Source organism: Microcoleus sp. Z1_B2 (assembly GCF_036700325.1).
Lineage (GTDB): Bacteria > Cyanobacteriota > Cyanobacteriia > Cyanobacteriales > Microcoleaceae > Microcoleus.
The window spans coordinates 1-56,795 of the sequence record NZ_JAUBOQ010000046.1 but is presented as its reverse complement, the minus strand read 5'-3'; the positions used below and the strand labels follow the sequence as shown (position 1 = coordinate 56,795).

38 protein-coding genes and 1 pseudogene are annotated in these 56,795 nt (G+C 47.0%); 15 read left to right on the top strand and 24 right to left on the bottom strand.

The window, feature by feature from the left end:
- From QT984_RS23550 to QT984_RS23535, 4 genes are all read right to left on the bottom strand, one after another.
- The coding region (locus QT984_RS23550) for a transposase (RefSeq protein ID WP_333273700.1) at nt 1–650 on the bottom strand (650 nt) is incomplete at its 3' end.
- 188 nt (nt 651–838) lie between these two features.
- Entirely contained in the window at nt 839–1,600 is a 762-nt protein-coding gene (locus tag QT984_RS23545; protein ID WP_333058206.1) for a DUF2232 domain-containing protein, read from the bottom strand.
- A 302-nt stretch (nt 1,601–1,902) separates the two neighbouring features.
- A complete protein-coding gene (locus tag QT984_RS23540; protein ID WP_333058207.1) occupies nt 1,903–2,400 on the bottom strand; it encodes a universal stress protein in 498 nt (165 codons plus the stop codon).
- A gap of 90 nt (nt 2,401–2,490) precedes the next feature.
- Nucleotides 2,491–3,204 carry a Crp/Fnr family transcriptional regulator gene (locus QT984_RS23535; RefSeq protein WP_190663937.1) on the bottom strand — a complete coding sequence of 238 codons (714 nt, stop codon included), beginning with the start codon at nt 3,202–3,204 and terminating at the stop codon, nt 2,491–2,493.
- A gap of 259 nt (nt 3,205–3,463) precedes the next feature.
- On the opposite strand from QT984_RS23535, the gene QT984_RS23530 reads away from it, so the two are divergent.
- The 4 genes from QT984_RS23530 (at nt 3,464) to pgsA (ending at nt 10,496) form a co-directional block, all read left to right on the top strand.
- A complete protein-coding gene (locus tag QT984_RS23530) occupies nt 3,464–3,685 on the top strand; it encodes a hypothetical protein (RefSeq protein ID WP_333260648.1) in 222 nt (73 codons plus the stop codon).
- Between the two features lie 695 nt (nt 3,686–4,380).
- Nucleotides 4,381–8,736, top strand: coding sequence for a hypothetical protein (locus tag QT984_RS23525; RefSeq protein ID WP_333375075.1), 4,356 nt, complete (start codon nt 4,381–4,383; stop codon nt 8,734–8,736).
- 319 nt (nt 8,737–9,055) lie between these two features.
- Nucleotides 9,056–9,721 (top strand): sugar transferase, encoded by a 666-nt coding sequence (locus QT984_RS23520; RefSeq protein ID WP_333375073.1) that lies wholly within the window; start codon nt 9,056–9,058, stop codon nt 9,719–9,721.
- Between the two features lie 256 nt (nt 9,722–9,977).
- Complete coding sequence (pgsA, locus tag QT984_RS23515) at nt 9,978–10,496, top strand: CDP-diacylglycerol--glycerol-3-phosphate 3-phosphatidyltransferase (RefSeq protein ID WP_333233757.1); 519 nt, start codon at nt 9,978–9,980, stop codon at nt 10,494–10,496.
- Between the two features lie 110 nt (nt 10,497–10,606).
- Here the strand turns inward: pgsA and QT984_RS23510 are convergent, their stop codons facing one another.
- From QT984_RS23510 to QT984_RS23485, 6 genes are all read right to left on the bottom strand, one after another.
- Nucleotides 10,607–12,352, bottom strand: a complete 1,746-nt coding sequence (locus QT984_RS23510) for a diflavin flavoprotein (RefSeq protein ID WP_333315319.1) — start codon at nt 12,350–12,352, stop codon at nt 10,607–10,609.
- Nucleotides 12,345–13,262: a hypothetical protein gene (locus QT984_RS23505; protein WP_333375071.1), complete on the bottom strand. Its 918-nt coding sequence runs from the start codon at nt 13,260–13,262 to the stop codon at nt 12,345–12,347. The genes QT984_RS23510 and QT984_RS23505 overlap by 8 nt, the downstream gene beginning before the upstream one ends.
- 50 nt (nt 13,263–13,312) lie before the next feature.
- The gene (locus QT984_RS23500; protein ID WP_333207639.1) at nt 13,313–15,040 is read right to left on the bottom strand and encodes a diflavin flavoprotein; all 1,728 of its coding nucleotides are present in this window, start codon (nt 15,038–15,040) and stop codon (nt 13,313–13,315) included.
- A gap of 971 nt (nt 15,041–16,011) precedes the next feature.
- Nucleotides 16,012–19,791, bottom strand: a complete 3,780-nt coding sequence (locus tag QT984_RS23495) for a Calx-beta domain-containing protein (RefSeq protein WP_333375069.1) — start codon at nt 19,789–19,791, stop codon at nt 16,012–16,014.
- A gap of 610 nt (nt 19,792–20,401) precedes the next feature.
- A complete protein-coding gene (locus QT984_RS23490; RefSeq protein WP_333150880.1) occupies nt 20,402–20,542 on the bottom strand; it encodes a hypothetical protein in 141 nt (46 codons plus the stop codon).
- Nucleotides 20,543–20,784: 242 nt separating this feature from the next.
- The gene (locus QT984_RS23485) at nt 20,785–22,890 is read right to left on the bottom strand and encodes a GAF domain-containing protein (RefSeq protein WP_333315261.1); all 2,106 of its coding nucleotides are present in this window, start codon (nt 22,888–22,890) and stop codon (nt 20,785–20,787) included.
- 315 nt (nt 22,891–23,205) lie between these two features.
- On the opposite strand from QT984_RS23485, the gene QT984_RS23480 reads away from it, so the two are divergent.
- Entirely contained in the window at nt 23,206–24,117 is a 912-nt protein-coding gene (locus tag QT984_RS23480; protein ID WP_333233747.1) for a pantothenate kinase, read from the top strand.
- A gap of 68 nt (nt 24,118–24,185) precedes the next feature.
- Here the strand turns inward: QT984_RS23480 and QT984_RS23475 are convergent, their stop codons facing one another.
- From QT984_RS23475 to bcp, 3 genes are all read right to left on the bottom strand, one after another.
- A complete protein-coding gene (locus QT984_RS23475) occupies nt 24,186–24,992 on the bottom strand; it encodes an alpha/beta hydrolase (protein ID WP_333058361.1) in 807 nt (268 codons plus the stop codon).
- 158 nt (nt 24,993–25,150) lie between these two features.
- Nucleotides 25,151–25,606 (bottom strand): NUDIX hydrolase, encoded by a 456-nt coding sequence (locus tag QT984_RS23470; RefSeq protein WP_333058363.1) that lies wholly within the window; start codon nt 25,604–25,606, stop codon nt 25,151–25,153.
- Between the two features lie 77 nt (nt 25,607–25,683).
- Nucleotides 25,684–26,157, bottom strand: a complete 474-nt coding sequence (gene bcp, locus QT984_RS23465; RefSeq protein WP_333058366.1) for a thioredoxin-dependent thiol peroxidase — start codon at nt 26,155–26,157, stop codon at nt 25,684–25,686.
- 465 nt (nt 26,158–26,622) lie between these two features.
- On the opposite strand from bcp, the gene QT984_RS23460 reads away from it, so the two are divergent.
- The gene (locus tag QT984_RS23460; RefSeq protein ID WP_190738786.1) at nt 26,623–26,814 is read left to right on the top strand and encodes a hypothetical protein; all 192 of its coding nucleotides are present in this window, start codon (nt 26,623–26,625) and stop codon (nt 26,812–26,814) included.
- 99 nt (nt 26,815–26,913) lie between these two features.
- On the opposite strand, the gene argH is transcribed toward QT984_RS23460, so the two are convergent.
- The 6 genes from argH to QT984_RS23430 form a co-directional block, all read right to left on the bottom strand.
- Nucleotides 26,914–28,299: an argininosuccinate lyase gene (argH, locus tag QT984_RS23455; protein WP_333233743.1), complete on the bottom strand. Its 1,386-nt coding sequence runs from the start codon at nt 28,297–28,299 to the stop codon at nt 26,914–26,916.
- Between the two features lie 291 nt (nt 28,300–28,590).
- Nucleotides 28,591–28,830: a hypothetical protein gene (locus QT984_RS23450; protein ID WP_333058370.1), complete on the bottom strand. Its 240-nt coding sequence runs from the start codon at nt 28,828–28,830 to the stop codon at nt 28,591–28,593.
- Nucleotides 28,820–30,307: a PP2C family protein-serine/threonine phosphatase gene (locus QT984_RS23445; RefSeq protein WP_333058372.1), complete on the bottom strand. Its 1,488-nt coding sequence runs from the start codon at nt 30,305–30,307 to the stop codon at nt 28,820–28,822. Before QT984_RS23445 ends, QT984_RS23450 begins: the two co-directional genes overlap by 11 nt.
- A gap of 345 nt (nt 30,308–30,652) precedes the next feature.
- On the bottom strand, nt 30,653–32,410 hold the full coding sequence (ftsY, locus tag QT984_RS23440) for a signal recognition particle-docking protein FtsY (RefSeq protein ID WP_333058374.1): 1,758 nt from the start codon (nt 32,408–32,410) through the stop codon (nt 30,653–30,655).
- A gap of 248 nt (nt 32,411–32,658) precedes the next feature.
- A complete protein-coding gene (nusB, locus tag QT984_RS23435) occupies nt 32,659–33,291 on the bottom strand; it encodes a transcription antitermination factor NusB (protein WP_333058376.1) in 633 nt (210 codons plus the stop codon).
- Nucleotides 33,292–33,691: 400 nt separating this feature from the next.
- Complete coding sequence (locus QT984_RS23430; RefSeq protein ID WP_333058302.1) at nt 33,692–34,417, bottom strand: DUF502 domain-containing protein; 726 nt, start codon at nt 34,415–34,417, stop codon at nt 33,692–33,694.
- Nucleotides 34,418–35,963: 1,546 nt separating this feature from the next.
- Between QT984_RS23430 and QT984_RS23425 the strand changes: the two genes are divergently transcribed.
- Complete coding sequence (locus QT984_RS23425) at nt 35,964–38,792, top strand: PAS domain S-box protein (RefSeq protein WP_333058301.1); 2,829 nt, start codon at nt 35,964–35,966, stop codon at nt 38,790–38,792.
- A gap of 726 nt (nt 38,793–39,518) precedes the next feature.
- On the opposite strand, the gene QT984_RS23420 is transcribed toward QT984_RS23425, so the two are convergent.
- Entirely contained in the window at nt 39,519–39,716 is a 198-nt protein-coding gene (locus tag QT984_RS23420) for a hypothetical protein (protein WP_333058304.1), read from the bottom strand.
- A 383-nt stretch (nt 39,717–40,099) separates the two neighbouring features.
- Between QT984_RS23420 and QT984_RS23415 the strand changes: the two genes are divergently transcribed.
- The 5 genes from QT984_RS23415 to QT984_RS23395 all read left to right on the top strand — a co-directional run bounded on the left by QT984_RS23415 (nt 40,100) and on the right by QT984_RS23395 (nt 48,407).
- On the top strand, nt 40,100–40,450 hold the full coding sequence (locus tag QT984_RS23415; protein ID WP_333058300.1) for an STAS domain-containing protein: 351 nt from the start codon (nt 40,100–40,102) through the stop codon (nt 40,448–40,450).
- A 143-nt stretch (nt 40,451–40,593) separates the two neighbouring features.
- The gene (locus QT984_RS23410; RefSeq protein ID WP_333313740.1) at nt 40,594–43,338 is read left to right on the top strand and encodes a TIGR03960 family B12-binding radical SAM protein; all 2,745 of its coding nucleotides are present in this window, start codon (nt 40,594–40,596) and stop codon (nt 43,336–43,338) included.
- 1,499 nt (nt 43,339–44,837) lie between these two features.
- Nucleotides 44,838–44,966, top strand: coding sequence for a hypothetical protein (locus QT984_RS23405; protein ID WP_333058298.1), 129 nt, complete (start codon nt 44,838–44,840; stop codon nt 44,964–44,966).
- A gap of 409 nt (nt 44,967–45,375) precedes the next feature.
- Nucleotides 45,376–47,721 carry an Rne/Rng family ribonuclease gene (locus tag QT984_RS23400; protein WP_333375066.1) on the top strand — a complete coding sequence of 782 codons (2,346 nt, stop codon included), beginning with the start codon at nt 45,376–45,378 and terminating at the stop codon, nt 47,719–47,721.
- Nucleotides 47,722–47,723: 2 nt separating this feature from the next.
- The gene (locus tag QT984_RS23395) at nt 47,724–48,407 is read left to right on the top strand and encodes a ribonuclease HII (protein ID WP_333207648.1); all 684 of its coding nucleotides are present in this window, start codon (nt 47,724–47,726) and stop codon (nt 48,405–48,407) included.
- A gap of 928 nt (nt 48,408–49,335) precedes the next feature.
- Here QT984_RS23395 and QT984_RS23390 read toward each other — a convergent pair.
- Together QT984_RS23390 and QT984_RS23385 are read right to left on the bottom strand one after the other, a co-directional pair.
- Nucleotides 49,336–52,329, bottom strand: coding sequence for a PAS domain S-box protein (locus tag QT984_RS23390; RefSeq protein ID WP_333058295.1), 2,994 nt, complete (start codon nt 52,327–52,329; stop codon nt 49,336–49,338).
- Between the two features lie 517 nt (nt 52,330–52,846).
- Complete coding sequence (locus tag QT984_RS23385) at nt 52,847–53,101, bottom strand: hypothetical protein (RefSeq protein WP_333058294.1); 255 nt, start codon at nt 53,099–53,101, stop codon at nt 52,847–52,849.
- Nucleotides 53,102–53,167: 66 nt separating this feature from the next.
- Here QT984_RS23385 and QT984_RS23380 point away from each other — a divergent pair, with 66 nt between their 5' ends.
- Genes QT984_RS23380 through QT984_RS23370 form a run of 3 tightly spaced genes read left to right on the top strand, consistent with a single transcriptional unit; the run spans nt 53,168 to nt 54,659 of the window.
- On the top strand, nt 53,168–53,341 hold the full coding sequence (locus QT984_RS23380) for a hypothetical protein (protein ID WP_333058293.1): 174 nt from the start codon (nt 53,168–53,170) through the stop codon (nt 53,339–53,341).
- 12 nt (nt 53,342–53,353) lie between these two features.
- The gene (gene trpD, locus QT984_RS23375) at nt 53,354–54,469 is read left to right on the top strand and encodes an anthranilate phosphoribosyltransferase (RefSeq protein WP_333058292.1); all 1,116 of its coding nucleotides are present in this window, start codon (nt 53,354–53,356) and stop codon (nt 54,467–54,469) included.
- A 58-nt stretch (nt 54,470–54,527) separates the two neighbouring features.
- Nucleotides 54,528–54,659 (top strand): hypothetical protein, encoded by a 132-nt coding sequence (locus QT984_RS23370; RefSeq protein ID WP_333375064.1) that lies wholly within the window; start codon nt 54,528–54,530, stop codon nt 54,657–54,659.
- Nucleotides 54,660–54,893: 234 nt separating this feature from the next.
- On the opposite strand, the gene QT984_RS23365 is transcribed toward QT984_RS23370, so the two are convergent.
- Nucleotides 54,894–55,538: a retropepsin-like aspartic protease gene (locus QT984_RS23365; protein WP_333057153.1), complete on the bottom strand. Its 645-nt coding sequence runs from the start codon at nt 55,536–55,538 to the stop codon at nt 54,894–54,896.
- Between the two features lie 271 nt (nt 55,539–55,809).
- Nucleotides 55,810–56,795 (bottom strand): annotated as a pseudogene (locus QT984_RS23360) (reverse transcriptase domain-containing protein); the annotation flags it as partial.

Here is a 56,795-nt window from a genome sequence, read left to right as displayed (position 1 = left end):
GCTTTCTTTAGTCGGCGCTCTCCTTTGCCCAGAAAACGCGGATTTTCGACTGTAACACCATTAGAGTCTGTGTAGAACTCTTTGAGCCCCACGTCTAATCCAATAGCATTACCTGTAACTTCAATCTTCTCGGAACGGTCAACTTGAACGCAAAACTGGATGTAGTATCCATCGGCTCGTTTGACTAAGCGTACTCGCTTAATCTGGGTAAGCTGATAAAAATGTAAGTCGCGCGTCCCTTTCAGCTTAAGTTTTCCGATGCCTTTTTTATCGGTAAAAGTGATAGATTTTCGGTCAGTTGCCATCCGCCACCCGGTCGTTTTATATTCGACCGACCGATTGTCTTTCTGAAACTGCGGAAAACCCTTTTTCCCGGTAATTTTATTTTTACAGTTGTCGTAAAATCGGGCGATTGCCGACCACGCTCTTTCTGCGCTTGATTGTCGAGCCATGCTGTTGAGTTCATCGCAAAACGTCCATTCTTTAGCTAAAACAGCACTGTACTTATTCAAGTCATACTTGTTGACTTTTTGGTTTTCCATCCAAAAGCGCAATGCTTTGTTACGGATGAATTGTACTGTTCTAATTGCTTCGTCTACAGCGGCAAATTGCTGCTTTTTTCCGTATGCTTTGAATTCAAAAACTAGCATGACTTCGACCTCATCACGTTTTTCTTATGCTAACAACATCGGCTTAATATCGCTTGAGTTGTTCACAAAGCTTTACACGTAAGTTTCGTATACTATAAAGTTAGTCGTAAAAACTTGGTTCTAACAAAGGAAATGGGAGGCTTTAGCCTCCTTCTGTTTTTCTTCCCCGGACTAAAGTCACGGGGTTTTCATGCTTGATCGTTATAATCGATCAAAACTTCCACCCAGCTTGGTGGGCGCGGAATTGGGTTTCCCAAACGATATAATAGCAGCAAAGCTACTAAATGCACTACAAATAAATAGACAATATTGTTAACTAAAATCATCCCGGCGGCGATCGCCCCAATTGTGTTCAAACTCGGTACATTAAGCCAGCCCAGCTTCACAAACACCCATTCCACCATCTCTGTTACCTGGGCCGTTACGTAAACCCATAGATCCTGACCCACCAACGCTGACAGCAGCCAAAACCGAAAAAAGAAGCCGACAGTACCAATGAGAGCGCCCACACTAATAGAGAGTGACCAACTCGCTTTGCGCCTCCAAAGTCCTCCCAGCGCAACTCCCATAATTCCAAAAGGCATCACGTATAAAATGCTCCGCGTCGGGCCCATGAGTACCGACAGCAGCAAACCCGATACCAAAGCTGCCATCCAAGCTGCTCGGTTGCCCCAGCGCAAGTAAACCAGGGCGATGGGTATCGGAAAAAAAACCCGCAGCAAAGGCCCCAGCGGAAAGTAATAATTTACCAGCCAAATTAAGCTAGCGGTACTTGCCAAAAAAGCCGTTTCTACCAGCCTTAAAGGCGCTTCCCCAGAGATGTGCTTCCCCGGATCGGGATTTGGGCGATCGCCAGTCATTGCTGAAATATCGGCGGTTTGGGGCTCGTTATTTGTACTGGGTGAACTACCCGAATTAGACGCAGCATCTGCTGACAAAAAATCACTCATCCGATTTTAGATTTTAGATTTTAGATTTTACGGGACTGGCCCCCGATACGGCTGATTCCCGGTTTCAGTGTTTGGATGCCTCGCCGCCAAATTTAATATTGCTCGCAGAAACCGGGAATCAGCCAGGAGCGGAAGTCTTACAGCGGATTCCAGGTTTATAAAGTACACCCCAGAAACCGGGTTTCTTCTGGATTTCTCGCCAGAAATCGGTTTTATTCAAGAAACCCGGTTTCTCTGTACTTCACTTACCTGGAAAGTGCTGTATTTTCGATCGATTTTTTCAGCAAACATTTTCAGCAGCATTATTTTTCAATTTTGCCTTCCTGGATTACCAAAACCGAACAAGATGCGTGGTGAACGACATAATTGCTGACACTGCCGAGGAAAGCTTCTGCGAACCCCGTGCGGCCGCGCCTCCCCAATACTATTAAATCTGCGCCCCAATTTTCGGCTGCTTCACAGATACAATGCCCCGGATCGCCGTCCTTTTTGCAGTCAAATTCTACCTGCAATCCTTTTTTTGCTGCAGCGTCGCAGTAATTTTTTAGCAAACCCGAAGCGTGTTTTACGTCGCTTTCCAGCCGCAAACGTTGAGCTTGATAAGCTTGATCCATTAACTCGACATTCATGCCCAAATCTACCGGAATTGGCACTGCCGTCTCCCCCAGCGTGCTGACAGTAACGCAGTTAAATAGCATCACCTGGGCGCGATCGTTCAGAGCTAATTCTAAAGCTTGCGTGAAAACACGGTGGCCCAGTTCAGAATCATCTAAGGCGGCGAAAATTTTCTTAAAACTCACAGCTTTACCTCCTGCAGGAAATCATTAATATCACTTAGTTAACAGAGAGTGCTTTTGAATTAGATTCAATAAAAGCAAACTCTGATACTTCTAGACTAACAGACGCTCTAAGGCGTGCAGGTCGGGAATGCACAAAACGTCACGTTCGCGCTGAATAGTTCCTTTTTTTTCCAGCTTGCTGAGCACTCGCGTTACTGTTTCGCGAGCCAGCCCGCTGAGGCTGCTTAATTCTCTGTGTGGCAGGTTCGGTATTTCTGTACCTCCTGTTTCCAGGATTTTTTTGCCTTGCCCTTCGGCCAAAAATAAGAGAATATCTGCTACTCGCGAGGTACTGTCGGACTCTCGTAAACGCAGGCGGCGGTTGACTTGTCGCAGGCGACGCGCCATCAGTTGAGCTAGGCGAATGCCTGCTAGAGGCTCGGTATGAATGAGCTGCACAAAATCCTGAGATGGCATATTGCCGATCAGTGTCGGGGCTAGGGTGATCACATCTGTCGATCGCGGTGCTTCTTCGATCGCGGCCATTTCCCCGAATAATTCTCCTTTCCCTAAAATATTCAGTGTTACTTCTTTTCCGTCTAGGTTGTAGGTGCGAATTTTCACCCAACCATCCAATATAAAATACACTGATGTTCCCCAGTCATTTTCGAGTAAAATCACTTGATTTGACGGATGACTTCGGGTAACGATGTGGACAGTTGCTCTCTCGATTACAGGATCGGGTAATCCTGCAAAAAAAGGAGTAGAAACTATCAATTGATTTATATTAGAATTCGGGTCTCGGGTGTTAAAGCGGTCTTCCATGAGGCCATCATTTTAATTTATGCGCTTGAGCTGCGCTGGGCAGTTACAAATAGCTTGCAGCCGAGTCATTCGATTTGAGATTCCAGATTTGAGAAACAAGGATCTAAAATCGGCAATTTTACCTCTAAAGTTTTGCGGTCAAAGGCTCAATATGGTAATTAATAGCCTCAAGCTCTGATTGGGAGCTAGAAACTAAAGAATATACCATAATTTTTTAGATACATACCACTGAGCAAATTTTATTAACAAAATTTTAGCTATGTGGCAAACGACTGAGCCGATCGAATTACCTTTGAAAGCACTTCGCGAAGACAAGCTTAACACTGCTGAGAGATTTGTTGTCACTCGGCCTTGCTTTCGAGAAGGCAGAATCCACGATCGCAAGGGGTGCCACGGCAGACAGATCCCAAATCCGAGCAACTGCCTAGAATCTGGCCAATGTCAGCACGATCGGCAAAATCCACAGCCATTGCAAGCCTAAATACTGGCGCTCTTGGCGAGCGAAACCCTCCCACTTCCCAGCAAAATTTTCTGCTACCCAAGATTATTGTACCATTAGTATCTAGCCATGAATACAGATAATAGGCTATAATTAAAGGTTACTCAAATCCAGTATACGGGGATAATCCCGAATCTCGGTATCCCAAATCGCAAATTGTTTGAGGTTTTTTCCAAGTCGGTGAAAAATGAAGAGACAGTGGCGCGCAGACATCCTAACGAAACTCGCGGTGACAGTGTGGGGCTCTTTGTTCAAGCGGGTGAAGGCAAAAGTTGGTCGGGATCACAGCTATTCCGAGCAGGAATCAGCCTCCGGGTCAGGAAACTCGCCCCTGAGTCGCAGAATTTGAAAGCACTTGCAATTGATAGAAGCGGGCATTTGGTGCGGAAGTACCGGTTAACCTATGATAGGCAATAGAAGTTATCCGAAGACAAAAGGTTAATTAACTGTTGTCAGAAAATATTAGTGAATTATTGAGCGAAAGCATCCAGGATACAAGCCCCCGGATTCATCCGTCCAGAAATAAAAAACCTGTATCCGAGAAACTTGCCGAACGTATTTATCTCGCGCAAGTCAATGCTTCAATCTAAAATCTAAAATCTAAAATCTAAAATCGATTGACTTCAGTCTTTTGTCGGTAAAGTTTCTCCCAAGCCGCATTCCCAGAGGTTCCGCCCTTGAATTCTCAGAAGTACAAAATTCAAGCACTGATTGCTGAGATAGACGAGGTACTCAGCAAGCCCGCACCCCGCTTGCCTTGGACGGGTTCTCTTGATACTGTCCACCAGCGCCAACTTTTAGAGCGAGTTCGCGCTTATCTGGTTTCCTCAGACTCAAAGCTAACGGCCCCAAAGGCCGCGGCCCGCCAAAATGTCCGCCCCGAACCAGTTCCAGTACCCAAAGTGCCTCTGCCCCCCCCTGGCCCCTCAGCAGCAGAGCAAATCATGCTGGCAGTAACCGGAGAAATCAGCCACCTGCGTTCCAACCTGACAGGGCCGCTCCAAGAAGACATAGAAGCTCTGCGGCAAGAGCAGCAAGCTCTCATTCAAGAAATCAAACAGCTAGAAGCAAAACGGCAGCAGCAACAATCCCTAGCTCAGCAACAAGCCAACCAACAGCAAATCATTGGTGAATTCTTGCAGGTACTGACTGCCCGCTTGGAAGAAACCTTGACTAGCGATTTCTCCCAAATTCTAAATTCCCTAGAAAATCAGTTATTGCAAAGTATCTCAGCACCATACTCTTTGGGCAGTGCGCCTGATGAAGAATCGGCTATTGACGTAACACTTCACCGACAAACCTCAGAAGAACACCCGCTGCTGACGCCGGCTCAGAGGTTGGAGCAAATGCAACTTTTCCAATCTCATGCTGACAGTCTGCTGATGAGCCTCGATTCGAGGATGGCTATCGTGTTCGAGGCTTTGCAAGCAAATCTGCAAAGCTATCAAGCTTCCTTGAGACAAGAACTCGAAAATATGTACGGTTTGAACCAGCAGAGCGAGGCGATGTTCGCGGCTTTGGTCAACCATTTAGCTGCACAGTTGGGGCGAGAAGCTTCTTCCTACGTTCAACAGCCGATCGATTTAGCAAATAATCTCGAAACCGTCACCCCAACCGCAGCCGATCGATCTTCTGTCGCTCCCGCCCTTTCAAATACTCCGATCGAACACTCAGCCCCAGAGACTCAGACGGGAGACTCGGTGCAGTCCATTCGCACCGGCGAATTCGGAGAACAAGACAGATTTCCCTACGCCGGTACAGAAATTTCTCCGCAATTCAGACAGTTGAGGCGCGAACGCGATCGCATTCAAGCCCCAATTATGCTCCCGGAGTTGGAAGATAATTTGTTGGGTTCTACACCCGAAACATCTCAAAATTCAACTCTAGATACGGGGGAAGAATCGGACAATAGGTTTACAGAAACAGACGAAGAAATTGAGGATTTGTATGCAAGTTTGTTCGCGGGAGAAGCGGTTCCTGAAGTAGAATTACAAGTTGAAAGTTTCCCTGTAGAAAATACTGAAATTGAGACCCAAACTGAAGGTTTAGAATACCAAGCGACGACGGATCGGGAAACTGCCGAATCGCTAAAAATGACCGAAGATTTGTTTGTAAATCTGCTGGATGAAGGCGAATCTTTGGAAGAGATTTTAGGAGATGAAGATTCAGAATTTGTAATGGGGAATTCTGTAGAGTCTCTAACTTTAGATAGTGCAGATTTATTTGAACCGCAAGTGGCAAAAGTACCTCAAGTTTCAGCACCACCACCCTCAACTGCTGAGGTGAAAATTGACGGGGACGATCGAGAAAATCTAGAAACGGGTCAAAACCAAGGTGAGCAGTTCGACGCTGCGATGCCTGAATCGCCACCTTTGCCGTTGAGAACGCCAGCCGAAATTAGCCCAAACCTCCCCAGTGCCGAGTCTCATGTGCCAAGTATCGGTGAGGTTCAAACTGGCGAGTCCGGCACTTCGTCGCAGCGACTCGATGAGGAGTACATCCAAGCTTCGCCGGACGAGGATTTGCTGCCGATCGAGGAATTAGAAGATGACCTCGATCGAGCTCTAAATTTGGACAACAACACTCTGGAACTTTTGGAGGCAGACCTCTACAATCTGGAGGAAGTGGAAAATACTAGCTCCCGGCGATCGAATTTCTCAGTCGCTAACAGCTTGGATTTATCGGCGAGTTCCCCCGAAGGCATTGCAAACAATCCCTTTGCCGAGGTGGCAGAGGAAGAACTCGGCACGCTGGAGGATTTGTTCTCCGATGTTTTGGAACTATCCTCGGATGATCAACCTTTTGTTTTGGAAGACGAACTTGAGGATGATTTGTTGGCTGAGGAAGACGACTCGAATTTGACGCTAGACGAGATTTTGGCTAGTTTGACCGAAACCGATCGACCTTTGACTGATTCTCCCCCTCCAGAAACTGCCGAAACTAACGAACTGCGATCGAGTCCTCCAGAAAGTCAAAAAAAAAACCTAATTTCGACAGAGAGTAAAGCAGGAGTTGTTGAGGGGAAAACCGATTTTAGCGAGTTTGCCGAAACACAGCAGCAAGACTCGGCTGGGCATTCTGCAGCAGGTGCGATCGCCCCATCCCGACAACGCCGGAATTCTAGCTGGTATTTGGGCATTGATTTTGGTTCCAGCGGCCTGTCTGCGGCTTTACTCGATCGCACCAGTGGCGAATTGCACCCGATTTACTGGGAAGCATCGCAGGCTGAGGCTTGGCCAGCAGACGCCAGTTGTCGGATTCCCTCGGCTGCGGTGCTGACCCAAACATCCCCAGGTAGCCCAGGGTCAGAGGTGACAGTCAAGTCGGTGGGATTCCGACCCCAGGCTTTGCCTGCAGGAGAATTTTTACTGGAAAATTTTAAATTGCCTCTAAAGGTGGGCATTCCTTATCAGCGGGAGGCTGCTGGGATGTACGAACCGCTGTTGCAGTGGGATCCCTTGCAGGCTTTTTCGATCGCCTTGCCGCTGCAATGTGTGCGGGCGCTGCTGGCTACTTTGAATCCGAGTTTGCGGGGACAAAAATTTGCCGAATCGGGGGAAATTTTGGATTCTGCACCAAGGGCGAATTTTGCAGGATTGCCAGTTTCTAATTTAATTTGTAGGGCTTCGGGACTGACGCCAGAAACTCTTGATGCGGCGCTTTTAGACTTGCAGGGTGTAATTTTGGGGACTCCGGCCGGCTGGTCGGATGTTTATCGGTTTAATCTGCGGGAGGCGGTTTTGGGTGCGTCTCTGGTGGCTTCTGGTTCGCAAATTTTTGTGGTGGAAGATGCGATCGCCACTTTGCTTGCTGCTGTAACTCCTGTGAAAAATCGCATGGAAGTCGAGTCGTCAGCCGTGGATTCTGCTAAGGGCACTGAAGAAGCTGCACCGCTGACTGTGAATGCTTCGTCTTTTAGCGGGGGAACTTTGATTTTGAATGCGGGGGCGGCGACGGTGGAATTAGCTTTAGTTGAGTTGCCGTCTAATCTTCAAGATTTAACTCGTGCTGATTTTACTTGCCACAGTTTTGATGCGGCTGGCGATGCTTTCGATCAGGATATTATCTGTCAGTTGTTGGCTAAAAATGAAACTTGGGGAATGTCGATCGATTTGCCACGTCCTGGCCATCCCGATTTGCCGAGTCGCTATCAATTGCAGCAGCGGTTACAAGGTTCTGCTTTTGGCCTGCAATTGTTAGAGGCGGCAAGGCAAATAAAAGTTATTTTGCAACATCAAAAAAGTTTTGCTTTGGATATTGGTCAGCAGCATTGGGATGTGAAGCGCAAAGATGTAGAAAGTCTGGTTTTAGTGCCTTTTGTGCAGCAGTTGAACCGTGAATTGAATGCTTTGCTCAGCCGCGCGGGAATGTCGCCGGCGGGGATTAATCAGGCGATTTGTGCGGGGGGTATGGGTGCTTGGCCTGCGATTGCCCGCTGGTTGCGGCAGAAGTTGCCGAATGCGATCGTGGTTCAAGACCAGGAATTGCAGGGCGATCGAGATATTTTTGAGATTCACAATTCTGCATTAAATTCTGTATCTCAAAGTACAAATTCCCAAAAAATTGGTCGAGTTGCCTGCGGGTTAGCGAGTTTGGCTCTCTATCCTCACATTTTGGATGTGTCGCAGCAGCAGTACAGCGACTTTTTTCTGCTGTGGGAATTAATGAAGGTTTTGGGCGGGGAAACTTTGAGCTTTCAGGAAATTTTGCAGTTGTTGGAGGGCCAAGGCGTGAATACCCGCACCTGCGAACCCCGGATTTTGCGGATTTTGGAAGGAAATTTGCCGGCGGGACTTGTGCCTGCGGAGGAAGATTTCATGCTGCTTGCCGAGGAGTCAAGGCAAAATCCTGATTGGGAAGAAATTTGGGCTGAGCCGCTTTTCTTTGAAGATGTCTCACGCGGTTATCGGTTGAATCTCGAACACGCCTTTGTTGTTCGCAAATATTTAGGCAAACTCGCCTCTAGCAGCCAGCAAAAATTGTTAGAACCGCTAACACTTGCTTGGGATGTTCGCACCGATATTTATCGCTAAACGGCAAAAAACCCGGTTTCTAAGTAGAATCCTCCCTGTCTTCCGGGAAGAGTCCTAGCCGAAACCAGGTTTTTTTGCGTCCCGGACTAACTTTTTTCTGTAAATTTACGTAAGTTTACAGAAACTTTATACGTTTTTATAAAAAATACATAGAAACTTTATAAAAGTGTGATTGCTTTTTAAAGATTGTGCAAAGCTGAGTATTTCAGGTTCAGCAGATTTGGGATGGCTAATAAGATGGACGTAAGAGATCGTTAAAGTTGAGAGAAATCATATGAAATTTCCGATGGGTGCCTCGTCGAAATCATCATTATCACAAATGCTGTCCTTATTTTTTCAAGAATCTACTTACAATGTCTGTGTATCAAAACAACAGGCTCACCGATCCGTAACGAGCAAGGTAAAACGGTCGATCGATATTTTGGGTGCGCTGCTGGGACTGGCAATTGCTGCTGTGGTGGCGGTGCCGGTGGCTGTGGCGATGCTGTTGGACAATCCGGGCCCGCTGCTGTACAGTCAAGTCCGCTGCAGCTTCAAAGGGCGACATTTCAGAATATGGAAATTTCGATCGATGGTTGTCGGTGCAGAAAATCTCAAACATTTAGTTAGCAACCAAGCCAAGGGTCACATTTTTAAGAATGAAAATGACCCGCGAATTACCCGCGTCGGCCGCTTCTTGCGGAACACGAGTTTGGACGAGTTACCTCAATTCTGGAATGTGTTAGTTGGCGACATGAGTTTAGTGGGAACTCGACCGCCAACTCCCGATGAAGTGGCTGCCTATGACGAGTTCCACTGGCAACGTTTAAATGTCAAACCCGGTCTGACTGGGGAGTGGCAAGTCAACGGACGGTCTAGAGTTAAAGACTTTGACGAGATTGTCCGCATGGATCTCGACTATCAGCGCAAGTGGTCTGTTGTCTACGACATCACTCTGATTTGCAAAACAATTTCGGTTGTGTTGAGCAAAGACGGCGCGTGTTAGGTAAACTGTTTTGGGTTGTGTGTTTGTTTGTTATGAGCTGCGATGCGATGAATATAGAGCTAAAATCTGTTTTTCTAAAAGTTAAACAGCTACAAAAAATGTTAAATTAAGGGCAATCTTTTTACAAGGTTGCCCTTAATTTTTTTCCTCAGCCTTCTTCCTTTTTCCTTCTTCCCTCTTCCCTCTTCCCTCAGCCCTCTTCCCTCTTCCTTCAGCCTTCTTCCTTCTTCCTTCTTCCTTCTTCCTTCGTTTTATGATGAATTTGCCTAATTTGATTACTTTTTCTCGCTTGCTGGGAGTGCCTTTTCTGCTCTACGGTTTGTACGACCCAAGCGCGCAAAGCCACTGGATTTGCACCGCGATTTTTGTGGTAGCTGCGGCTACTGATTGGCTGGACGGCTATTTGGCTAGGAAACTGAATCAAATTACCGATTTGGGTAAGTTTCTCGATCCTTTGGTGGATAAATTGTTGGTTCTCGCGCCGCTTTTAGTGTTGATTGAGTTGGGAAAAGTGCCGGCTTGGGGAGTGTTTTTGATTTTTGGTCGGGAGTTGACAATTGCGGGGTGGCGTGTTAATAAAACTACGATTTCGGGAGCTAATATTTGGGGGAAGTTGAAGACGGTGAGTCAGATTGTGGCGATCGCCCTTTTAATTGCTCCTTTATCTGAAGCGTGGGATATTCCTGCGATAATTGCTTTTTGGGTTTCTGTGGCTTTAACTTTGGTTTCTGGCGCTATTTATCTGTGGCCGGAAAAGACTGCTGAGGAAAAGTAAGTCGGTTTTTAAACCGCAGATGAGGGCAGATGAGCGCGGATTAACGCAGATAAAAACTTCGATTTCGATATATTTGTAGGGACACGGCATTGCCGTGCCCTAGGCGTAGCTTAATAATGACTCCCTGATTTCCGGTAGTGCACGGCTGTCACTCCGTCATTTTTCAGCAAATGACCGTTTTCAACCGCTGCATATACTACCCAGTGATCGCCGCATTCCATCCGACTTATCACTTCGCATTCGAGATAAGCTAGAGCCTCAGTCAAAACCGGACATCCGTTGCTAGCTTCCGTTGTTTCGACTCCCGCAAATCTGTCTTCTCCCGGAGCAAAGTTTTTCATGAAATACTTCCGCAACTGTCGGCCTTCGGCTAAGATATTCAGCACAAATTTATCTCCAGCGTACATCAAAGCTTCGATCGATCGATCTTTCGCCACCGCAATCGTCACACCGGGCGGATTAAACGTTGCTTGCGACACCCACGAAGCCAGCATCGCACTGGCGACTTCCCCCCGCTTCGCCGAGAGTACGCACAGCGAACCAACCAATCTCCCTACTGCTTGTTCAGTGCGATCGCTCCCCGCTGCTAACTGGGGTTTCGGTGCCCGCAATTTTTGCGATCGAATCAAAGCTTGAGCAAAATCCGTTCCCGCTTCTTTACACTCGTGAATCGTCGCCGCCGTCGGCTTAAATTTGGCTCGAATCGGCTCAAATCCAATTCGATAGCCGGCATCTTTCAGCTTATTTTCCACTAAGTCGATCGCCTCTCCACTCCAGCCAAAAGAACCAAAAACCCCCGCTAATTTGCTCTTAGTTGCTGTAGATAAAACTATTCCCAAAGCTGTTTGAATTTGCGTCGGAGCGTGTCCTGCTAGCGTGGGAGTTCCGATGATAAATCCCGCGCATTTTTCGATCGCCTCTTGAATTTCTCCCGGTTCGGCAAATTCGCAGTTAATACTTTCCACCGCCACGCCGGCTTTCGTAATTCCTTTGGCGATCGCCTGCGCTAAAGTAGCCGTATTTCCGTAAGCCGAAGCATAAATCAAAGCAACTGTCAAGTCTTTTGAATTTTGTTGCTGGCTCCATTCCCGATACAAATTGCTCAGTTCATTAAGGCCGTAACGGACGATCGGGCCGTGACCGGGAGCATAAAATGCTGCGGGTAAATCGGCGAATTTATCCATTGCCGTCAGCACTTGTTTTGCCTGAGATGCGTGCAGGGAATCGTAATAATAGCGCCGATCTTCGCTGTAAACGCTCCACCCTTCATCAAATACTTGGTCGCCGCAAACGTGAGCTCCAAATAGTTTGTCAGTGAACACGATTCGAGTGTGCGGATCGTAGGTGCAAAGTTGGTCAGGCCAGCGGGGAGTCGGAGTCGCGATGAATTTTAAGGCGTGACCTTTTCCTAAGTTGAGAGTTTCCTCTCCCCGAACGACCATAATGTTTAATTCTTGGTCGGGGAAAGCGGCGCGCAAACTAATTGCTGCTGGATTCGTGCAAACCAAAGCTGCTTCAGGAGCTAATTCTAACAGAGCTTTAATTGTTACTGATCTGTTAGCATTGAAATGCCCCAAAATTATGTAATCCAGCTTGGTCAAGTCCACCCGTTGCTGTAAAAAATCGATGTAATTTTGAGTAAAAGATTCCCCCGGCGGATCGAACAAAGCAGTTTTGTCAGCTTGAATAATATAGCTATTGGCTGTCGTCCCCTTTTGCAGCGAATACTCGACTTCAAATTTGAGTCTGTCCCAAGTGCGCGATCGCACAATAAAAGTATCGAGTGCGATCGGGATAAACTGCACATCGCGGGGTTTGGCATCCGATGCGAGTCTAGGAGTCAAAGTATTAGTCATTTATTGCACCTATGAGAAACTGAACTACAGAACTTCTTTTGATTTCGTGCCAAAACTTGGTATCTACAATGTCAAACCTTGCACCTCTACCCTGTAAATTGGTATCCAGGTCAATCAGAAATTCCCTGGTTTTCAAATCGTCGCCAATTTGGATAAAGCTCACTCCAATTTCTTCATCTTTATCTATTTTATTTGCCGCACTTACAAGAATTTCGGCAACAGCAGCGGTATTTTCGGGTTTTTGATCTAAAACTGCAACAATTATTGTTCCGTTTTTCCCTTTGGCATTTGGTTTGCTTGCAAAATAATCACTAAAAGTTGCTTTCAGAGCTTCTTCCAAATTAATTGCAGTGGGGTTTTCTGAATCCGGTTCCGTATTTTGTCGCTGCAAAATTTGAGCTAACCGCGCAACATTGGAATTTTGATACTTCCACATAGGAGTAGAAGCTTCGTAAACGGTGATGCCGTCGCTGTCAAATTGCTGACATTTTTTTGCTAAGTCGATCAGAGATGCCTGTGCTTCTACCCAATCCTCGTACCAAGGATGGTGAGGGTCTCTGCTGGCATCGCTTCTGGCAATAATAATTGTGTAATCTCGGTCTTCTAAAAGATTGGCAGGCATTGGCAATTCCCCTATTAAAATGAAGTCTAAATGACAACGGTTTGCCCGGTTTGCTGCTGGTGGCGCACCCAACACCCAGAAGCCGGTAAGGTGCGCCACAAGCACCCAAAGTTGAGAGTTTTTGGCTAGCCAGTTGTGTCCTGGACTGTAATTGTAGGGTGCGTCAGTAGATAGTCGATGATGAAGTCGAATAAAACATCGGCTGACGCACCTTACTAATACGTTTGGGGTATGTTGACTCAGACAGTCAATCAATATATCGTTGAATTTCCCCTTTGCACCTGACAACAGTCAACTGTCAACTATCAACTGACAACTGTCAACCGTCAACTGACTTCCTAATAGTGATTTCCCACTTTGCGGTGGTGAACAGCAGGCAGTGCATCGGGATTGGATACGCGGCCGCTATCAACGATCGCATATACGATATGATGATCCGAAAGTTCCATCCGGCTGACTACTTCGCATTCCATGTAAGCTAAAGCATCTGTCAGAATTGGAGAACCGTTGGTTGCTGGTTGAGTTTTAACTCCGGCAAATCGATCGGCACCAGGAGCAAAACGCTTTAAAAAGTGCCTCATCAAAGTTTGATAATTGCCTTCTTCCAGCACGTTGAGAACAAATTTATCTCCCGCGCGCATCATCGATTCGATCGCCCGATCCTTCGCAACTGCTATTGTTAAACCCAGCGGTTTAAAGCTGGCTTGCGTTACCCAAGAAGCTAGCATCGCACCGCTAACCTCGCCTTTTTGAGCGGTAATGATGTACAGTCCGCCGCTGATTCTTCCCAAAGCTTTATCGAGGTCGCTGTCGAGGGATTTCATCTGTTTGACTGCTTTGTCCCGCGTCAGCCACTGTCCTAAGTCAGTGCCGGCTTCGTCGCAAAGTTGATAACTCGCTTCAGTCGGTGATTCTTTAATTAAAATGTTGGGAAATGCTTCTTTTAAACCCAACTCTTTGAACTTGTTTCGCAGCGGGTAAATCGATGCGTCATCGCCGCCGCCGGATTCACACAAACCGAAAGATTGTTTGTTGTTAGCTGCAACTAAAATTGTGTTGATTGCGGCTTCGGCATTTACAGCAGCAGTACCGCCACTCGGTGGCGAACAAATTACGATACCGGCAGCATTACTGACAAGTTCCGCAACTTCTTGTAAGTCGGCGATTCTCAAATCCATCATTTCCACAGCGACACCTGTTTTGGTGATACCGTGGGCGATCGCTTGGCTGAGTCGATCGCTAAATCCGTAGTCGGAGGTGTAAAATACCGCTACAGTGGTTTCTGCCTTAGCTTGCGCTTGGCTCCACTTTTTGTAGCGTCCGGTAAGTTCCACCACATTGTGCCGCAGCAGCGGCCCGTGACCGGTCGCAACTGTACCGATTTCTCCCAATTCTGCCATCCGCTTCATCGCAGCGAGTACCGATCGAGCATTGGGACCCATCAAACACTCATAATAAAAGTGGTAATCTTCCTCAATTGCTGCTAAATCGTCATCGAAGGTGCTGTCGGAACAGTAGTGCATCCCGAAAGCGTCGCAGGTAAACAGCACTTGAGTTTTGCTGTCGTAGCTGAAAATAGTATCAGGCCAGTGCAAGTTCGGCGCCGATACGAATTCGATAATGTGGCCGTTTCCTAAATCTAGTTTGTCCCCGTTTTTGACCACCAATCGCTCAAATGGTTGGTGTACAAGGTTTTCTAAAAATTGAATTGCTACTTTCGCCCCCACGACAATCGCTTGGGGTGCCAGCGCCAACACATCTTTGACTAAACCGCTGTGGTCTGGTTCGGTGTGGCTGATAATTAGATAGTCAATCTCTTTGGGGTCAATTTCGCCCGTTAGAGTTTCCATGTATTGCTGGCGAAACTTCTCGTGCGAGGTATCCACGAGGGCCGTTTTTTCACCGCGAATGATGAATGAGTTGTATGTTGTACCGTTTTTGAGTCCGAATTCGATGTCAAAGCGGTCTCTATCCCAATCCAGGCATCGAATTGCCGTTGTGTCAGAGGCAATTTCGACTTTTTCCACCGTCAATCTGCGTTGGACTCGTTCAGTCAGCGCTACCATCAGTGCCTCCTTGTCTTTTACCCATTACCTTATTGTCTTCATTCTGACACGTTTTTTTTGTAAATCTTTATAAAATTTCCTATCACTCAGTTAAGCATCCCAAAACTGATCTCTATGTATTGACAAAAACCTAATATGTGTGCTATGGAAACCGAGTTCGATCGGTTGGGCGATCGAACTTGGTTTTGCATGGAAATTGCGATCGAGCAGTCAGTTAGGATCGCGAATTAAATAACTTACAATTTTAATTGTTATTGTGGGATGGGCGTCCCGCCCGTCCACTCATGACGGGCGGGACGCCCATCCCACTTTCAAGAGTGGAAGTTATTTAATTCTCATTCCTTAGTTAGTACCAACTTAAAAGCTGTACAAAATGTGCAGTAAGACGATCGAATAAAAAAAGCCCAAATCCACAGGGCAAAATCGATTCAGTGAAGTAAAGCTATGTCCGAAAGTTCCTTTGATAAAACTAAAAACTGCCCAAAATATACCGAATGTCAAAGTACCATCTTGGTTTGATTCTCCCATCTTGTGGGCGATCGCTAAAGCCGCCTTTTGGTTAATCTTAGCATTGCTCCCAGTCTGGGGAGTTGGCAGATGTGGTAACTGTTACGTTTTTATCAACAACAAATTAAGGATTAAGTAGGTAATAGCAAAAAACACTAATATCCAATCGATTAATTTAGGGGCGAATTTTTACCAACAATAATTGCCAAAAAACTACGCTCTCAAAAACTCCATCCCAATGGCAAATCGCCATCTATTTTTTTCAAAATATAGCAATCCTCGCATCAGTTGTAAAAATATGTAGGGGTAGTGCTAAGAGTGACTACCCCAGCCTGCATCGGGGCAACCGGGCGTTGGTTTTTCCCTACAAGAATTACACAAATCATTTAGGATCGCTATACAAGAGTTCAAGGTCGTACTCGAATAACGCGCGTAGCATCTAAGAGTACGACCTTGAAATGGTTCTATAAGACCGAACTAGCAAATGGGTTGGAGGCAACGAAACTAGGACCTACCCCAGCAATAAGATTCGGGTCAGTACCACCCACAATGGGCGCTGTAGGTGAAGGAAACCAGTTCTGCGTGGCATTGACTGTCATAGTAGGATTAGCGATCGCCGCCCCGTCGAAAGAGTTGGTGATGAAATTGCTCATATCCACTGTTCCCGGCCCTGAACCACCAAGCAAGCTGGAATCCTGTAGCCCGCTATCACCGATCGCACTAGCGGAACGAAAGCCAGTAAGTAGGTCGGGGGTCATGCTCGATGAAGTTAAGTTAGTCATCACAGCAGGTGCAACATCATTGTCTACGATGTTCAAAATGGCGGTGCTTTGCGTTCCAATCGTGGCATTGCCTGTAGCAATAGCCAAACTTAAGTTGACTGTTTCGTTAGACTCTGGCAAACTATTCTCCTGGATTGGAATAGTGATGGTTTTGGCCGTGCTGTCCCCAGAGGCAAAATTAACAGCAATGGGACTAATATTGATGTAGTCATCAGGGGCAACAGCAGTACCATCGCTCAAGTTCACCGTGGCTGAGACGGCGCCAGTAGCACTGCCAATGCGTGTAACTGTCACGGCTGCATTCCGCGTGCCTTCGTTGACGCTAAAGAAGGCAGCACTAAATTGCAGCGTGCTGTCATCGTCCGCGATGTTCAAAATGGCGTTGCTTTGCGTTCCAATCGTGGCATTGCCTGTAGGGTTGATCAAACTTAAGTTGACTCTTTCGGTACCCTCCACCAAAGTATCGTTGACGATCGGAATATCGACAATTTTGGGTGCAGCATCCCCATCAGCAAAATTGACAAGGATGGGAGCATTGTCGTAGTCATCAGCAGCAACAGCAGTAAGATTACTGAGGTTTACCGTGGCTGAGACTGCACCAGTCGTACTGCCAGTGCGTGTAACTGTTACTGCTGAAACAATCCTTCCGTTTTCATTAACCCTGAAAGTAGGAGCACTAAATTGCAGGCTGCTGTCATTGTCCACTATGTCCAAGTTAGCGGTGCTTTGCGTTCCAATCGTGGCATTGCCTGTAGGGTTGGTCAAACTTAAGTTGAGTGTTTCGATACCCTCCACCAAAGTATCGTTGGCGATCGGAATGGTGACAATTTTGGGTGCGGTGTCCCCAGCGGCAAAATTGACAGTCAGGGGAGTAATGGTGTAATCCCCAGGGGCAACAGCAGTACCATCGGTCAAGTTCACAGTGGCTGAGACGGCGCCAATAGCACTGCCAATGCGAGTGACAGTCACGGCTGCAATCGGCGTGCCATCTTCGTTGACACTAAAGGTAGGGGAACTAAATTGCAGGCTGCTGTCATTATCTGCGATGTTCAAAATGGCAGTACCTTGCGTTCCAATCGAGGCATTGCCTGTAGGGTTGGTCAAACTTAAGTTGACTCTTTCGGTACCCTCCACCAAAGTATCGTTGACGATCGGAATATCGACAATTTTGGATGCAGCATCCCCAGCGGCAAAATTCACCACAATCGCCTGATTGTCGTAATCACCAGGGGCAACAGCAGTACCATCGCTCAATTCCACCGTGGCTGAGACTGCACCAGTGGTACTGCCAGTGCGTGTAACTGTTACTGCTGAAACAATCCTTCCGTTTTCATTAACCCTGAAAGTAGGAGCACTAAATTGCAGGGTGCTGTCATTGTCCACTATGTCCAAAGTGGCAGTACCTTGGGTTCCAATCGTGGCACCATTCGGGTTGGTCAAAGTTAAGTTGAGTGTTTCGGTATCCTCTACCAAAGTATCGTTGACGATCGGAATGGTGATGGTTTGGGGTGCAGCATCCCCCGCGGCAAAATTGACAGTCAGGGGAGTATTGGTGTAATCACCAGGGGCAACAGCAGTACCATCGCTCAATTCCACCGTGGCACTGGCGGCACCAGTGGTACTGCCAGTACGTGTAACTGTTACTGCTGCAACTGTTGTGCCATCTTCGTTGACGCTGAAAGTAGGAGCACTAAATTGCAGGGTGCTGTCATTGTCCACTATGTCCAAAGTGGCAGTACCTTGGGTTCCAATCGTGGCACCATTCGGGTTGGTCAAAGTTAAGTTGAGTGTTTCGGTATCCTCTACCAAAGTATCGTTGACGATCGGAATGGTGATGGTTTGGGGTGCAGCATCCCCAGCGGCAAAATTGACAGTCAGGGGAGTATTGGTGTAATCATCAGGGGCGATAGCAGTACCATCGCTCAATTCCACCGTGGCACTGGCGGCACCAGTGGTACTGCCAGTACGTGTAACTGTTACTGCTGCAACTGTTGTGCCATCTTCGTTGACGCTGAAAGTAGGAGCACTAAATTCCAGGCTGCTGTCATCGTCTGCGATGTCCAAAGTGGCAGTACCTTGGGTTCCAATCGTGGCACCATTCGGGTTGGTCAAAGTTAAGTTGAGTGTTTCGGTATCCTCTACCAAAGTATCGTTGGCGATCGGAATGGTGATGGTTTGGGGTGCAGCATCCCCCGCGGCAAAATTGACAGTCAGGGGAGTATTGGTGTAATCATCAGGGGCGATAGCAGTACCATCGCTCAATTCCACCGTGGCACTGGCGGCACCAGTGGTACTGCCAGTACGTGTAACTGTTACTGCTGCAACTGTTGTGCCATCTTCGTTGACGCTGAAAGTAGGAGCACTAAATTCCAGGCTGCTGTCATCGTCTGCGATGTCTAAAGTGGCAGTACCTTGGGTTCCAATCGTGGCACCATTCGGGTTGGTCAAAGTTAAGTTGAGTGTTTCGGTACCCTCTACCAAAGTATCGTTGGCGATCGGAATGGTGATGGTTTGGGGTGCAGCATCCCCAGCGGCAAAATTGACAGTCAGGGGAGTATTGGTGTAATCATCAGGGGCGATAGCAGTACCATCACTCAATTCCACCGTGGCACTGGCGGCACCAGTGGTACTGCCAGTACGTGTAACTGTTACTGCTGCAACTGTTGTTCCATCTTCGTTGACGCTGAAAGTAGGAGCACTAAATTCCAGGGTAATCGGATCTTCAGTTCCTTGATATTCAATGTTCCGCACCAGGTAGTCGGAACCATCGTCTTTAAAGGGGGTAGCGACGTAGGCAGCGGTGGGGCTATCGTAGGCTTTGGTGGAGAACCGCAGTTCGTCAAAAGTAGCGCCGCCCAGAGGGTTTGCATCTATCTTGAATTGGAAACTGCCATCGGTGCGATCGCCAATGAAAGTAACCCCATCTGGAGACACAGCGATCGGTTTTGCAGCGATCGGAGCGTTGAGGCGAGTGAAAGTAAAATTGCTAATCGATACCGGAGCCCCATTATTAAAGAGTTGTAGGAAACCAACTTCATTACCTTGATCGCCCAAACCAGGACTTGTTTTGGGACTCAATGAACTTAGATCGATCGTGGCGCTAGTAATGTCTTGGTTATCTGCCCATTTCACCTTCAGCGCCTGAGATTGATCGGTGTTGGGGTTATGGTTGATTTCTGCCCGAATTTTCTTGGCGTCAGTGAACCAACCACTATAAGAGGCTGGGACACCAATACCACCAGTAGTGCCGTAGCTCAACCAGCTTTTAGGGTTTTCGTTACTTGCTAAAGTGAGGTTGCTGATGACATTCGGATTAAGGTAGTCAGTTTCCACGCCATCAAAAGCTATCCCAGACAGTTGGATGCCTTGATTCTGGGCGGCAGTAGGCCATTTTGCGATCAGCTCATTGAGAGCGCTGTAATTATTGGTTTGACCCAAAGAACCAGTGATTGAAGTAGCCATAGCTTCTGTGTTAATGATGAGTAATTAAGGATTAGAAGTGACTGAAAACCAGATGTTGGGCTTTCTTTATCGTTATCGGTCACTGCAAGAAAAATTTCGTCATAAGTAGGTGCAGGTAAATCCAATAAAAATGCTTACCCTGCCCAAATGCTTTCCCAATAAGCATTTCAAGGCTTGATTCCCCCTGATTAGATGTTAATTGTAATTACTTCCCTACTTAATATAGATGCTTATTCTGGCGCTGCTGAATCAAAGCTTGTAGGGGTAATTCTAAGTGCTTAGCCCGTCAGCGGTGTGGCAACCACGGGGGTATTTGCCCTACAAATTGCATACCCTATTCAGCAACGCCGGTTCACAATATCTTTACAATCTAGATATCGTGGGTTGACTTTCCCCTCTCTCTATCATGGCTTAGAACCCCTGTCTCTGTAAGTCGGAAAAGTCGGATCCTAAAGTCGGAAAAGTCGGATCTTTGCCATGAGTACATAATTTAGGATGTTGCTGAATACAGGTATGAATTCAAGATTGCCAAATGACTATAAGCCCGCTTGAGGGTGAGTTGTGTAACATCAAGCGAAAAGTTGATTTATACCTGTATTCAGGAACGCGATTATTCCTTACTTTCATCATCAATAAGTTTTATCCGGAAAAATTGCGATCTTTTTTTCTGCCCCATAAAAAGCGGGTTTTCCATATCTGTAGAGGAGAGCTTAAATCCCACATTCGCCGCCCCCCAAGAGGCAGCTTTCACTGCTTCAGCGGACAAAAGTGAATCAGCAGAGACAATTATTAGTAAAAATACTTAGAATTTTAGGCGTTGCTGATTTACAGTATGAAACGCTAAATATGCCCGTCATAGAAACCTGTATCCACAAAGCTTTTGGATTTTAAAGTGATTTTTTTCATACCCTGATTAAGCAACGCCAAGATGTCAAATGAGTTCTATACTACTGTCAGAGTGACAAAACAGAGTTAATCTGACTAAAGCACGAATTATGCACTTACCCTCTGATTTTTCAGCGGCAACTCTACAATAAACTCAGTTCCTTCGCCAACCTGACTGACGCAACGGATCTTGCCACCGTGAGCTTGGACAATTACCTGATAGCACACGGAAAGTCCCAAACCAGTGCCTTTACCCACAGGTTTAGTAGTAAAAAATGGGTCAAAAATCTTGTCTTGAATTTCTGCAGGAATTCCACTTCCCGTGTCGCGGACAGAGATTGTTACCCAGTCCGGCTCGCTTTGCCAACTGCGGATAGTTAATTCCCCCGGTTTGCTCGTTGACTGAAGCGCGTCTAAGGCATTGTCAATCAAATTATAAAATACTTGGTTAATTTGACTCGCATGACATTGGACGGGGGGCAAGCTGCCGTATTGCTTGTCTATTTTGATATGAGTTTTTCGCTTATTTTGCAGCATTAAGAAACTGCTTTCTAAACCTTCATTCAAATCTACTGGTTTTAATTCAGCGTGGTCTAAACGAGAAAAATTTCGCAGCGTCATGACGATCGAGCGAATCCTCCCGCTGCCTTCCCGCATTGAATTGATCAGTTTCCCAAAGTCTTCTCGAATGTAATCGAGTTCTAGTTCTTCATTGATTCTGACAATTGCCTCTGTCGCTTCCGGGTAGGCATTTCTGACTTGTTCTAGAGCTTCGTTCAAGGCTTTAAAATATTCTTGAGCGTGAAACAAGTTAGCGTGGATGAAATTGTTGGCGTTGTTAATTTCATGAGCAATTCCCGCTACCATTTGCCCCAAACCTGACATTTTTTCGCTTTGAATCAATTGCTGCTGTGCCGATCGCAATTCTTCTAACGCAGCTTGCAACTGCTGGGTTTGAGCTTGAGATTTTACCGCAGCATCTTGGACTTGGCTGTAAAGTTCTGCTTGCTGAATGGCGATCGCCATTTGGTTGGCTATCTGAGAGAGCAACTCCATTTCTTGCCACTGCCAATTGCGGGTATCTCGGCACTCGTGAGCAATCAGCAAACCCCACAGCCTACCGGGAAATTTAGGATTATAGTTTCCGGCTGTGTCGGAGGTATTTTCTTCAGTTCTTGCTGTAACAATTGGCACTATCAGATTAGCTTTTACCTGCAAACTATCTAAGAAATCTACATGACAAGGCTCTAAACCAGCATTAAAAATATCATTAATTGCTTTGACTCGCCCTTGCTGGTAAAGATCGGCGTAATCTCCACGGAAACACTTATCAGCCCCCATATCTCCTAAAATTGAAGGCCAAGGAACTGTCATATTTTCAACAACAACTTTTCCTTGCCAGTTGTCTTGAAACTGATAGATAATTACTCGATCGCACTGCAACATTTGGCGGACTTCCCTCACCGCTGTTTCCAGGATAGTTCCCAGATCGAGGGTACTGCGAATTTGATTGCCGATCAGCCGTAGCAGCGATTCTCGTTCGGCTTGACGCCTGGTTTTGCTATATAGTTTGGCTTGATTAATCGCGATCGCCAATTGCGATCCTACCCCTTCTAAAAGCTGCCTTTCCCAATCAGTCCATTCCCGTTCGCGATCGCACTGATGCAAGCCAATTATGCCATTCACTTCACCTTGATAGCGAGTAGCTACTGCCAGCATTGACTTAATCTCCAAAGCTTCGACAATTTTTCGGGTTTGTGGGTTCAATCCCGGAAAATCGAGAAAGTTCGTCAGTGCTAGGGACTCTTGCTGAGACACGACGGCAGCCAAATGCGGGTTGTCACTCATCGGTACTTTCATTCCCAGTTGAATCGGATAGTCCCCCGCGTTGTACTCTCCGCGCGTGACTAAAGTTTTTTCTGTATTTGATTCTTTGACCAAAATGCTCACGCGACTTGCCTGTAGCGCTTGTCCCAGCAATCTGCAGGCTGATGTCAAAATTTCTTCTATGTCAAGTGTACTGCGAATTTCGTTATTAATTTGGTTCAGCAAGTTTGATAACTGAACTTGCTGCTGCATCTGTACAATTATGGCTTTTTGTTGGTCTACTTCCGGCAGCGAAAGACTTTCTTGCTGCATCCAGTTTTCAGATTCAGGCAACCGCGAAGTTACTCTGTGCCAGGGGTTTTCGTGTTCTTGTATTTGTAAAGACATATTTACTCAGCAGTTGTACAGTATTTTGATTGAGTCTGGTTTTATAAACCTGTGCTTACCCCGCCAACAGCCCCATCGCAGCTACCAGGACTTTTGGAATATCTTAAGACATTATAAAGGATGCCGCCTGAGCAAAGCAATTATTTGCTTTACAAATATTTATATTTAGCAACTCTGCCCTCTGCAGCCGACAATACTAATTGGCGCATGGCATGGAAGTTGGTCAGATGTCAAATAGAGTTAACCGCCCGCTTAAGCGAATAAAATTAATCTAAACTCTATCTTTAGTTCAATGTTTGCGCCGGCTAGCTCAACATGGAAAACTCAATTCCCGACAATTTTCGTTCGCCAGCAAGCACCGACAACATTACTTCTGGATTGACAGGTAAAGCCCAGATTAAAATAGCTTTGGCGATCGGCAACTCCCGACTGCACTGGGGATTATTTGCGGGCAAAACTCTGAAGAAAACATGGGATACAGAGCATCTCAATGCTGATACTGTTTCCTCGCTCTCGGAGCAGGAAAAGGCAGAATATTTGGTGCAAATAGTAATGAGGTCGATCGAGGAAATATCTGCTCAAAATCTCCTTTGTCTTCCTGCTACTCCCGCTTTTTCTAATCCTCACACACTTTCTTTCGTGCCACTGCCTCTAATTTTGGCTTCAGTAGTTCCCCAGCAAACAGCAATTTGGCAGAGTTATCCAGATGTCCGAATTATTACTTTAGACCAGTTGCCGATCGGGGGACTCTATCCTACCCTGGGAATTGACAGAGCTTTGGCTGTAGTGGGCGCTGGCAACCAATTGGGTTGGCCAGTTTTACTTATAGATGCTGGTACAGCTTTAACATTTACTGGGGCTGATGTCAATAGGTATTTAGTTGGGGGCGCAATTTTACCAGGTTTGGGTTTGCAGTTATCGTCGTTAGGTAAAAAAACTGCTGGATTACCTTTAATCACTTTACCACAAAATTTGCCATACCGCTGGGCGACAGACACTGCTGGGGCAATTCAAAGCGGAGTTGTGTATGCGACGGTGGCAGGAGTTAGGGATTTTATTGAAGATTGGCGGTGTTTGTTTCCTGATAGCAAAATTGCCGTCACGGGGGGCGATCGCACTATGCTTTTAAAATACCTCACCGCAGCCTTTCCTGATACAGCCTCCGGCTTAATTGACGCACCAGAGGCTATTTTTTGGGGAATTAGCCTGTTAAATGTTGACTGTTGACTGTTGACTGTTGACTGTTGTCATTTTATCAATGACCAATGACCAATGACCAATGACCAATGACCAATTCACCTAGCAAACTCGCGAATATAGTTAGCAACAACATCCGGGACTTCCTGGGGCAAATTGCTTTCCCCCGGACTGACTAATTGTAGTTCGGCATTAGGAGCCAGAGCAGCATAGGATTGACACAGAGAAGAAGCTGCGGGAGTCTCTTCAGAACCGTGCAACAGCAAAACAGGCGCTTTCAGCAAAGGCAAATTCTCATCAACTAATTCCGCTGTAATTTCAGCCCGCCGCCGCCCGAACAGCAACTGCACAGCAACAGGGGACTCCATCAACTGCTGTCTGAAGTTGAGCAATCCGTCAATCTTTTTTTGGCTACCCAGCAACTTAGCAATTGGATAGATCGATCGCAGCCACCACAAAGCCAGCGGTGGTTGACCGATCAGCCAGCTAGCTGTCTGCCACCGCCCCCGCCGGTTGCCAACCTTGACGCCTTCTGGGGCCAACAACACCAAACCCTGAACTCGATCGGGATATTTGATAGCGTAGCTGGTGGCCACCCAGCCACCCAGAGAGTGAGCGATTAAATAAACCTCTCGCAGCTTCAAAGTATCGAGGTATTGGGCGAGACACTCTACTTCCAAGTCGATCGAATAATGAAGATTCGGGCGTTCCGAGTCGCCAAACCCCAGCAAATCCGGTGCGAAGCAGTGGTAGTAGGCGCTCAAATGTTCGATCGTCCTCAGCCACTGACTGCTGTCGTGCCAAGAACCGTGCAAAAATACTAAATTCGGGCCTTGACCGACTTCGTGCCAAAAGATTTGCCCTACAGAGAGTTTTACCCTAGAATTGCGTAGCGGTGAGTACATCCGGTTAAATATTTAGTAATAAAAAGATGATTAATTTAATGTTCAGAGATTGTGAATAAAAGTAGGAAAACAGTGAAAATTAATTCCACATTCATAACAGACAATTTTTGACCGCGAGGTAATTTCCGACTTTTCTCAAATTTGGATGCCCTGCCGATTTACGCCAAAGTTGTTCGGCCTTGAAAATAGTCCTGTAAGTGTTGGTCGTTATCGTGGCTGAGCTGGCCCTCCGGCAGCGATGCGGGTAAAAAAGCCTCAACCTCGCTGACTTCAAGCGTATCCTGAACTTGCATCTTGCCCTGCACCTCTGCCGCCACCACGATACAAATCGAGTGCAGGCGAGGGTCTCTATCGGCAGCCGAATAAACGCCCACCAAGCGATGGATTTTGACTAACTCGAGTCCTGTTTCCTCCGCTAATTCCCGGCGCACAGTTGTGGGAATATCCTCTCCCCAATCCACCATACCTCCCGGCAGTCCCCAGCGACCGTTGTCGCGGCGGCGAATTAACACAATTCGCCCGTCAGGCAATACAGGAATCACCGCAGTACCAGTGACGGGATGTCGAAAAATCAGTCCCAGCACAGTTTGTACAATTTGCCACAATCGACGCATAAACTCAAAAGCTTGTTTAGGAGATAGTAATTTCAGGGCTCCTAGCTCGCAGCTCCGGAGTCTTAATTTTTAATTTTTCATTCAGGCCAGAGGTCTGGCAAATCTGCTAATATCTCCGCTGCGTGAGATTCTGGTTTGACTTTGCGGTAAACCTTTTCAATCCTACCATCACGGTCGATCGCGAAGGTCGATCGAGTAATTCCCATAAATTCTTTTCCCATAAACTTTTTGAGTCCGTAACAGCCGTAGGCGGTAGCAACTTCAGCGTTTAAGTCGCACAGCAAGGGAAAAGGTAGTTGATATTTAGCTGCAAACTTGGCGTGGGCCCCGGCCCCGTCTGTACTGACGCCGAGAACTGCTATATTGCGCGACTGGTAGTCTAAGTAAATGTCGCGAAAGCCGCAAGCTTCTTTGGTACAGCCAGGGGTATTGTCCCTAGGGTAAAAATACAGTACAACTCGCCGCCCTCGAAAATCTGCAAGGCTGACGATATTGCCTTGCGCGTCGGGCAGGCTGAAGACAGGAGCTACGTCACCGGGATTTATAGTCATTGGTCGTATTTGTCAAGAGTTTATAGAAATCTTCTGCAAGATTGACAACATTGCGTCCCGATCAAACCCAGATTCCCAGCGACTTGAATCCCCGTGTTCTTTTTTCTGGGTCTTGTACCGGGTGTGCTATGATCGTCATCGGTCTAAAATTGAGTATAACTAGCCAACGTAAAAACTTAACTGGATTAGTTGAGTGCGTAGTCACACCTAACGGTGTTGCGGTTTAGGAAAGCTAAATTTGAAGAAAACCTAACTACATAAAGAGAACTGATCGAGTACGGTAGGACATACCGGAATTAACGCTTGGGGAGAAGACACCTATATTTTGGCTGGAGAAATCCTGTCACAAGCAAGTGAATTCGCTGAACCAAGAATCTCAGTCACCAAGAGTGCACAGAGTGTCAAACTTAAGAATCCCCGTGCGTGAAAGCCCGGGGACTGTCAATGTTTATTAGTGAGGTCAGAATGGCTAAGCGCCGCAATCTCAAGAAAGAAAAGGCACAACGAAATCAAGCATACGCTCGCAAGTTTCGCAAGCGGAGAAATCAAGATATGTTCTCCAACAAGAGAAGGCGATTTGACGGCGGTAACGGCGGTGGCATGGGCGCCATGAGCGGTGGCGGCAGAGACAAAGACATGGCTGCTGCTGAAGATTAATTGATTCAGGCTATCTGCCGAACTTAGAACCAGAGTGGAAAACACGATAGTTCTAAGGAGAGATAGCCAGCCGGAATTTGTCCAATAATTCAACGATGTTTAGGCGATCCGATCGCGCGCAGCGATAAGTGATTTTCTCACTTGTTCAAACCCGGTACCCCCGTAACTATTGCGAGCCGCCACCACTTGCTGAGGTGCGATCGCGCTGTAAATGTCTGTCTCAAAGGCTGGGTGCAAGTCTTTCCACTCCTCAAGTGTCAAATCTTTGAGGAGTTTGCCCCCCGAAAGGCAAGTTTTGACGACTTTGCCGACAAGGTTGTAAGCTTCCCGGAAGGGAACGCCTTTGGCGGCCAAGTAGTCGGCTACGTCTGTAGCATTAGAAAAGTCTTCTGTAACGGCAGCGGCGAGGCGATCGCCATTAAACTCGATGCCTTCCCGCAGCAAAATGGTCATTGCTTCCAAGCAACCTTGTACCGTTTTGACGGTATCAAACAAAGCCTCTTTATCTTCTTGCAAATCTTTGTTGTAGGCCAAAGGAAGTCCCTTCACTACTACCAACAAGGCTTGCAAGTTACCGAACACCCGCCCCGCTTTGCCTCGCACCAACTCCGGCACATCGGGATTTTTTTTCTGGGGCATGATGCTAGAACCAGTAGCGCAGCTATCTTTGAGCGTAATAAATCCAAATTCGTGAGAAGACCACAAAATCATTTCTTCTGACAAGCGGCTCAGGTGTACCAGAATCAAGCTGGCTGCAGCGAGAAATTCGATCGCAAAATCTCGATCGCTCACTCCATCTAAGCTATTAGCATAAACCTTGTCAAATTGCAAGAGTTCTGCAGTATAATGTCGGTCGATCGGGAAAGTCGTCCCCGCCAGCGCGCCACAACCCAAAGGCGAAACATTCACCCGCTTGCAGATATCGCCGAGACGTTCCCAATCGCGATCGGTCATTTCAAAATAAGCTAACAGGTAATGAGCCAAACTGATCGGCTGAGCGCGCTGCAAATGAGTGTAACCGGGAATTAAAGTTTCCACGTTACGATCGGCAAGATCGAGCAAAACCCCTTGAAATTCCCGCAATTGCTCACGAATTTCGGCGATGCGATCGCGCAAATACAAACGAGTATCAGTGCCGGCTTGATCGTTGCGCGATCGGGCAGTGTGCAACTTTTTCCCTGCATCTCCCACAATCTCCGTCAGCCGCTTCTCTACAGCGAAGTGAACGTCTTCGGCATCAACTCCCGGAACAAAAAGTCCTTGGCGGTATTCGCGGCGAATCTGTTCCAAACCATTGACTAACTGTTCGCCTTCTGCTGCGGAAATAATCCCCGTTTTGGCCAGCATTTTAGCGTGAGCGACAGAACCAGTCAAGTCATACTCAATCAATTCAATATCGAAGCCAATACTAGCATTAAATCGGGCGATCGCCGGGTGCAGCGCCGATTCAAATCTTTGACTCCAAGTTTTTTGTTGTGTTGTCATTGCTGAAGCTAAAACTAGATTATATCTCTGTTGCAGAAGTCTATAAAAACCGATTTTTAGCAAAGACTAAAGTCCTTCCTGCGGTTTGTAGTCAGGACTTTAGTCCTCCATTCCCAACTCGGCAATAAAAAACTTAACTCCTGACTACCCACTTTTTATACATCTTTTGACCCGAAAAAACTGAAGTCTGGACTACAAAATTGTGAAAGTTTTGCTGCATCAGAAAGAAGTGAAGTTTTGTTGGCTAAAAACATTTTAAATCCGTTCCAGATAACTTCTTGGACAATAACTCTAACGAAAAATCCCTTTCAAGAACCAGCCAACAAAAATACCTATAAAAAAAGCTCCTATTTGACCAGTCGAAACAAAATTGTTCCAAGCTTTCTGGAAATTCGTAAAAATTTCGTAACTTTGACCCAAAAACACCGTCGAACTCAAATGAGATTTCAAAACTACCACGTGAGCGACATCGTTCCAAGTAATCGAACTGGTTAATCCAGCAGTAATTTCCGGGATTAAATTAACTATCATGGTGATTTTCTCCTGCTAAAGGTGTTACCCTCAGAACAACCAGTGTCATGTCATCTTCGTTACGATTGCCGATGCCGATAAACTGGTGAACGCGATCGAACAAATAATCCAAAATTTCTTCAGACTGCTGGTAATTTTGACAGGCCCACTGAAAAGCCGAGGTCAAGTTATCCTCATCAAAGCGATCGCCCCTTTGATTAGAAGCATCAGTAAATCCGTCTGTGTAATAAATAATAGTATCTCCGGGCTGCAATTGCACGCTTGCTTCTTGGTAATGCGAATCAGCATCCAGCCCAATTAACATCCCCTCCAAAGTATCAAGCTGAAGAATCGAATTAGTTGCAGCTTGCCACAGCAAAGGCGGGTGGTGAGCAGCATTGCTGTAAGACAAAACGCGAGTTTTCGGGTCATACTCCGAATAAAACAGAGTCACAAAACGGTGGGAATTTTCCAAATCCGCGTGCATAACCCGGTTTAAATGTTGCAAAATTCTCGACGGCGAGTGGCGGTTCAAAACCTCCGCCCGGAGCATACCCCGTGTCATCGTCATCAACAGGCCAGCCGGTACTCCTTTGCCCATCACGTCGCCGATCACAATGCTCCAGCGGCCCTTGTCGATTTTGGACTTGAGATTTTTAATTAGGGATGGGGGGTGTTCTCCCTCATTCTCCTTGCCGATCGGGTCATAGTCAGCCGGAATAAAATCATAATAATCTCCGCCGACTCTGCTAGCAGTTTGGCAGCGGGCGGCCACGTCAAGGCCGGGAATTTTCGGACAACTGCGGGGTTGCAGTCGCAATTGAATTTCCGCCCCGATTTCTAACTCTCTGTCTAAGCGGTCTTTTTCCGCCAACTTAACAGTAAGTTCGTCTTTGCAAATAGCCACAGCAGTTTGATCCGCCACCAACCGAACTAATTTCTGTCTGCTGGGAGTCCAGATATATTGCGGATCACTGCTAAAAACATAAAGCCGCCCGCGTTCCAAATTGTTGACCAAAATTGGCGCCCCAAACAAATGAACATCCGGGCCCAAATAACGACCAACTTGCAGGTCGAGACTAGAAGTTTGCCCAGAGGTTTCCGAAAACGTTCCAGCAGTAGCGCCCGCACCTGCTGTAGCTTGCCTGGTGGCTATTTCCAGCGCTTTTCGCATATCTTGGCACTGCCGTCCTTCCTGACAATGCAACTGCTGGAACCTGACTTGACCGTTGGGTTTGAACAGCACTAAAGCTCCCCCGTCGGCGTCCGTAACGCGAGTCGCCACCAAAGGCACCAACTCCAAAAATTGGTTGAGATTGTTAAAACTTCGCAGGGCAAATCCCAGCGAACCCAACATATCTTGAACGTTGTGCTGATATCGGTGCAAACGCGCCACCAGTTCTTTGAGGGCAAATACTGGCGTCGCGTCGGTGGAATTGCGACCCGAAGGGCGGTCAGCAGGTTGAGGTGAGGGGCGAGGCAAAGGCACAGCAGTCATTCGATTTTAGATTTTAGATTTTAGATTTTGGATTGATTCGACGGATAAATTCGGGGGACGCAAGGATTTTAGATTTTAGATTTTGGATTGATTCGACGGATAAATCACGTGGCGGGTACCACATGAAGAAATTCACAGGTCATTTTAGATTTGTGATTTTCGATCTTAGAAAGAGGATATTTGATTGAGGAGTTACACGCCAGTGAACCCAAACCCGGTTTTTTTTCTGTTTAGTAGAGGAGTGCGATGCTAGTTTGAGGTTAAGGATTGGAGATTTTGAAGCTCTCTACCCGTCCCGATTTTTGGAGGCGGATAGAGATACTTCATCCATCTAAAATCTAAAATCTAAAATCTAAAATCGAGTAGGGCTTCCACAAATTCGTAACTAGAAAACGGGCGCAAGTCTTCGATGCTTTCCCCGACTCCAATAAAGCGGATGGGCAGACCAAGCTGCTGCACTACTGCTAGGGCAACACCACCTTTAGCAGAACCGTCGAGTTTTGTCAATACTACTCCACTTAATTTGGCCGATTCTGCGAACACTTCTGCCTGTCGCAAACCATTTTGACCCAGTGTGGCATCCAAGACCAGTAGAGATTCTACGGTAGCGCCTGGGGCTTTCTTATCTACAATGCGACGGATTTTACTTAATTCGTCCATCAGATTTTTTTTGTTTTGCAGGCGGCCTGCGGTGTCTACGATCAGCAGTTCTGTGCCTCGGGCGCTGGCGGCGGCGATCGCATCAAACACGACAGCAGCCGGATCGGTATTTTTCCCTGGGTTGGCAATAATTTCGACCCCGCTGCGGGAACCCCAAACTTTCACCTGTTCGACGGCGGCGGCGCGGAAAGTGTCGGCGGCAGCAATCAGGGTTTTGTAGCCGGATTTTTGAGCAATGTGGGCCAGTTTGCCGATCGTCGTAGTTTTGCCCGCACCGTTGACTCCTACGATTAACCAGATGTTAAAAGTCTCTTTTTCCGGGGCAAATGTCAGGCTGTAGAGGGGATTACCGGCGGCGGTTTCGGCACAGGGAGCGTCCAGAATGTCGCGCAGGATGGTTTTCAGGTAGGCTAGAGCCTGTTCTGGCGGCAGCACTTCTTGTTTGAGTCTTTCTTGGAGGCGAGTGATAATGATGTCGGTGGCTGCGACTCCGACATCGGCTTGCAGGAGCAAAGTCTCAATTTCGGCTACTGCGTCTTGATTGAGCGGGCCTTGACCGACGATCGCCTTTAGTCGATTAATTAAGCTGCGGCGCGTTCTTTCTAAGCCTTTCCGCAGTTTTTGCAGCCAAGTGATTTCTTCGACTGATACTTGGTCTGGGCGGCGGCCTTGACTGGCTAAGATTTCTGAGGACCACAGGAAGCCTTCGTCAAAGGCGAAACCGGGAATTTCTTCGATAATTGCCGCTCTCTCGGCGGCGGCTGCAATTACGTCTGGTTCTTCAAGGGCGGTTTCTTTGAGGCGTTCGATGCGCTCCATGCGATCGGCCTGAGCTCTGGCCCAAAACGGCAGGGCTTCCGCTACTTCGCCGTCGGATGCGAGTGATTCGGTTTCTACAACCTCAGTTGCAGGTTCGGCAATTTCTATATTTTCTGCTGTAACTTCTAATTGTTGAGCTATAGGTGCAATGTCGATCGCCCCGGCTGTTGGTTGCAGAGTTTCTGGAATTTCTGCGGGTTCTGTTGCATCGATTTCTATCGCCTCGGTTGCTTCAACTGTTGCTGGTGCTGCAACTTCTGGAACTTCTGCAACAGTTGGTGCTGTGGGTGCTGGTTCAAGTTCGATCGGCTCCGTTGCTTCAATAGTCGCGGGTTCTGCAACTTCTGCCACTGTCGCGATTTCTGCTTCGGCTGCTGGAACTTCAGCCGCTGCTGTCTCGGAAACTTCTGTTTCGGGTTTTTGCTGTTTTTGAATATTTTTGTAAGCAGCTTTCGCCCAATTGAGATAATCTTCGGCTACAGCAGGAGAGCCTTGCTCCGTTGCATCTGTTTGAGGCTCAACCGGTGCGGATTTTGCCGACTCATCTTGCGGCTGTTCGGGGGTTGCTTCTGTTTCAGAAGATTTATTTTCGCTGTACTGGCGACGAAACCAATTAAAAACCATAAAAGTAAATGGGGAATAGAGAAGAGTTATTAGTCCAGTCCTGGACGCCTTAAGGCCAGAGAAACCGGGTTTTTTATCTTACTGTGGACTATAACGAAGGATTTTCGTAAAAAACCCGGTTTCTGACTACCCGTGCGTCCAGGACTATAGTCATTAGTCATCAGTTCTTAGTGTAGAGCGGATTGCCGATCGCAGATTGCCGATCGCTATTGACCAATGACTGATGACTAATGACTGCTGACTATCGACTACTGACTAACAACTTCTGCATTGATTTTATCGACTACTCGGCGGAGGACTCCGTTGATGAAGCGATGTCCATCGTCACCGCTGTAGCGTTTTGCCAGTTGGACTGCTTCGTTGACGCTGACTTGTTCGGGTAAGCCGAGATATAGCATTTCGGCGATGGCGATTCTCATGATATCTCGATCGATCCGGGCCAACCGTTCTATTTGCCAGTCTACTAGCGCTTCCGAGAGCAATTCATCAATTTGAACACGGTTGGCGCTGACTTTCGTCAGGATTTGCAAAGCGTAGGTGCGGACATCTTGCTGGTTGGCTAGCTGGATCAGTTCTGGAAACTCCATTGCTGAACCGAGACGGTTGATTGCGGTTTGGGTGAGTTCGACTGCTTCCCGCACCATTGCTCTAGCACTTTGTATATCGGCGGCGCGGATTTCGCTGGCAAGCAGTTTGTCGCTACTCCGCTGCACTTCGGATGCTGCTGCTTCTAAGGATTCTTGAACTTCTGTTGTCAGGGTGCGGATGGCGGCGAGGAGAACATCTTGCAGTTTCTTGGCTTCTAAGAGTTCTGGATTCGTCGGCAGTTGGCTGATGCCGAGGAGTGCGAGTTCGCGTGCTGTTTCGCGGGCTTTTTTCATAATTTTTAGATAGGAATTGAGAATTTAGGAAGTTTTTCGATCGCGCGCGGACTTGAACTTTAGCAGAAAACTCGACTAAAAGCTCTACCAGACCGACAGTCTGACTCGCCAGCGGCGGGTAGTTTACAGATACTTCGCTGTCAAACCCAAGATTTATCCTTGAAACCGGGTTTCTGAGTTTAGGCTTTCTCGGTTTGGGCTGGTTTTGTCGAAATATTATCTGCTATGGGGAAAGTTTACACTGCCTTACGGGCGACTAAGGAATGAGAATTAAATAACTTCCACTCTTGAAAGTGGGATGGGCGTCCCGCCCGTCATGAGTGGACGGGCGGGACGCCCATCCCACAATAACAATTAAAATTGTAAGTTATTTAATTCGCGATCCTAAAGATGTCTTGGTTCAATCTTCTTCGACTGGGACAGGCTGGTATCTTGATTCGGATACAAAGGGTTCGAGTGTTTTGCCCTTGATGTTTTCGGGGGTTACTGCAATTGAGTTGTTGGGGTTGACGATGCCGCCGGAGATGATGACTTTAAAGGCATCTTCGATCGACATTGACAAGTTGACTAAATCTGCCTCCGGCACTATAGCGTACCATCCGGTAGTGGGGTTGGGAGTGGTGGGGATGAAAATGCCGATCGGGGTTTCACCGGAAAGGTGAGGTGGGATGTCGTTACTCTCGATCGTACCGGTCACAAATGCTAAAGTCCAGATTCCCCGCCGCGGATATTCCACTAACACCACGCGGCGAAATTTGTCGTTTGATTTGAGGAGGGTTCCCAGCAGTTGTTTGAGGGTTTTGTAAACCGAACCGGCTAGGGGAATTGCCTGCAACACCCGTTCGCCAAAGTCTAGCAGCCACTTACCGAAAATGTTGCGGGCCATTAAGCCGATGACTAAGATGCTCAGCAGGGGTACAGCCAGCCCTACTAAAAGATTGAGCAGATTCACCAAAATCGGGTGGAGTCCGTCAAAAGGGTTGATCTGCTTGGGAATTTTGGTGAGAAAATTGATCACCCAACTGGCGACGGTAATTGTCAGCCAGATGGTGGTAGCTAAGGGTATCACTACCAATAGTCCTGCGATCAGGTCGTTTTTTAAGTCTTGTTTGATGCGTTGGAGCACGGCGGGTCAAATCTCCTCGTAACTGGTTCCCAATAACCTGAATAAAGCTGAGACTAAAGCAACTGCACGGGCTTTACTGGATGTCACCATAGACGATCGTCTTCAATTCTGCTAAACCCTACCCTTTCTGAGGGGGAAGAGTTAGGGATCGCCGGTGCTGTACCTTTATTTTAAAGAATTATTGCAAGTTGGCGCTTGATTTTAATATATGCGGGCTGTGCAGCAGCTCACCGTATTGTATATTTTAAGACATTTTGGGTCGGTTCAATCAATAAGCCGATCGGTCAATCGATTTTAGATTTTAGATTTTAGATTTTAGATTTTAGAATTGACTTGCGCGAGATAAATGCTCTTTCTTGAGGATTTTCGATTTGGGATTGATTCCACGGATAAATCACGTGGCGAGTACCACATGAAGAAATTCGTGGTCAGAGACGGCCTGGGAGTCGAAGTGTAGCGAGTCCAAATAAAATTTTCTGTGATTTGTATCGGAAATTAATTGGTCGATCGAGCTTTCTCAGATTTTCGGCGGGGCGGCACTTCGTTTTACTTATATCTTGCACCCTTTTCCATAAGCTTTTTAGGGACGGGCTCTCCTGCCCATCCCACAATCAAATTCACTCTTTGACAGAACAGGCCGGAAAGCCTGTTCTTGAAAATGGTGCAACCTATGAGTTTTACCTGATATCTTGCACCATTCTCAATTAGCCGTAGGGGCGGGTTCGCCAACAGCCTTAAAGCTTGCAAATAGGTTCTATAAACCCGCCCGACCCCACGAAAAATCCTCTTATTGATATTGCTGCAAGATGTCAGATGTAACCGAATTCAGGGGAATATATGTAGGTTGAGTGCTGTGTGCCTGCAAAAATATATCTGTGGATAGATGCAGTGTAACCGGTGGCAACTAAATTAGCGGTAATTTTTGAGGGCGACTGCGCTCGACCATCCAAGCGTTGCCTACCATGCAACGCTTGGATGGTAGGCAAATCCGGCAAAAAGTAAAGCAGACATACCAGCAACTTTGACTTTTTTTGACAGGATTAATCGATATTCAGGAAATAAGGGCAGGATTCCAGCGAATTCCAGCTTGAGACGAGCGACAAAGCAATATAGAATTAACAGGGGCATCACTACAAAAAAATAATCTGCCAAACGAGGTAGCAGTAGTTAGGAGCAAGCGAGATAAATTACTACATAGCTAGTTGTTTCTAGCCAGAAGCGCGAAACTATTTGTTCAACAGGGTATAGCTAAACTGCTGCATACAAGCAAGACTCCAGCGGTGCCGATTCCTTGGAAACCGACGAAAGTTAAGGAAAAACAACCGTACTAGCCAATCAAGTCAGAGCGGGGATTCACCCCTCAGCAAGAAGCAATAGACTTGATGAGAATTTAGAATTGAGATATGAATGCTCAACTGATGAAACCAATTGGTTTTTACATTTTTTTATGCCATTCACAACCCAAGACTTTTTTTGGCTTCACTTAAAGCCGCAGCCCGATAAAATTTTGTATCCGCTAATTAATATTTAAGTAAAAGGAATTTTTGTGAAAACGCTCAGTATCCTCTTAGTAGAAGACAGTCCCCTAGATGCCGAACTGATTGAGGCATATCTAATGGATGGCGGGCTCCAATTTTCTCTGGTGTGTGTGGAAAATCGAGAAGACTTTGCCACGGCGCTGGAAAAACAAAGTTTTGACATTATTTTGGCAGATTATATGCTGCCTTGTTTTAACGGGATAGCGGCACTGGAAATCGCCCACACTACTTGTCCGGGAGTGCCTTTTATTTTTGTTTCGGCTACTTTGGGCGAGGAAGTGGCGATCGAAACTTTGAAAAGCGGGGCTACTGATTATGTTCTCAAACGCCGTTTGATACGCCTGGTGCCGTCGATTCAGCGGGCGCTGCGCGAAGTTCAAGAACGGAACGAGCGCAAGCAAGCGGAAGCACAGCAGCAGGAGAGCGAAGCTCGATTTCGGATTATGGCGGATACCGCGCCGGTAATGATTTGGATGTCGGACACTGACCAACTTGGCGATTACTTTAACAAAGTTTGGCTGGAGTTTACCGGTAGAACTTTGGCGCAAGAAATGGGCACGGGTTGGATGGAAAGCTTGCACCCAGATGACTTGCCAGAATGTCTGGATATTTACCAAAAAGCCTTCGACACTGGCAGCGAGTACCGGCTCGAATGCCGCCTGAGACGCTATGACGGGGAATACCGCTGGGTTTTGGGTACGGGCGTACCCCGGTACAGACCCGATCGCACTTTTGCAGGTTACATCGGTTCTTACATCGATATTAGCGATCGAAAACTGGCAGAACAAGAACGCGCTGCCGCTTTGTCCCGCGAACAAGCAGCGAGGTTGCAAGCAGAAGAAACTGCTAAAGCGCTGCAATCGGCAAACGATCAAATTACTAACATTCTCGAAAGCATTACCGATGCTTTTATCGCTGTTGATTTAAATTGGAACTATACCTATGTCAACCACCAAGCTATTGAGCTGTTAGGCAGACCAAAAGCAGAACTGATTGGTAAAAAAGTTTGGGATATATTTCCCTGGGCTGTCGATTTACAGTTTTACAAAATGGCGACCAAAGCACTAGCAGAAAAGGTAACGATCGAGTATGAAGAATTCGTGCCGCTATGGAATAAGTGGTTGAAGGTGCGTTTTTATCCTTCCGATTCTGGTTTGTCGGCTTACATCCAAGACGTTAGCGATCGCAAGCACACAGAATCTGCACTTCAAGCTAGCGAAGAAAAGCTGAGAATGTTAGCCGAAGCTAACTTGATAGGAATTATCTTCGGGGATGTTAACGGCGGTATCATTGAGGCAAACGATGAATTTTTGCGGATAGTTGGTTACACGCGGGAACAGTTGCAGGGCGGTGAATTAAACTCGATTGATATCACGCCGCCGGAGTACCAGTCTCTCGATAAGAAGGGGATGGCAGAGGCACAAGCAACGGGGGCTTGCACTCCCTACGAAAAGGAATTCTGGAGGAGAGACGGCAGCCGGATTCCGGTGTTGATCGGATATGTTTTGCTGGCGCAAAAGCGGCAAGAATCTGTGGCTTTTATTCTCGATTTGACTGTTGGTAAGCAGTTGGAAAGAGAACTGCACGATCGAGCCCAGGAATTGGCGCGGGCGAACCGGATTAAAGACGAGTTTCTCGGAACTTTGTCCCACGAATTGCGAACGCCGCTGAATGCGATGCTGGGATGGGCGCAACTGCTGCGAAACCGCAAGTTTGACGAAAAAACGACTGTTCGGGCTCTGGAAACGATCGACCGCAATACACGATCGCTGGCAACTCTGATCGACGATTTGCTGGACGTGTCGCAGATTATTACCGGGAAACTGTCGCTGAATTTGCGGTGGGTGGATGTGATTTCGACTGTTGAGGGTGCGATAGATACTCTCGCGCCCGCGATTGCTGCCAAAAATATTGAAATTGTGACGGATTTCGACCCAACTACCGGGCGGATTTTTGCCGATTCGGGCCGCTTGCAACAGGTAGCCTGGAATTTGCTGTCGAATGCGATTAAGTTTACTCCCGATGGCGGACAGGTGAGGGTGGGGGTGCGAAAGATGGAGAGGACTTTGGACTCTCAGGAATCCGCTTGCTGCAAAAATTTGTCGCCCGCTAGTGTCGAAATTGAGGTCAGCGACACGGGACAAGGGATTTCAGAAGAGTTTTTGCCCCACGTTTTCGAGCGGTTCAGCCAAGCTGACAGCTCTATAAGACGATCGTACAACGGATTGGGTTTGGGCTTGGCTCTAGTGCGACATTTTGTGGAAATGCACGGGGGGACGGTGCAAGCCGAATCTGCCGGGAAGGGAAAAGGATCGAGGTTTTTAGTGAAATTGCCAATTCAACAGCTTCATTGCGACGGCGGATTGTCTGTTGCTGGACTCGGGGAGTGGGCGATTCCTCAAAGCAAGGCGCGAGCCCCTGTAAAGGAGTCTTTTGTCAGCAGCAATCTTTCTGGAGTGCGGGTATTGGTGGTCGATATCGACGCGGATTCCCTGGATTTTGCCTGTACAGTGCTCGAAGATTGCGGGGCCCAGGTGGAGACTGCTAGCTCTGGAAAGGATGCTCTGGAGGCGATTGAAAGGCTGAATCCGAATGTGTTGGCGATCGATATCGGGATGCAGGCCCTTGATGGAGAGGCTTTGCTGCAACAAGTGCGATCGCGGATGGTGGACAGGGAAATTCCGGCGTTGGCCTTCACGGCGGTTGGTAGGGTAGAGGAACGGGTACGGGCACTGCAGGAAGGTTTTCAAATTTATGTACCCAAGCCGATCGAGCCTGCTGAGTTGGTGGCGGTGGTGGCAAGTTTGGCGGGACGCCGGAAGGATTTTAGATTTTAGATTTTAGATTTTAGATTGACTCGGCGATGACGGATGTCGTAACTACAAACCAATTTTCTTGCATTCGAGCGATCGGATAATTCCTAGGACTAAGGCTAACTGGCACTAGATACTTAAAATTTAAGCTTTATTTGCGAGACTTGCCCGGTTGTCCTAATCCTGCCGAAAAACTTTTTTTAGTATTAGTTAGACTTAGAGCTAATTTGTCAAGTCCCGAAAGTTATGAATTTAATTTAGGTCACAGTGTGTAGTTTTTGATACTGATAGCAGTTTCTCAAAGGAATGCAACTGTAGACAAGTTTCAAACCCTGATAATCATCAGTAGTCGGACTTCTCAAATCTCAAATCTCAAATCTCAAATCTCAAATCGATAGATTCTAAGGAATGAGAATTAAATAACTTCCACAAGATTGTGGGACGGGCGGGACGCCCATCCCACAATAACAATTAAAATTGTAAGTTATTAAATTCGCGATCCTAAGTTACACTTAACCTAATTTGTCATACCCCAAAAGTTATAAATTTAATTTAAGTCAAAGTTTTTAGCTTTTGATCAGAGGTGCAGGGACGATCGCCCATCACACTATCTCCTCAAATATCAAGTTCAGCAACCAGATGCTTCATGAGAAAAATATGCGGCCGGCGTAAATGCTTCTAACACGCCTCTATTGCCCGCCCTGCAAAGATTTTTGGTTTTTTGGATGTGGACTTATCGCCCGCTTCCCACTATCTATGGCTAGATACCAATTGCACCCGACCGGCATCCATTTCATCCATTAATAACTCTAAAGCCTCATAATCAATATCCGAGATGTACCCCAAACGGGTGAGCTCGTAGTTGATTTCGTTTTCAATGTCAGGCGTCAACTGCTTAATGTAGAGGGCTTTTTCTACAAGTTGACGAATAGCATGAGTTGCTTGCATAGTAAGTCGGAGAACTCCGTACATTTTTATTCTCCTCTGAAGTGTCTAGCAAACAGGTGATCTAGATCAGAACTCACAAGTGATTTAAATTACAATGTTCAGTTTTATCTAACAGCTAGGGCCAAGTCGATCGCAATTTTTATAGTTACCAAGACTCAACCTGCAGGTATCAATAAAAAATAGTATAGTAGCTTACGTTTCCTCCCCAAATCTTATGCAAAACTTCATAAAAAAGAGTCAATAAATAAAGATTCAGTAAAACTACTGACAACAACTGGTCAGTTTGCCTCGGATTAAGTTAGGCTCAGAGGAATCAAGTAGGTTTAGGCTTACATCCGTCCAGCGCAGTAGTTGAAAATACGTAGCAATCATAGGTTTGACATATGCAGACACTTCTTGCCCATAAACCAATTACGGTGATTCGACCCCTAGACTACCTGAATGCAGCCACCTGCGGAGAATTCGGCGTACAACTAATGACAGCAATTGCAGCCCCCGGTGTTGTATCGGTACTCGTAGATTTGGACGCGGTAAAATTTATTGACAGTGCAGGTTTGATGGCATTGGTTTCGGGCCTCAAGCAGGCGAAAAAAATGGGGCGCAGGTTTAGTCTTTGCTCGGTATCCCCTGGGATTAAGATGATTCTGGAACTCAGCCAACTGGATCGAGTGTTTGAGATATTTGAAAATGTCGATAGCTTTGAAGCCGAAAACTCCTGCGTAAAACAACACTGATAGAGCCTCCTGGGCGACGAGAACAGGCAAAAAAACACAGCAAATTCGGTTAAATGCCCGAAAAGACAGACGACTGTCGTTGGCGTGTTGGCAGATTTTAAGGTAGGCTGCTTAAGAGTCGCAACTATTTAGCGAGTCGAGCCGTGGCAGTAAAAGTCGAAGAATTACTTACAGCAGAGATTAATCAGCCTGCTCGTTATCTGGGAAACGAATTGGGGGCGACGCACAAGCCTTGGGACGCGGCGTCTGTGCGCTGGGTTCTCACTTACCCAGAAGTTTATGAAGTTGGTGCTTCCAATCTGGGGCACATCATCCTTTACAACATTTTGAACGCAGGGCCGAGACAGTTGTGCGATCGGGCTTATTTGCCCGCCGCCGACTTGGCAGCAAAACTGCGATCGACCAAAACTCCGCTGTTTGCCGTAGAATCGAGGCGATCGCTCACAGAATTTGATATTCTGGGCTTCAGCCTCAGCTACGAACTCGGAGCCACAAACATTCTGGAAATGCTGGATTTAGCCGGCATTCCCCTAACTTGGCAAGAAAGAGCGACCAATCCCCAAAACGGTCAAATGCCACTGATTTTTGCTGGCGGGCAAACGGCAACTTCCAACCCCGAACCCTACGCAGACTTTTTTGACTTCATCGCTTTGGGAGATGGAGAAGAGTTGCTGCCAGAAATTGGCTTGATTTTGGCAGAAGGCAAAACAAATAATTTGAGCCGAGAAGCATTGCTGCTGGATTTAGCGCAAATTCCAGGCGTCTACGTCCCGCAATTCTACGATATGGCGGCCGACGGTTCCGTTCATCCCAACCGCCCGCAAGTTCCAGAACGAATTCTGCGCCGCGTGGCAACTCCGATACCAGCTTATTCGATCGGCCTGGTTCCCTACGTCCAAACAGTACACGACAGGCTGACAGTAGAAATCCGCCGGGGATGCACTCGCGGCTGTCGCTTCTGTCAGCCGGGAATGCTGACTCGCCCCGCGCGCGATGTCGAACCGCAGCAAGTCGTAGAGGCGATCGAACAGGGGATGCAAGCCACCGGGCACAGCGAGTTTTCCCTGCTTTCCCTCAGTTGTTCCGACTATCTGGCACTCCCAGCAGTCGGCATGGAAATCAAAAATCGCCTGAAAGATAAAAATATTTCTCTGTCTCTACCCAGCCAGCGGGTTGACAGATTTGACGATAATATTGCCGACATTCTCGGCGGTACGCGACAAGGCGGTTTGACTTTTGCGCCGGAAGCTGGTACTCAGCGGATGCGCGACATCGTTAACAAAGGTTTGACCAACGAAGAATTGCTTCGGGGTGTCAAAACTGCGGTCGATCGCGGCTGGGATAAAATCAAGCTGTATTTTATGATCGGTTTGCCGGGAGAAACAGATTTTGATGTTCTCGGCATCGCCGAAACAGTCCGCTGGCTGCACAGGGAATGCAGGATCAATGGCCGGCGGGGACTGAATTTTAACTTGACAATTTCTAATTTTACCCCTAAGCCTCACACTCCTTTTCAGTGGCACTCGGTTTCTACTGCTGAGTTTTCCCGCAAGCAAAAACTCCTGAAGGAAGAGTTTCGGGGGATGCGGGGCGTCAAGGTGAATTACACTGATGTGCGGATTTCGGCAATGGAGGATTTTGTCGGACGGGGCGATCGACGTTTGGGCGCTGTAGTCCGCCGCGCTTGGGAACTTGGCGCGGGTATGGATGCGTGGTGGGAAAGCTTGGATCAGGCTTACAAAGCTTGGACTCAGGCGATAGATGAGTCGGGCCTTACCTGGAAATACCGCCAAGTCGAAAGCGGCGAGTGGAATCTTTTTGATAAGGAAGAGGAGCACGACACGGATGCGGACACGGATACACGGATGAATTTGACGGCGGGGGCGGGCACGGGGGCACCGCTTCTACTGGATCAACCTTTGCCTTGGGATCATTTAGATACGGGAATCGACAAAAACTGGCTGAAAATTGACTTGCAAAAGGCTTTGGAAGCAGCGACGGTTCCCGACTGTTCCTTTGAAGGGTGTTCGCGCTGCGGGGTTTGTGGCACCGATTTCGGACACAATGTGGTTGTGGATGCGCTGCCAATTCCTGAGTTTGCTGGGGAGTTTGTCCCGAATACGGAGCGGAAACAGCGTTTGCGGGTTTGGTTCGGGAAGGTGGGCGATATGGCTTTGGTTGGTCATTTGGATTTGATCCGATTGTTCGATCGAGTAGTCCGCAGAGCCGATTTGCCGATTTCGTTTACCGGCGGGTTTCACCCGAACCCTCGGATTTCTCTGGCAAATGCTCTGCCTCTGGGTGTTACCAGCACTGGGGAAATTGCCGACTTTGAGCTCACTGAGTCGATCGATATTGAGAGTTTTCGGGAAAAGTTGGCCGCTAAGCTGCCGGAAAATATTCCGATTTACAAGGTTGAGTCGATCGATCTTAAGGCTCCTTCTGCTAACCAGTTGTTAGAAGCAGCGGAGTACGTGATTACTGTGGCTTTAGGGGGTTCGCTGACAGAAAATGGCGAATTAGACCATGAAAATTCTGCTCCTGTCTCCGTGGCTCCTGATGCCAACTGGGAAGCTTGGGTCAAGACGATCGCCGAAACCGAGGCTTTTTGGCGGGTGCATACTACTAAGTCGGGAAAGACGAAGGATGTCAATTTGCGCGATCGGCTGCACAAACTAGAACTTGTAGAGCACAAACCCGACAGCAGCACATCTGCTAGGGGTGCTACATCCGAAGGTAGAGCCGTCTTGCGGTTTACCGGCAGTTGTCGCAGCGATGGCAACTTGCTAAAGCCAGAACATATTGTGTTCATGCTCGAACAAGTCAGCCAGCAGGAAATTCAGCTTCTACAGGTTGAGCGTAGTCAGCTAATCCTGGGTTATGGTTAAAATAGGGAAGCCGCGGTGGAATATTTCACCTTCGGCTTTCGATCGGGATGTGTCGTTTCACGCTATAATCGCTTGTTATGGAAGCCGCGGTGGCTCGAGCGCTTTAGTCGCTCGCCGCCCTCGTCAACCAGCAACGCGGGCTGGGTGCAATTTGCTTCTGTTCAAGACTTTAAGCCTTTTTGTTGTACATTCACGGGCTAAATCTAGCGCCAAACCCGCCGGAGCGGGGTCTGAACCAAATTTAGCGATTAATTTCGATCGACTGGTTGTCGGTGGTCGGCTTATTCAAAAATTTTACGGTTCAAACCGCAGAGCGGGTATTCAACAATAAATGTTTTTGGCGGGTCAAAAAACGGAGATAAGCCCCCGACTTAAGTCGTGGAGAACCAAAAATTTTAGACTTTAGATTAAAGTTCCAGCTCCCAGATTCATCTGTGGAGTAAATCTAAAATCTAAAATCTAAAATCTAAAATCTAAAATCGACTGACCCGTCAAAAAACGGAGATAAGCCCCCGACTTAAGTCGTGAAGAACCAAAAATTTTAGATTTTAGACTCTAGTTCAATCTCCTAGATTCATCTGTGGAGTAAATCTAAAATCTAAAATCTAAAATCTAAAATCGACTGACCCGTCAACAAACGGAGATAAGCCCCCGACTTAATTCGTGGAGAACCAAAAATTTTAGATTTTAGACTCTAGTTAAATGTCCCAGATTCATCTGTGGAGTAAATCTAAAATCTAAAATCTAAAATCTAAAATCGACTGACCCGTCAAAAAACGGAAATAAGCCCCCGACTTAAGTCGGAGAGAACCAAAAATTTTAGATTTTAGACTCTAGTTCAATCTCCCAGATTCATCTGTGGAGTAAATCTAAAATCTAAAATCTAAAATCTAAAATCGACTGACCCGTCAAAAAACGGAAATAAGCCCCCGACTTAAGTCGGAGAGAACCAAAAATTTTAGATTTTAGACTCTAGTTCAATCTCCCAGATTCATCTGTGGAGTAAATCTAAAATCTAAAATCTAAAATCTAAAATCGACTGACCCGTCAACAAACGGAGATAAGCCCCCGACTTAATTCGTGGAGAACCAAAAATTTTAGATTTTAGACTCTAGTTCAATCTCCCAGATTCATCTGTGGAGTAAATCTAAAATCTAAAATCTAAAATCTAAAATCGACTGACCCGTCAACAAACGGAGATAAGCCCCCGACTTAATTCGTGGAGAACCAAAAATTTTAGATTTTAGACTCTAGTTCAATCTCCCAGATTCATCTGTGGAGTAAATCTAAAATCTAAAATCTAAAATCTAAAATCGACTGACCCGTCAACAAACGGAGATAAGCCCCCGACTTAATTCGTGGAGAACCAAAAATTTTAGATTTTAGACTCTAGTTAAATGTCCCAGATTCATCTGTGGAGTAAATCTAAAATCTAAAATCTAAAATCTAAAATCGACTGACTAGGTTTTAGGGTTGGCAGGGGCGGAGGTTGCAGTCGAATGCCAAGCTGCGGTATGTTGAGTGCGATCGCACAAGAATTCAACAAAAGTCCTTACGCTTTCACTCCTACCTACTTTCCCTCAAAACCAGCCCTCAACCACCACGCAAGCGGAGTTATCAGTTCGTAGTGTTAAGTTGTGTGTTAAGAAATTAGTACGGTGTCAATGAATTTATTCGCGCTCGTTCAAAGGAAGAGTTGTAAGTGTTGAATTTTGAGTATTGATTTCGCAATTGTCAACTCAAATCTCAATATTGCTAACTCGATAAAAGCCTCCTTATTTCTATCTCTCAGATTTATCTGCTGAGCATAACTCATAACTCTGTACGGGCGGGTTTAACTACTTTATCTGTAACAGTTAACAGTGAACAGTCAATAGTTAACAGTTAACAGTGAACGGTCAACAGTTAACTTTCTTTCCACCCTGCACCAACTCACAGCTAATAACTCTTCAAGCTACTACTAATTACAGTCTAAGTCAGAGGCACTATGAGTGCGTAAGTGTCTCTAACTTGCTGCCAGTTTTTTGAGGAAATTGAATGACAAAGCAGATAGTTATAGCAGAGCAGCATCGCATTGCTGCCGTATTTTCAGAAGATCAAATCCAAGAACTTGTGGTAGCCACAGGCAGCCACCAAGTCAGTGACATTTACTTGGGAATTGTTGAAAATGTACTCCCTGGGATAGATGCGGCCTTCGTCAATATTGGCGACCCAGAACGTAACGGGTTTATGCACGTCACAGACCTCGGCCCGCTGCGCCTTAAACGCTCGGCAGGAGCAATTACAGAACTCCTGACCCCCCAGCAGAAAGTGGTGGTACAGGTAATGAAAGAACCGACGGGCAGCAAAGGCCCCCGGCTAACAGGCAACATTACCCTGCCCGGCCGCTATTTGGTACTGATGCCCTACGGCAGGGGAGTCAATCTCTCGCGGCGGATCAAGTCGGAAGCCGAGCGCAACCGCCTCAGAGCCCTGGCTATTTTGGTGAAACCGGCCGGGATGGGGCTGCTGGTACGCACTGAAGCTGAAGGGATGACTGAAGAAGCCATCATGGAAGATTTGGAAGTGCTCCAAAAACAGTGGGAAGCTGTTCAACTCGAAGGCGGTACTTCGCGGGCGCCGGCACTGCTCAACCGGGATGACGATTTTATCCAGCGGGTGCTGCGGGATATGTTCAGCGGTGACGTGAATCGGATTGTGGTGGACTCGCAAAATGGAATTAAGCGGGTGAAGCAGCAGTTGATGAGCTGGAACGGTGGTAAACTTCCTGCGGGAGTTTTGATCGACCACCACCGAGAGCGCGCCTCGATTTTAGAATTTTTCCGGGTTAACGCTGCGATTCGAGAAGCCCTCAGACCAAGGGTTGATTTGCCTTCGGGTGGTTATGTGATTATCGAGCCGACTGAGGCGCTGACGGTGATTGATGTCAACTCTGGCTCGTTTACTCGATCGGCCACGGCTAGGGAAACGGTACTCTGGACAAATTGCGAAGCAGCCACGGAAATTGCTAGACAACTGCGGTTACGCAATATTGCCGGGGTGATTATTGTTGACTTTATTGACATGGAATCCCGCCGCGATCAGTTGCAGGTGCTGGAACATTTCAATAAAGCTCTCAAAGCTGACAAAGCTCGACCGCAAATCGCTCAACTGTCGGAATTGGGGCTGGTAGAACTGACTCGCAAGCGCCAAGGTCAAAATATTTACGAGTTGTTCGGCCACAGTTGCCCTACTTGCAGCGGGTTGGGTCATCTGGTGCACTTGCCGGGGGAAGAAGACTTCGCCGCAGCGGTGCGGGAATCGGGCGATCGCACTGTTGCTACGTCGAACCGCGTTTTGTTGAATTTGCCAGAAGGATTGGAACGTCGCAGCTTGACGCCTGTGGCGGCTGCAACTTCTGCCCCGGTGCGGGAAGAACGCCCCCCCGAACCTGCTAGGGCTGCTTGGGAGCCTCAAAGCGAAAGTTTGGATTTTGAGAGCGGCAGCAACGCATCGCCTTTGGACTTGCTCAACCATCCCAGCTATCAGGATTTGGGGAACGGAACTAGACGGCGCCGCCGCCGCCGGATTGGCGAAGAGCCTTTTGCTCTCCCGGCGGAGGAGGAACCGGTACGTAGCAAGTTGCGACTGCCGAATACTTCGAGCGCGCCCGTTGCGGATACGCGCTCTGAGTATCTGGCACCCCCCGGCATCCGGGCGGCTTCGGAGGGCTTCGGGCTGGTGAATATGGCTACTGTTGGCAGGCGCGAGGATTTCGAGCGTGTGCGTCCGGCTAAGTCTGAGTTGATGAAGCCGATGGTGGAGCCTCCGGAGGTGATTTCGGTGGAAATGACGGCGGAGGAGCAGGATGTTTATGCTCTGATGGGGGTTTCTCCTTTGGTGCTTACTGATCGCAGTGTCAAAAATCCTAAGAATGCGATCGTTTCGGTGACTCTCCCCGGAGCGGCCCCGAACAAGCCGCCTTTCGAGCAGCTCGAATTTGAATTTGAAGCGACGACGCCTCCCCAGAATGTTGAGGATGAGGAACGGGATTATTATCCAGAAAGGTCGGTAGTTGAGCCTGTTTTTTCTGAGGCCGATGATGATGATGATGATGATGATGATGTCCAAATTTATGGCGAGAGTTTGATCGACGAAACTGATGATTTTGATCGGATGGAGGAACCCAGTGATGTGATGGACGAATCCCAGGAGCCGATCTCACTCAATGAGCCGATCTCACTCAATGAGCCGATCTCACTCAATGAGCCGATCTCACTCAATGAGCCGATCTCACTCAATGAGCCGCTCCAATCCCCTGAGCCGATCGAATCAAGCGAACCCGAGGAGCCTGCTATCAACCGTCGCCGGCGCCGTCGCTCATCTGCCCTTGTGGATGAATAGTTATGAAAGAAGAGGGAAGAGAGAAGAGGAAAGAAAGAAGAGGGAAGAAGGAAGAAGTAGAAATTTTTACTCTCTTCCCATCTTTCCATCTTCCCCTTTCCCCCTCTCCCTCGAACGCTCTGGTAATTGCGGGTGTGGATGAAGTCGGACGAGGCGCTTTGTTCGGGCCGGTGGTGGCTGCAGCCTGCATTTTGCCCGACGAAGTTCTCGATGAATTAGCAAGTTCCGGGGTTCGCGACAGCAAGCAGTTGAGTGCCACAGCCCGGAGTCGGTTAGCTGTGAAAATCCGGGCTGTGGCGGTTGACTGTCAAATTGGTGTGGCTTCGGTGCGGGAGATCGATCGCCTCAATATTTTGCAGGCTTCTTTGTTGGCGATGAAACGGGCGATTTTGAAGTTGAAGGTGACGCCGGATTTGTGTTTGGTTGACGGGAATCAAAGGATTCCCAATTTGGCGATCGAGCAAGAGACGATGATTAAAGGTGATGCGCGATCGATTCAGATTGCTGCAGCTAGTATTGTGGCGAAAGTTTGGCGCGATGAATTAATAATACGTTTGGCTGTTAAGTATCCTGAATATGACTTGACAAATAACAAAGGATATGGAACAGCTAAACATAAATTGGCTTTGGAACGCTGCGGTGTATCTGTCTTTCACCGATTATCATTTAGCCCTTGTCAAAAATAGTTAGTTGTATCTGAAATGTTGCACCAATGTCAATAAGCTTTTATGAACAGGCTTTTCGGCCTGTTCCACAAAGAGTGAATTTCCTTGTGGAACAGGCCGAAAAGCCTGTTAAGCGAGAATGGTGCAATATCTCAGTTGGATCTCACATCTTGCACCATTCTCAACTAGCCCTTGCATTTTGTCCCAAAAGGTGAAAGAAAGGGCGTAAAAACAATCAGGTAGGTCAATGTTAACCATTCGTGAACGAACCTGACTGTCAACGGATTACCGTTAGACCGCAGGCTTCTTTTTCCTTTTTTGCAAAGGCTTTTTATAGTGAGGTAGTTCCACCCCCACTTGCTAATATAGTACCAGAGTATTTCCAGGTTATCAAGAGGTATAAAAGAATAATTGTCGCTTTGGGTACCTACACCCGACGAGCCTTTCATCACGCGGGCGTAATTCCCAACGGGGTAAGGGGCGCAGCGCTCAGATTAATCCCCTCTAAATATACGTCCGGGACTTCCCGGCTGGTAGTTAAACAGTAAGTACCAGTATTATTAGTCGCTTTCTCAATCATTACCAATGGTAAGTGCGGGCAGTAATTCGAGTTGAGATCAAAGCCAGGGTTTTAGTAATACAGAACATAAGCAAAACTTCTCTATTTAACTGGTTCCCAAGCTCTGCCTGGGAACCGATGTAAGCGAGGCTCTGCCTCGGCCCAGACTATGGAGGCTCTTCCTCCGGATATGCGTTACCAGGCTCTTCCTGGTAACGAGTATAATCATTTAGGATTGCTATAGTAATACAGAACATAAGCAAAACTTCTCTATTTAGGGTTCCATACCCACGGTACCTTACCGCTTTAGTCCGAGCCAGTTTTATGAGGACTTTAGTCCTCACTAGAAACCGCGACTCGTTATCTCGATACGATCGCCCCGATCGCACTTTAGGATTGTTTGATTGGTTGTTCGATCGGCAACTCTATGATAAACTCGGCTCCGTGACCGAGTGCAGACACGCAGCTAAGTTTGCCACCGTGTTCTTGGACAACTTTGTAGGAAATGGACAGGCCTAAACCGGTGCCTTTGTCGGCGGGTTTGGTGGTAAAAAAAGCCTCGAATAACTGCTGGGAAACTTCTTCTGGCATACCGGGGCCGTTGTCAGAAATCCTAATTACAGCATTAGAGTTTTGGACTTCTGTCCTAATTTTAATCTTGCTGCGGTTAGCTTTGACTTCAGCAACTGAACGCCCTTCGTTGTATTCCTCGATCGCGTCGATCGCATTTCCGATCAAATTCATAAATACCTGATTGATTTTCCCAGCATAACACTCAACCAAAGGCAAATTTCCATAGTCCTTAATTACCGCAATTTCGGGATAGTTACCTCTGGCTTTCAGGCGACTTTGCAGAATCAGCAACGTTCCTTCAATGCCTTCGTGCAGGTTAACTTTGCTCATTTGAGAATCATCTTTGCGGGAGAAATTTCTGAGCGATCGCACGATTTCCCGAATGCGATCGGCCCCAACCTGCATCGAAGACATTGCTTTCGGCAAATCTTCTAACAGAAAGTCTAATTCGATATCCTTAATTTGAGCTTGAATTGCTGCCGGCGGCTGCGGGCAGTGCTTCTGGTACATATCGAGCAAATTCAGCAAATCTTCGGTGTAGTGGCCCACGTGGACGAGATTGCCGCAGACGCTGCTAACAGGATTGTTAATTTCGTGAGCAACACCGGCTACCATTTGACCGAGAGTAGACATTTTCTCAGTGTGAATCAGTTGAGCTTGAGTTTGCTGCAATTCGTGCAAAGTATTTTCGAGTTGAAGTTTTTGTTGGGTTAACTCTGTTTGCGATCGCCGCAAAGCTTCTTCACTGCGTTTCTGCTCGGAAATATCAGTAATTAACCCTTCTAAAGCTATCAATTCTCCCGAGTCGGAAAACACTCCCAAACCTTGCTCCCAAACCCATTTTAATTCGCCATTTTTAGAAGTAATTCGGTAATTTAGCTGATAGGGTCGATTTTCTTGTAAAGCAACTTGCACGGCATTCCACAAATTCTCGCGATCGTCTGGGTGAGTCAATTCCGATATAGAAACTTGCCGAGTGCCGATAAATTCTTCAGGAGAATAGCCGGCTAACTGATAGCAACCTTCGCTGACAAACTCCATACTGCGATCGGCATCGTTGCGAAAACGGTAGGCCATTCCCGGCAAATTGCTCATCAGCGTCGCCAAGGCCCGCTGGCTTTCCCGTAGGGCTTCTTCGGCGTGTTTGCGATCGGTAATATCCGTCATCACCGCCAGCATACAGAGTTCGCCGTCCAAATTAATCAACTCTGCTGACAGCAAACACACCACCACCGATCCCGACTTCATCCTAAACTCACATTCCTGATTGCGAACAACACCTTGTTCGTGTAAAATTTGCCTAAAATTCACTCGATCTTCCGGTCTTACCCAAATATTTAACCCCGGTACTGTATTCCAGGTCGTTTCTTCTAAATCATAACCAGTCATCAACAAAAAACTATCATTAACTTCAATAAAACGACCCTCAGCAAAAGTAGTAATAATCATCGGATCTGGGCTTGAGCGAAAAGCCTTAGAAAACTTTTCTTCCGATAAACTCAACTTTTTAATAGCCTCTTCCAACTGACTTGTCCGCTCTTTAACCCGGCATTCCAATACCTCATTAGCCTGCTTCAATGCTTCCTCAGCCTGCACCCGATAAGTGATATCGCGCACCACGCCTTGCAGCCCAATTTTGCCGCCGATATCCATAGAAGTTAGCAGCACTTCCGCCGGAAACTCAGAACCATCCAAACGACGGTGTCGCCAGTCAAAACGGCAATTTCCCGATCGCAAAGCCGTATTAATTCGCTCTTGAGAAAGACTCATAGAATCTTGTCCGTCCGGTTGCAACGGCGGGCTGAACTCCGAAGGATGCTTGCCGCAAAACTCCGACTCAGTGCTGCATCCAAATAACTTTAAAGTAGCCGGATTGCAATCCAAAAAACCCTCTTCGTCTAGCAGCATTACCGCATCAGTCGTCGATTCGTACAAAGTGCGAAACTTTTTTTCCGACGCCTGCAAAGAAGCAATCAACTGCATCTTTTCCTCAGCCGCCCGCTTTTGCTCAGTAATATCCTGCATTACTTGAGAAAAGCCCTGCAACTTTCCCCTTTCATCGCGCAAAGGAGTAACAATAATATTCGCCCAAAATCGCGATCCGTCTTTGCGAAGCCGCCAGCCTTCATTTTCGTATCTACCTTCGGCCACAGCCCGGATTAATTTTTCTTTGTGCTTGCCGATTTCAATATCATCTTTAGTGAAAAAACACTCCGAATTATTGCCAACTATTTCATGAGATATGTATCCCAAAATGCGTTCTGCACCAGAATTCCAGCTAGCTACATACCCATCTGGATCTAACATAAATATAGCGTAATCCTTAACCCCTTCTATTATTAAGCGCAGGCGTTCTTCGCTTTCTCGAAGTGCAGATTCTGCTTGCTTGCGCTGAGTGATATCTTCTACAAAACCTTCGTAGTAGAGCAATTTCCCTGATTCATCGCAGACAGCCCGCGCATTTTCAGCGATCCAAATTATTGTTCCATCTCGGCGATAAATTTGCGACTCAAAATCTGATACGATGCCCTTTTCTTGCAAAGCACAAACAAACTGATCGCGGCGATCGGGATTGACGTAAAGCTGATCGCTAATATCAGTCAGACAGCCCATTAATTCTTCAGCAGAATTATATCCGTAGATGCGAGCCAAAGCTGGGTTAGCGCTGATGTAGCGACCGGATTGGGTTGTTTGAAAAATACCCGACACAGCATTTTCAAACATACTATAATATTTTGCTTCCATTTGGTGCAGTGCCTCCGCGACATTCAGGCATTCTATTGCTTTATTTCCTAATTTTTGATTTCCCACTTTTGAATACCCTGCTCTTGTGTGTGAGTTGAATATTTTTGCTCTACCGCCTGTTAAAATTTAGCCGTTAGTTAGGCTGAAAGATGGTGTGTCGCAACCGGAGACGAGTGTGTTTATTCATCTGTCCTACTGGGCGGTTAGTTGTTAGTGATTGCTGAAATTTTAGTCGATCGGGTATTTATTTGAGGCTTGACTGGCTGTCACGATCGCATTGGCACATCGATCGGCCTGCGGTGCAGGTGTTCGAGCAAAACCCGCTCCTTGAAATCTCCTTGAATATATTAGCAGTTGAATACCCTGAAATAAGTTAGTAGCAAGGATGTTGTTACAATAAAAGGCCGCGACTTCTACAACCGCAAGAGTCTATTTTTAGGATTTGGGTGAGAGTACGATCGACTCTTACCCGAAGCAACTAACCCACTTGCAAGAGCTAAACGCTCGCTGTCCTTGCTGTCACTCGATTGGAGATTTGAGATTTTAGATTGAAGTTGACTCCACAGATGAATCTGAGGTTCTCCTAATGTCTAAAATTTTTTGCTCTCCACAACTCCTGTCGGAAACTTTTATCGCTCTTTGGGTGCCCTGAGTTACTGTTAAGTATTATTGCTGATAGATCATACAGCAGACTACTGGCAGTTGGGAGCATCTCATATTTGTAAAAACACTTCTTCTGGCTCCTTCCTTCTTCCTCTTCCCTCTTCCCTCCTGCCTCCTGCCTCAAAACTCCTGCCTCCTGTCTCAAAACTCCAATTTCTAGCTTGCCTGCTTTCATTGAGATGCTCCCTGGCAGTTTTACGATTTGGGGTTTCTATGTAAAGTTGGCACAACAATAGGGTAATTGTTGTATCAAAAAATTCATATTCTGCTACTGCGGGCGGAAAAATTCTGTAGCGGTGCTGGCATTTGGGCAAAAATCTGGGCCCGATCGCGCAAAATGTGGTCGGCAAGTCTGGTAAAATCCCGATCGATTCTCAGTTTGGCCACAAAGCTCGATCGAGCTAAATTTGACTAGAAACTAATATTAATGACAGATTCTCCTCTACTAGCAACGCCAGAGTTATCCCCTGCTTCAACCCAGACGCCGGATTCTCCTGTGTGGCCAGCCCTCCTGCAACAACTATTAGACAGACAATCTCTCTCACGCGCCCAAGCAGCCGACTTGATGCAGGGATGGCTAGCCGAAGCTATTCCCCCCGTCCTCTCAGGAGCCATTTTAGCGGCCATCCAAGCCAAAGGCATCTGGGCCCCAGAATTGGCAGGAATGGCTCAGGTATTGCATTCTCAGTCGCTTGCAGGCGAGTCGGAGAGCGTTTTCAATCCCAAATCCTCAATCTCCAATCTCAAATTAATTGATACTTGTGGCACAGGCGGCGACGGCGCTTCCACGTTTAACATTTCCACTGCTGTAGCTTTTGTGGCCGCCGCGGGCAAAGTTCGAGTCGCGAAACACGGAAATCGCTCCGCATCGAGCAAAGTGGGTTCTGCTGACGTGTTGGAAGCACTGGGAGTCAACCTCAACGCCGATCCCGCGAAGGTAAAAGCTGCGGTAGACTCTGTGGGCATCACCTTTTTATTTGCGCCTGGGTGGCATCCCGCACTTAAGGCTGTAGCGCCGATCCGGCGCACTTTGAAGGTGCGGACTATTTTTAACCTTTTAGGGCCCCTTGTCAATCCTATGCGCCCTACAGGGCAGGTAATCGGGGTGTTCGATCCTAGTCTGATATCAACTATTGCTCAAGCTTTGGGCGAGTTGGGGACTGAGTTAGCTGTAGTCGTTCACGGCAGAGAAAAATTGGACGAGGCGGGTTTGGGTGATGTGACTGATTTGGCGGTTTTGTCGGATGGCAAAGTGGAACTCACTACTTTAGACCCGGAAAAGGTAGGATTGACACCAAGTGCGATCGGCTCCTTAAAAGGCGGAAATGTTGAGGAAAACGCCGAGATTTTGCGGAACGTTTTACAAGGCAAAGGTACGCCCGCACAAATGGATGTTGTAGCTTTGAATGCGTCTTTGGCTTTTCAGGTGGGAGGCGCAATTCCTATGGGCTCTCACGCAGCAGGAGTTTCTATGGCTAAGGACATTTTATTGAGCGGTGAATCTTGGTTGAAGTTGCAGCAGTTAATTGAGTTTTTGAAATGAAGTCAGTTGTCAGTTGGGAGTTGGGATTTGGGAGTTGGCAGTTGACAGTTGTTATATCATGTTCTGTCGATTGACCGTGATTCCTGTATGGGCGGGTTCACCAGCAATAGTCGCCAAAAACCGACAATCTCAAAAACCCGCTTCGACTATGTATGATGCGCGATCGATCGGACATGATATTAGTTGTTAGTTGACCCGAAAGCAGTTGGTAGTTGTTAGGAAAGCAGTTGCTATAAATAACCAGTAATCAATAACAAATAACAACTAACAAATAACAACTAAGGAATGAGAATTAAATAACTTTCACTCTTGAAAGTGGGATGGGCGTCCCGCCCGTCATGAGTGGACGGGCGGGACGCCCATCCCACAATAACAATTAAAATTGTAAGTTATTTAATTCGCGATCCTAACTGCTGACTTCTGTTTAAGACCGCGATCGAAATTCAATGACATCTTGCTTAATAGTCACATCTTTATTACCAAAAAAGTCGTGACCCAACAGTCCGATATCTAGGGATGGCGAGATGGCAACAACTACATTGTTAACCGCTAGACCACCTGCTTCCATAGAACTCAGGCGACCGAGGGGAAAAGTAGCCACTCCGTTGGGAGTTTGTGCTTGCACTGTTCCCTGGAGAACAACGCCCAAGGCTTTAGCCATTGCTGGTGTAATTACTGTGCCACTAGCTCCAGAATCTACCATCATCTCGAACTTTTGTTTGCCGTTAAACGTGACTTCTATGACCGGGATATTAGCTGCTCGGCGTTTGATTTTTGCCTGAAACACTCCCGACTTTGCCGCCGCCGAAGTGGTGGGCGTCAATGCTTCGGGGAGAAAACCGCAGACTGATTGGCTGAGGTTGAGGGTTCGCCCTGACGAGCTCCGCATGAAGCATCCCTCACTTTCTTGAGCCACGGCTGGCGAGGAGTTGGCAACACTTCCTAGTAAAATTGAACTGCTTAGAGAAATAACCCCTGCTAAAACCAGTAAAGGTGGGCGCAGGTTTTGAGGGATCGGTAGAGGCTTTTTTGAGTTTGAGAGTAAAGGCAAGGGAGATTTGCTGGCCATAGTTTGATTAAACGCTTTAGCTCGATCGTAACAGCGACAACTGCCTTTTGGTATAGATATAGAATTTCCGCCCGCCTCCTAAGCTGCTGGCAGATAAATTGCTGGCGCAGGGGGAGATGAAGAATTTGCACTTAGGATCGCGAATTAAATAACTTACAATTTTAATTGTTAAGCTGTTGTGCATTTAAATAGAATGTCAAAAAACAATCTAATTCTTGTGGGGTGGGCCGTCTAGCCCGCCCTGAATATGCAATTTAAATGCGTGACAGCTTACTGTAGAGTAATAATTTGACCAACCCCTAATTATTGGATTCAGCCGACTAATTAAAGCAGCTTGTGGGGCGGTATTATGAATGTTTATTACTTCAGCTATTCGTGAGAGATGAGCTTTAATTTTTGGCTGTGAAGGGGTGATTAACGTCTTAAACCCTAGTGGTATTCCATTTGTACTTCTGGCACTTCGGTAGTTACCTACCTTATGTTGTTGTATGTGGAACCCTAGAAACTCAAACCCAACATTTCCATTGTATTCATTGAGGGTGTGGGTTAATTTTGTTTTACTTGGCTTTAATTCTAAGCCAATGTCACCTAACCATTCCGCAATTATCTGATGACAGGTTGTTACCACGTCAATGTCTTTGTGCATTATCACAAAGTCATCGGCGTATCGGATTAAGCTTAGGGATGCTCGTTTATCTCTCTTATTGATACCTAAGTATCCTTTTGTTAGCGTTTCCGCATATTGCTTAACCCGTTCTTCCATTCCGTGAAGGGCTATGTTAGCCAATAGCGGGGAAATGACCCCTCCTTGTGGCGTACCTTTGTCGGTCGGAAAGATTTCACCTTGGTCTAATACCCCGCTTTTAAGCCACGACTTAATTTGTTTTCTCAGTCGCGGATAGGTATTGATTTTGTCAAGTAATGCTTTGTGATTAATGCGGTCAAAGCATTTGGCAATATCAGCGTCCAGCACGTATTTAGCTTTATATCTGATACTGTCAAAGATAGCTCCTATTGCATCGTGACACGACCTACCTGGTCTAAAACCAAATGAATTAGGCTCGAATAATGCCTCCCATTCTGGCTCAAGCGCTGCTTTTACAACTGCTTGTAATGCGCGGTCGTACATAGTAGGTATTCCTAAATGTCTTGACTCATTACTACCCGGCTTGGGAATCCTTACCCGACGAGTCGGTTGTGATTTGCCAGTTGTTTTGAGTTGTCTTACTAGCTTAATTCGTTGCTTTGGGGTTAGTA

Excerpts from the sequence above, each read along its gene's own strand:
- QT984_RS23545 (WP_333058206.1), bottom strand. The coding sequence starts at position 1,600 with ATGAGTGATTTTTTGTCAGCAGATGCTGCGTCTAATTCGGGTAGTTCA.
- QT984_RS23535 (WP_190663937.1), bottom strand. The coding sequence starts at position 3,204 with ATGGAAGACCGCTTTAACACCCGAGACCCGAATTCTAATATAAATCAA.
- QT984_RS23530 (WP_333260648.1), top strand. The coding sequence starts at position 3,464 with ATGTGGCAAACGACTGAGCCGATCGAATTACCTTTGAAAGCACTTCGC.
- QT984_RS23520 (WP_333375073.1), top strand. The coding sequence starts at position 9,056 with ATGCTGTCCTTATTTTTTCAAGAATCTACTTACAATGTCTGTGTATCA.
- pgsA (WP_333233757.1), top strand. The coding sequence starts at position 9,978 with ATGAATTTGCCTAATTTGATTACTTTTTCTCGCTTGCTGGGAGTGCCT.
- QT984_RS23510 (WP_333315319.1), bottom strand. The coding sequence starts at position 12,352 with ATGACTAATACTTTGACTCCTAGACTCGCATCGGATGCCAAACCCCGC.
- QT984_RS23500 (WP_333207639.1), bottom strand. The coding sequence starts at position 15,040 with ATGGTAGCGCTGACTGAACGAGTCCAACGCAGATTGACGGTGGAAAAA.
- QT984_RS23495 (WP_333375069.1), bottom strand. The coding sequence starts at position 19,791 with ATGGCTACTTCAATCACTGGTTCTTTGGGTCAAACCAATAATTACAGC.
- QT984_RS23485 (WP_333315261.1), bottom strand. The coding sequence starts at position 22,890 with ATGTCTTTACAAATACAAGAACACGAAAACCCCTGGCACAGAGTAACT.
- QT984_RS23480 (WP_333233747.1), top strand. The coding sequence starts at position 23,206 with ATGGAAAACTCAATTCCCGACAATTTTCGTTCGCCAGCAAGCACCGAC.
- QT984_RS23475 (WP_333058361.1), bottom strand. The coding sequence starts at position 24,992 with ATGTACTCACCGCTACGCAATTCTAGGGTAAAACTCTCTGTAGGGCAA.
- QT984_RS23470 (WP_333058363.1), bottom strand. The coding sequence starts at position 25,606 with ATGCGTCGATTGTGGCAAATTGTACAAACTGTGCTGGGACTGATTTTT.
- bcp (WP_333058366.1), bottom strand. The coding sequence starts at position 26,157 with ATGACTATAAATCCCGGTGACGTAGCTCCTGTCTTCAGCCTGCCCGAC.
- QT984_RS23460 (WP_190738786.1), top strand. The coding sequence starts at position 26,623 with ATGGCTAAGCGCCGCAATCTCAAGAAAGAAAAGGCACAACGAAATCAA.
- argH (WP_333233743.1), bottom strand. The coding sequence starts at position 28,299 with ATGACAACACAACAAAAAACTTGGAGTCAAAGATTTGAATCGGCGCTG.
- QT984_RS23450 (WP_333058370.1), bottom strand. The coding sequence starts at position 28,830 with ATGATAGTTAATTTAATCCCGGAAATTACTGCTGGATTAACCAGTTCG.
- QT984_RS23445 (WP_333058372.1), bottom strand. The coding sequence starts at position 30,307 with ATGACTGCTGTGCCTTTGCCTCGCCCCTCACCTCAACCTGCTGACCGC.
- ftsY (WP_333058374.1), bottom strand. The coding sequence starts at position 32,410 with ATGGTTTTTAATTGGTTTCGTCGCCAGTACAGCGAAAATAAATCTTCT.
- nusB (WP_333058376.1), bottom strand. The coding sequence starts at position 33,291 with ATGAAAAAAGCCCGCGAAACAGCACGCGAACTCGCACTCCTCGGCATC.
- QT984_RS23420 (WP_333058304.1), bottom strand. The coding sequence starts at position 39,716 with ATGCAAGCAACTCATGCTATTCGTCAACTTGTAGAAAAAGCCCTCTAC.
- QT984_RS23415 (WP_333058300.1), top strand. The coding sequence starts at position 40,100 with ATGCAGACACTTCTTGCCCATAAACCAATTACGGTGATTCGACCCCTA.
- QT984_RS23405 (WP_333058298.1), top strand. The coding sequence starts at position 44,838 with ATGCCAAGCTGCGGTATGTTGAGTGCGATCGCACAAGAATTCAACAAA.
- QT984_RS23400 (WP_333375066.1), top strand. The coding sequence starts at position 45,376 with ATGACAAAGCAGATAGTTATAGCAGAGCAGCATCGCATTGCTGCCGTA.
- QT984_RS23395 (WP_333207648.1), top strand. The coding sequence starts at position 47,724 with ATGAAAGAAGAGGGAAGAGAGAAGAGGAAAGAAAGAAGAGGGAAGAAG.
- QT984_RS23385 (WP_333058294.1), bottom strand. The coding sequence starts at position 53,101 with ATGAAAGCAGGCAAGCTAGAAATTGGAGTTTTGAGACAGGAGGCAGGA.
- trpD (WP_333058292.1), top strand. The coding sequence starts at position 53,354 with ATGACAGATTCTCCTCTACTAGCAACGCCAGAGTTATCCCCTGCTTCA.
- QT984_RS23370 (WP_333375064.1), top strand. The coding sequence starts at position 54,528 with ATGTTCTGTCGATTGACCGTGATTCCTGTATGGGCGGGTTCACCAGCA.
- QT984_RS23365 (WP_333057153.1), bottom strand. The coding sequence starts at position 55,538 with ATGGCCAGCAAATCTCCCTTGCCTTTACTCTCAAACTCAAAAAAGCCT.